The sequence below is a fragment of the Bilifractor sp. LCP21S3_A7 genome (genome assembly GCF_052118825.1).
Lineage (GTDB): Bacteria > Bacillota > Clostridia > Lachnospirales > Lachnospiraceae > Bilifractor.
In genome coordinates, this window is record NZ_JBQKGL010000004.1 from 115,344 (window position 1) to 173,014 (window position 57,671).

The 57,671-nt window shown below is 51.5% G+C and carries 53 protein-coding genes and 2 tRNA genes (1 of these 55 only partly in view); 46 read left to right on the forward strand and 9 right to left on the reverse strand.

The features are described 5' to 3' along the window. Window positions 1-133 precede the first annotated feature (133 nt). The 4 genes from ACTQ1O_RS04890 to recN all read left to right on the forward strand — a co-directional run bounded on the left by ACTQ1O_RS04890 (window position 134) and on the right by recN (window position 4,176). A complete protein-coding gene (locus ACTQ1O_RS04890; RefSeq protein ID WP_441486463.1) occupies window positions 134-964 on the forward strand; it encodes a TlyA family RNA methyltransferase in 831 nt (276 codons plus the stop codon). A gap of 5 nt (window positions 965-969) precedes the next feature. Continuing rightward, window positions 970-1,839, forward strand: a complete 870-nt coding sequence (locus tag ACTQ1O_RS04895) for an NAD(+)/NADH kinase (protein ID WP_441486348.1) — start codon at window positions 970-972, stop codon at window positions 1,837-1,839. A gap of 146 nt (window positions 1,840-1,985) precedes the next feature. Further along, window positions 1,986-2,441: an arginine repressor gene (gene argR / locus ACTQ1O_RS04900; RefSeq protein WP_441474089.1), complete on the forward strand. Its 456-nt coding sequence runs from the start codon at window positions 1,986-1,988 to the stop codon at window positions 2,439-2,441. A gap of 55 nt (window positions 2,442-2,496) precedes the next feature. Next, on the forward strand, window positions 2,497-4,176 hold the full coding sequence (gene recN / locus ACTQ1O_RS04905) for a DNA repair protein RecN (RefSeq protein WP_441486349.1): 1,680 nt from the start codon (window positions 2,497-2,499) through the stop codon (window positions 4,174-4,176). Between the two features lie 89 nt (window positions 4,177-4,265). On the opposite strand, the gene ACTQ1O_RS04910 is transcribed toward recN, so the two are convergent. From ACTQ1O_RS04910 to ACTQ1O_RS04920, 3 genes are all read right to left on the reverse strand, one after another. Continuing rightward, entirely contained in the window at window positions 4,266-5,903 is a 1,638-nt protein-coding gene (locus ACTQ1O_RS04910; protein WP_441486350.1) for an ABC1 kinase family protein, read from the reverse strand. Window positions 5,904-6,421: 518 nt separating this feature from the next. Continuing rightward, a complete protein-coding gene (locus ACTQ1O_RS04915) occupies window positions 6,422-6,823 on the reverse strand; it encodes a hypothetical protein (protein WP_441486351.1) in 402 nt (133 codons plus the stop codon). Between the two features lie 120 nt (window positions 6,824-6,943). After that, window positions 6,944-7,309: a diacylglycerol kinase family protein gene (locus tag ACTQ1O_RS04920; protein WP_441474085.1), complete on the reverse strand. Its 366-nt coding sequence runs from the start codon at window positions 7,307-7,309 to the stop codon at window positions 6,944-6,946. A 310-nt stretch (window positions 7,310-7,619) separates the two neighbouring features. On the opposite strand from ACTQ1O_RS04920, the gene hcp reads away from it, so the two are divergent. Next, a complete protein-coding gene (gene hcp / locus ACTQ1O_RS04925; RefSeq protein ID WP_441486352.1) occupies window positions 7,620-9,482 on the forward strand; it encodes a hydroxylamine reductase in 1,863 nt (620 codons plus the stop codon). A 175-nt stretch (window positions 9,483-9,657) separates the two neighbouring features. Here the strand turns inward: hcp and ACTQ1O_RS04930 are convergent, their stop codons facing one another. Next, window positions 9,658-10,710, reverse strand: a complete 1,053-nt coding sequence (locus ACTQ1O_RS04930; protein ID WP_441486353.1) for an SPFH domain-containing protein — start codon at window positions 10,708-10,710, stop codon at window positions 9,658-9,660. A gap of 368 nt (window positions 10,711-11,078) precedes the next feature. Here ACTQ1O_RS04930 and ACTQ1O_RS04935 point away from each other — a divergent pair, with 368 nt between their 5' ends. The 8 genes from ACTQ1O_RS04935 to ACTQ1O_RS04970 all read left to right on the forward strand — a co-directional run bounded on the left by ACTQ1O_RS04935 (window position 11,079) and on the right by ACTQ1O_RS04970 (window position 19,312). Continuing rightward, entirely contained in the window at window positions 11,079-11,816 is a 738-nt protein-coding gene (locus ACTQ1O_RS04935; protein ID WP_441486354.1) for a hypothetical protein, read from the forward strand. A 32-nt stretch (window positions 11,817-11,848) separates the two neighbouring features. Further along, window positions 11,849-13,411, forward strand: a complete 1,563-nt coding sequence (gene cls, locus ACTQ1O_RS04940; RefSeq protein ID WP_441486355.1) for a cardiolipin synthase — start codon at window positions 11,849-11,851, stop codon at window positions 13,409-13,411. A gap of 447 nt (window positions 13,412-13,858) precedes the next feature. Then, on the forward strand, window positions 13,859-14,620 hold the full coding sequence (sufC, locus tag ACTQ1O_RS04945) for a Fe-S cluster assembly ATPase SufC (RefSeq protein ID WP_441486356.1): 762 nt from the start codon (window positions 13,859-13,861) through the stop codon (window positions 14,618-14,620). Window positions 14,621-14,629: 9 nt separating this feature from the next. Then, a complete protein-coding gene (gene sufB, locus ACTQ1O_RS04950) occupies window positions 14,630-16,042 on the forward strand; it encodes a Fe-S cluster assembly protein SufB (RefSeq protein WP_441486357.1) in 1,413 nt (470 codons plus the stop codon). A gap of 10 nt (window positions 16,043-16,052) precedes the next feature. Next, window positions 16,053-17,129 carry a SufB/SufD family protein gene (locus ACTQ1O_RS04955; protein WP_441486358.1) on the forward strand — a complete coding sequence of 359 codons (1,077 nt, stop codon included), beginning with the start codon at window positions 16,053-16,055 and terminating at the stop codon, window positions 17,127-17,129. Further along, window positions 17,116-18,351: an aminotransferase class V-fold PLP-dependent enzyme gene (locus tag ACTQ1O_RS04960; RefSeq protein WP_441486359.1), complete on the forward strand. Its 1,236-nt coding sequence runs from the start codon at window positions 17,116-17,118 to the stop codon at window positions 18,349-18,351. Before ACTQ1O_RS04955 ends, ACTQ1O_RS04960 begins: the two co-directional genes overlap by 14 nt. Beyond that, complete coding sequence (sufU, locus tag ACTQ1O_RS04965; protein ID WP_441474076.1) at window positions 18,341-18,832, forward strand: Fe-S cluster assembly sulfur transfer protein SufU; 492 nt, start codon at window positions 18,341-18,343, stop codon at window positions 18,830-18,832. Before ACTQ1O_RS04960 ends, sufU begins: the two co-directional genes overlap by 11 nt. Window positions 18,833-18,844: 12 nt before the next feature. After that, window positions 18,845-19,312: a DUF1934 domain-containing protein gene (locus ACTQ1O_RS04970; RefSeq protein WP_441474075.1), complete on the forward strand. Its 468-nt coding sequence runs from the start codon at window positions 18,845-18,847 to the stop codon at window positions 19,310-19,312. Between the two features lie 143 nt (window positions 19,313-19,455). Here ACTQ1O_RS04970 and ACTQ1O_RS04975 read toward each other — a convergent pair whose 3' ends face one another. After that, a complete protein-coding gene (locus ACTQ1O_RS04975; protein ID WP_441098868.1) occupies window positions 19,456-19,926 on the reverse strand; it encodes a hypothetical protein in 471 nt (156 codons plus the stop codon). Between the two features lie 497 nt (window positions 19,927-20,423). Here ACTQ1O_RS04975 and ACTQ1O_RS04980 point away from each other — a divergent pair, with 497 nt between their 5' ends. The 7 genes from ACTQ1O_RS04980 (at window position 20,424) to ACTQ1O_RS05010 (ending at window position 28,324) form a co-directional block, all read left to right on the forward strand. Beyond that, on the forward strand, window positions 20,424-22,178 hold the full coding sequence (locus ACTQ1O_RS04980) for a hypothetical protein (RefSeq protein ID WP_441486360.1): 1,755 nt from the start codon (window positions 20,424-20,426) through the stop codon (window positions 22,176-22,178). A 251-nt stretch (window positions 22,179-22,429) separates the two neighbouring features. Continuing rightward, window positions 22,430-23,668, forward strand: coding sequence for a trigger factor (gene tig / locus ACTQ1O_RS04985; RefSeq protein ID WP_441486361.1), 1,239 nt, complete (start codon window positions 22,430-22,432; stop codon window positions 23,666-23,668). Further along, entirely contained in the window at window positions 23,661-24,659 is a 999-nt protein-coding gene (locus ACTQ1O_RS04990; protein WP_441486362.1) for a sigma-70 domain-containing protein, read from the forward strand. Before tig ends, ACTQ1O_RS04990 begins: the two co-directional genes overlap by 8 nt. Before the next feature lie 446 nt (window positions 24,660-25,105). After that, window positions 25,106-26,038 (forward strand): cysteine synthase A, encoded by a 933-nt coding sequence (cysK, locus tag ACTQ1O_RS04995; protein ID WP_441486363.1) that lies wholly within the window; start codon window positions 25,106-25,108, stop codon window positions 26,036-26,038. 208 nt (window positions 26,039-26,246) lie between these two features. After that, a complete protein-coding gene (locus ACTQ1O_RS05000; protein WP_441098863.1) occupies window positions 26,247-27,548 on the forward strand; it encodes an O-acetylhomoserine aminocarboxypropyltransferase/cysteine synthase family protein in 1,302 nt (433 codons plus the stop codon). Window positions 27,549-27,767: 219 nt separating this feature from the next. Then, window positions 27,768-27,893, forward strand: a complete 126-nt coding sequence (locus tag ACTQ1O_RS05005) for a hypothetical protein (protein WP_441486364.1) — start codon at window positions 27,768-27,770, stop codon at window positions 27,891-27,893. Further along, entirely contained in the window at window positions 27,890-28,324 is a 435-nt protein-coding gene (locus tag ACTQ1O_RS05010) for an RrF2 family transcriptional regulator (protein ID WP_441486365.1), read from the forward strand. Before ACTQ1O_RS05005 ends, ACTQ1O_RS05010 begins: the two co-directional genes overlap by 4 nt. A gap of 78 nt (window positions 28,325-28,402) precedes the next feature. Here ACTQ1O_RS05010 and ACTQ1O_RS05015 read toward each other — a convergent pair whose 3' ends face one another. Then, window positions 28,403-29,227 carry an HAD-IIA family hydrolase gene (locus ACTQ1O_RS05015; protein WP_441486366.1) on the reverse strand — a complete coding sequence of 275 codons (825 nt, stop codon included), beginning with the start codon at window positions 29,225-29,227 and terminating at the stop codon, window positions 28,403-28,405. 375 nt (window positions 29,228-29,602) lie between these two features. On the opposite strand from ACTQ1O_RS05015, the gene ACTQ1O_RS05020 reads away from it, so the two are divergent. From ACTQ1O_RS05020 to argC, 18 genes are all read left to right on the forward strand, one after another. Next, window positions 29,603-29,673 (forward strand) — tRNA-Gly (locus tag ACTQ1O_RS05020). 42 nt (window positions 29,674-29,715) lie between these two features. Further along, window positions 29,716-29,787, forward strand: a tRNA-Gly gene (locus tag ACTQ1O_RS05025). Between the two features lie 155 nt (window positions 29,788-29,942). Then, a complete protein-coding gene (locus ACTQ1O_RS05030) occupies window positions 29,943-30,113 on the forward strand; it encodes a hypothetical protein (RefSeq protein WP_441486367.1) in 171 nt (56 codons plus the stop codon). Beyond that, a complete protein-coding gene (locus tag ACTQ1O_RS05035) occupies window positions 30,113-30,691 on the forward strand; it encodes a hypothetical protein (protein WP_441486368.1) in 579 nt (192 codons plus the stop codon). The genes ACTQ1O_RS05030 and ACTQ1O_RS05035 overlap by 1 nt, the downstream gene beginning before the upstream one ends. A gap of 161 nt (window positions 30,692-30,852) precedes the next feature. Then, window positions 30,853-31,320 (forward strand): Lrp/AsnC family transcriptional regulator, encoded by a 468-nt coding sequence (locus ACTQ1O_RS05040; RefSeq protein WP_441486369.1) that lies wholly within the window; start codon window positions 30,853-30,855, stop codon window positions 31,318-31,320. A gap of 156 nt (window positions 31,321-31,476) precedes the next feature. Continuing rightward, window positions 31,477-32,625 (forward strand): alanine racemase, encoded by a 1,149-nt coding sequence (alr, locus tag ACTQ1O_RS05045; RefSeq protein WP_441486370.1) that lies wholly within the window; start codon window positions 31,477-31,479, stop codon window positions 32,623-32,625. Window positions 32,626-32,804: 179 nt separating this feature from the next. Then, window positions 32,805-33,575 (forward strand): formate/nitrite transporter family protein, encoded by a 771-nt coding sequence (locus tag ACTQ1O_RS05050; RefSeq protein WP_441486371.1) that lies wholly within the window; start codon window positions 32,805-32,807, stop codon window positions 33,573-33,575. 205 nt (window positions 33,576-33,780) lie between these two features. Then, entirely contained in the window at window positions 33,781-34,647 is an 867-nt protein-coding gene (locus ACTQ1O_RS05055; RefSeq protein ID WP_441486372.1) for a transporter substrate-binding domain-containing protein, read from the forward strand. A 286-nt stretch (window positions 34,648-34,933) separates the two neighbouring features. Then, window positions 34,934-35,590, forward strand: coding sequence for an amino acid ABC transporter permease (locus ACTQ1O_RS05060; RefSeq protein ID WP_441486373.1), 657 nt, complete (start codon window positions 34,934-34,936; stop codon window positions 35,588-35,590). 177 nt (window positions 35,591-35,767) lie between these two features. Beyond that, window positions 35,768-36,538: an amino acid ABC transporter ATP-binding protein gene (locus ACTQ1O_RS05065; protein ID WP_441486374.1), complete on the forward strand. Its 771-nt coding sequence runs from the start codon at window positions 35,768-35,770 to the stop codon at window positions 36,536-36,538. A 296-nt stretch (window positions 36,539-36,834) separates the two neighbouring features. Then, a complete protein-coding gene (gene purB / locus ACTQ1O_RS05070; RefSeq protein ID WP_441098851.1) occupies window positions 36,835-38,271 on the forward strand; it encodes an adenylosuccinate lyase in 1,437 nt (478 codons plus the stop codon). A gap of 236 nt (window positions 38,272-38,507) precedes the next feature. Beyond that, window positions 38,508-39,803, forward strand: coding sequence for an adenylosuccinate synthase (locus ACTQ1O_RS05075; RefSeq protein ID WP_441486375.1), 1,296 nt, complete (start codon window positions 38,508-38,510; stop codon window positions 39,801-39,803). A gap of 191 nt (window positions 39,804-39,994) precedes the next feature. After that, a complete protein-coding gene (locus ACTQ1O_RS05080) occupies window positions 39,995-40,675 on the forward strand; it encodes a hypothetical protein (protein WP_441486376.1) in 681 nt (226 codons plus the stop codon). 236 nt (window positions 40,676-40,911) lie between these two features. Next, window positions 40,912-42,309, forward strand: a complete 1,398-nt coding sequence (locus ACTQ1O_RS05085) for a glycine--tRNA ligase (RefSeq protein ID WP_441474062.1) — start codon at window positions 40,912-40,914, stop codon at window positions 42,307-42,309. 35 nt (window positions 42,310-42,344) lie between these two features. Continuing rightward, complete coding sequence (gene arcC, locus ACTQ1O_RS05090) at window positions 42,345-43,295, forward strand: carbamate kinase (protein ID WP_441474061.1); 951 nt, start codon at window positions 42,345-42,347, stop codon at window positions 43,293-43,295. Between the two features lie 128 nt (window positions 43,296-43,423). Beyond that, a complete protein-coding gene (locus ACTQ1O_RS05095) occupies window positions 43,424-45,304 on the forward strand; it encodes an ABC-F family ATP-binding cassette domain-containing protein (RefSeq protein ID WP_441486377.1) in 1,881 nt (626 codons plus the stop codon). Window positions 45,305-45,460: 156 nt separating this feature from the next. Then, a complete protein-coding gene (dapA, locus tag ACTQ1O_RS05100) occupies window positions 45,461-46,345 on the forward strand; it encodes a 4-hydroxy-tetrahydrodipicolinate synthase (protein WP_441486378.1) in 885 nt (294 codons plus the stop codon). Window positions 46,346-46,439: 94 nt separating this feature from the next. Further along, entirely contained in the window at window positions 46,440-47,378 is a 939-nt protein-coding gene (argC, locus tag ACTQ1O_RS05105) for an N-acetyl-gamma-glutamyl-phosphate reductase (RefSeq protein ID WP_441486379.1), read from the forward strand. A gap of 115 nt (window positions 47,379-47,493) precedes the next feature. Here the strand turns inward: argC and ACTQ1O_RS05110 are convergent, their stop codons facing one another. Next, window positions 47,494-48,369 carry a LysR family transcriptional regulator gene (locus ACTQ1O_RS05110; protein WP_441474057.1) on the reverse strand — a complete coding sequence of 292 codons (876 nt, stop codon included), beginning with the start codon at window positions 48,367-48,369 and terminating at the stop codon, window positions 47,494-47,496. A gap of 123 nt (window positions 48,370-48,492) precedes the next feature. On the opposite strand from ACTQ1O_RS05110, the gene thiE reads away from it, so the two are divergent. From thiE to ACTQ1O_RS05125, 3 genes are read left to right on the forward strand one after another with little or no spacing between them, the layout of a single operon-like run. Next, complete coding sequence (gene thiE / locus ACTQ1O_RS05115; protein WP_441486380.1) at window positions 48,493-49,167, forward strand: thiamine phosphate synthase; 675 nt, start codon at window positions 48,493-48,495, stop codon at window positions 49,165-49,167. 1 nt (window position 49,168) lies between these two features. Continuing rightward, window positions 49,169-50,170 carry a class I SAM-dependent methyltransferase gene (locus ACTQ1O_RS05120; RefSeq protein WP_441474055.1) on the forward strand — a complete coding sequence of 334 codons (1,002 nt, stop codon included), beginning with the start codon at window positions 49,169-49,171 and terminating at the stop codon, window positions 50,168-50,170. Between the two features lie 11 nt (window positions 50,171-50,181). Further along, the gene (locus tag ACTQ1O_RS05125; RefSeq protein ID WP_441486381.1) at window positions 50,182-50,604 is read left to right on the forward strand and encodes a C39 family peptidase; all 423 of its coding nucleotides are present in this window, start codon (window positions 50,182-50,184) and stop codon (window positions 50,602-50,604) included. On the opposite strand, the gene ACTQ1O_RS05130 is transcribed toward ACTQ1O_RS05125, so the two are convergent. Together ACTQ1O_RS05130 and ACTQ1O_RS05135 are read right to left on the reverse strand one after the other, a co-directional pair. After that, window positions 50,582-51,208 (reverse strand): YczE/YyaS/YitT family protein, encoded by a 627-nt coding sequence (locus ACTQ1O_RS05130; RefSeq protein WP_441098935.1) that lies wholly within the window; start codon window positions 51,206-51,208, stop codon window positions 50,582-50,584. The genes ACTQ1O_RS05125 and ACTQ1O_RS05130 overlap by 23 nt on opposite strands. A 151-nt stretch (window positions 51,209-51,359) precedes the next feature. Beyond that, entirely contained in the window at window positions 51,360-52,367 is a 1,008-nt protein-coding gene (locus ACTQ1O_RS05135; protein ID WP_441486382.1) for a LacI family DNA-binding transcriptional regulator, read from the reverse strand. Window positions 52,368-52,693: 326 nt separating this feature from the next. Here ACTQ1O_RS05135 and ACTQ1O_RS05140 point away from each other — a divergent pair, with 326 nt between their 5' ends. The 5 genes from ACTQ1O_RS05140 to ACTQ1O_RS05160 all read left to right on the forward strand — a co-directional run. Continuing rightward, window positions 52,694-54,097, forward strand: coding sequence for an L-fucose/L-arabinose isomerase family protein (locus tag ACTQ1O_RS05140; RefSeq protein ID WP_441486383.1), 1,404 nt, complete (start codon window positions 52,694-52,696; stop codon window positions 54,095-54,097). A 2-nt stretch (window positions 54,098-54,099) separates the two neighbouring features. Beyond that, window positions 54,100-54,930 (forward strand): transketolase, encoded by an 831-nt coding sequence (locus ACTQ1O_RS05145; protein ID WP_441486384.1) that lies wholly within the window; start codon window positions 54,100-54,102, stop codon window positions 54,928-54,930. Next, window positions 54,923-55,858: a transketolase family protein gene (locus ACTQ1O_RS05150; RefSeq protein WP_441486385.1), complete on the forward strand. Its 936-nt coding sequence runs from the start codon at window positions 54,923-54,925 to the stop codon at window positions 55,856-55,858. Before ACTQ1O_RS05145 ends, ACTQ1O_RS05150 begins: the two co-directional genes overlap by 8 nt. A gap of 4 nt (window positions 55,859-55,862) precedes the next feature. Further along, window positions 55,863-57,344, forward strand: a complete 1,482-nt coding sequence (locus ACTQ1O_RS05155) for an FGGY-family carbohydrate kinase (protein ID WP_441486386.1) — start codon at window positions 55,863-55,865, stop codon at window positions 57,342-57,344. Between the two features lie 208 nt (window positions 57,345-57,552). After that, window positions 57,553-57,671, forward strand: partial view of an ABC transporter substrate-binding protein gene (locus ACTQ1O_RS05160; protein ID WP_441486387.1) — the 5' end (the start) only. It continues 1,327 nt past the right edge of the window; the window shows 119 of its 1,446 coding nt (coding positions 1-119); it begins with the start codon at window positions 57,553-57,555; its stop codon lies beyond the right edge, outside the window.

Consider the following 57,671-nt stretch of genomic DNA (forward strand, 5'->3'; position numbering starts at 1 on the left):
GGCGAGGCTTATGCGGCCAATAGCTGAACAGCGCGCAGGTTGTATGAGTCTGGTTATTGTTCGTAAGGTATGGCTTTTGTGGTCCTGCTGCCATCGGGCAGCGGAGAAACCGGAGACGAGGGGAGGAAGAAGTGTGGCGAAGAAACGCCTGGATATACTGGTGACAGAGAGGGGACTGGCTCCCTCGCGGGAAAAGGCAAAGGTGCTGATCATGGCCGGTGAGATCTTTGTAGACGGGCAGAGGGAGGACAAACCCGGAATGACGTTTGCGGAGACATCGGAGATCACGCTGAAGGGACGGGATCTTTTTCCGTTCGTGAGCCGCGGCGGACTGAAGCTGGACAAGGCAGTGAAGAGCTTTGCACTGGATCTTTCAGGAAGAGTCTGCATGGATGTAGGCGCGTCCACCGGAGGTTTTACGGACTGTATGCTTCAGAACGGAGCGGTCAAGGTGTATTCGGTTGATGTGGGACGGGGACAGCTGGACTGGAAGCTTCGTGAGGACCCGAGGGTTGTTGTCATGGAGAAGACAAACATCCGCTATGTGACGGCGGATGATATCCGGGAGCGGCCTTCGTTCGTTTCCGTGGATGTTTCCTTTATTTCGCTGACAAAGGTTCTTCCGGCTGTAAAGGCGCTGATGGAGCCGGAGGGAGAGCTTGCATGCCTGATCAAGCCGCAGTTTGAGGCGGGACGTGAAAAGGTCGGGAAAAAGGGCGTCGTCCGCGATCCTGCGGTGCACGAGGAGGTGATCCGGATGATTGTTTCCTTTGCCTCCGGCATTGCGCTCTGGCCGGAGAAGATTGATTATTCCCCGATCAAGGGCCCGGAGGGAAATATCGAATATCTGATATACCTGAGAAAATATTCCGATGGAAGCGGCAGCAGCCGGATTACGGAGGAGATGATTCGTGAGACCGTAGAGGCCGCGCACAGCGCCCTTGACAGGAAAGCGGAGAAATGATACGTATGACAGCTATGAAGAATTTTTTTATCATCACGAACTTTGCCAAGGATCCGGATCGGAGTATTACAGATTCGATTGTGAGATATATAGAGAACCGGGGCGGAAGGGCCGCGGTTCACATTGACAGCGCAGCCCCGGAGGACGGACGCCGCAGCACGGAGCCGGATGATATTCCGGAGGATACCGACGGAATCATCGTGCTCGGGGGTGACGGAACTCTGATCCGGGCTGCGGACGACGTGGTGGACAGACAGATTCCGCTCCTCGGAGTGAATCTGGGTACATTGGGATATTTGACGGAGATAGATCGGAATTCTATTTTTCCGGCCCTGGATGCTCTGCTGGAGGGCAGATATCAGGTCGAGTCCCGCATGATGCTGCGAGGGAGAGTCTATCATGAGGGAAAACTGATCAGTGAAGAAAGTGCATTGAATGACATCGTGATCGGGCGGGAGAATTCCATGCATGTGATTTCAATAACAAATTATGTGAACGACGCATTTCTGAATTCCTATCGCGCAGATGGCATGATCATTTCCACACCGACCGGATCAACCGGGTACAGCCTGTCTGTGGGCGGCCCGCTGATTTCGCCGGAGGCTCATCTGTTTCTGATGACTCCGATTGCCGCACATACCCTGAACACCAGAAGCATTATTCTTCCGGAAGAAAACAGAATCACGGTAAGGCTCGGACCTGGCCGGGACAATACCATCGAGCATGCGATGGCTTACTTCGACGGCGACCGGAAGGCACCGATGGTTACCGGAGACAGCGTCGTGATCGTCCGTGCCGACAGGGATGTGAAGATTACGAAGATACATAATGACAGCTTTCTCGGAACACTGAGACGGAAAATGAGTAACATCTGAGGATGAAAAACTGCGGAAACGGTACAAAGCGTGCGGATGCGCACCGGAGCGGACACCTTCGGGCGCGGAGGGGAGAAAGAAGAACAGAAGCTGTATGAACGGGCGGCGCGCTGGCGCCGTAAACGTTTTACGGATGGAGGATTCAGGTGAAGCTTGAGAGACAGACAGAGATATTAAGACTGATCCATGAATATGAGATCGATACACAGGAGGAACTTGCCAGAAGGCTGCAGGAGAACGGCTTCGATGTGACGCAGGCAACCGTCTCGAGAGATATCCGGGATATGAAGCTCACGAAGGTTGCCGGAGAAAATGGCCATCTGCGGTATACGCTTCTCCAGAATCAGGCGAAGGATACCGCCGGGCGATACGTGCGTATGCTTCGGGATGCGGTCACGGCGATCGACGTGGCTGGAAACCTGCTGGTGGTTCACACGGGCTCCGGAATGGCTATGGCAGCAGCGGCGGTCATTGACGAGATGAGCTGGGAGGAAATCGTCGGCTGTATCGCGGGAGACAATACCATTTTCTGTGCCACGAGGAGCGTTGACGAAGCCATGCGTGTGAAAGACAAGTTTCAGAAGTTACTGGAAAAATTCTGAGTCTCGACGGAAAAATTTTTCCGTGACCTCAGCAGTAAACAGGAGGAAGAAGAGAATGCTTGCAGAGCTTCATGTCAGGAATCTGGCTCTGATCGATGAGGCGGAGGTTGCCTTCGGCCCGGGCCTGAATATTCTTACCGGCGAGACGGGAGCCGGAAAATCCATTCTGATCGGTTCCATTAATCTGGCACTCGGCCACAAGATGCAGAAGGAAATGCTGCGCAAGGGGACGGGAGCCTGTCTTGTGGAGCTCGTTTTTCAGATTGAGAATCCGACGATTCTGCAGCGCCTTCAGGATATGGATGTTGATACCGAAGAAGGGCAGCTGATCATTACACGGAAAATCACGGACGGCAGAAGCATCTGCCGCCTGAACGGAGAAGTAACAACCGCCGCGAGGATCCGGAAGATTTCCAGCCTTCTTCTGGACATTCACGGGCAGCATGAGCATCAGAAGCTTCTGTACCCGGACAACCAGCTGGAAATTCTGGACGAGTACGGGCAGGATATTCTTGCCCTGCCTCTCGAACGGGTGGAGGACTCGTATCAGGCGTGGCGCGCGGTATGCGAGGAGCTGAAGGAGTATGAGATTGATGAGAAAGAGAGAGAACGTGAGCTTTCTTTTCTGAAGTATGAGATCAGCGAGATTGAGGATGCCGCTCTGGTTCCCGGCGAGGAAGAGGAGCTTGAGAAAAAATACCGGCTGATGTCGAACAGCAAGAAGATCGCGGAGTCATTGGGCGAGGTACACCGTCTGACCGGGTACGAGGATGGCGCCGGAGACATGACCGGCCGCGCGGTACGGGAGCTGTCGCAGGTGGCCGGATATGACGAGGCGCTCTCGGGATTTGCTGCGAGCATCGGAGACATTGATAATCTGCTGAATGATTTTAACCGGGAGATCTCGGATTATCTGTCGGAGTTTACCTTTTCCGAGGAGAAGTTCTTCGAAACCGAGAAAAGGCTGGATCTGATTAACGGTCTGAAGGCGAAGTACGGAAAAACGACGGCGGACGTCCTGGAATATCAGAAACAGCAGAAGAATAAGCTGGAGAAAATGGAAAATTTCGACCGGCAGAAGCAGGAACTTTTAAAAAAGAAGGAAGAGCTGCAAAAGAATCTGGAACAGGACTGCCGGGCACTATCCGATGAGAGGCGGAAGGCAGCTGCGGATCTCTCCGCCGGAATCCGGGATGGACTGAAGGAGCTGAATTTCCTCTCGGTAGAATTTGAGATCCGTTTTTCCAGAACCGCCAGCTACAGCAGAAAAGGATATGACGCAGTAGAATTCTTGATCTCGACCAATCCGGGTGAACCGGTTAAGCCGCTGGCATCTGTCGTTTCCGGAGGTGAGCTTTCGAGAATTATGCTCGCCATCAAGACGCTTCTGGCGGACAAGGACGACACAGAGACTTTGATCTTCGATGAGATTGACACCGGAATCAGCGGAAGGACGGCACAAAAGGTGTCGGAGAAGATGGCGAGGATCGGAAGAAATCACCAGGTGATCTGCATCACACACCTGGCGCAGATTGCGGCAATGGCGGACCATCATTTCGAGATCGCCAAAAGTGTGGAGAATGCGTCCACGATCTCCAGGATCCGTGAACTCAACAGCGAGGAGTCTGTGGAGGAGCTGGCACGTATCCTGGGAGGAGCAGAGATCACCCGCGCAGTGCGGGATAACGCAAGAGAGATGAAGCTTCTCGCAGAGGAGAAAAAGAAGGCACTCTGATCATGGTGCGCTGAATTATCCGGTGTTCCTTTGGCTTTGCCGCGAAGTCTGTAAGATCTTATGTCCTGGCATCTTTACATTGTTCAATGTTATTTTGGCTTTGTCGCGAAGTGCCGGATCACGAGGAAGAGTACGATGACGCCTGCAGCGGAATATCCGAGAAAACCGAGAAGCGGCATTCCAAGTATCTTCGGATGCATATCCGTGAGACAGAGAATGCTGGATGAGATCAGTAGTGCGACCACCCACATGCCGATGACGATGTTCTGGACGAGTTTCCGCATCAGCCACGCAAGATTTTTCGAGGTTTTCAGCTCCAGATTGACACGGCTCTGTCCGTTCAGGTATTCCTTCATGATGCGGCTCATCAGGGAGGGAAGCTTCGCGGCGTCTCTGGCGGCGTAGAAAAGGTCCTGCCCGCTGTGACTGAGAGCTTCTTTCCAGTCAAAGCTTTTCAAATAGGAGGCCTGGATTCGCTGAGAGGCGATTTCCGCCATATTGATGTCCGGACTGATCTCTGCAAGGTCACCTTCCATATGTGTCAGCCCTCTTGCCAGCATAGTGAGACCGTGCGGCATCGTAATTCTGTTTTTCTTCATGGCGTCCATGACATCCATGAAGAAATCTGCAATGTCTATTCCGGCGATGTCCGTGTCGCCGTAGCGCTGAAGGATATCACGCAGATCCTGGTACAGCTGTTCTCTGTCGGGCTTTCCCTTTCGGAAATCCGCCAGCGACAGTACCGCGTTCTCCACGCGTGACACGTCATGATCGGCAATTCCTTTCACTGCCTCTGTGAGCAGACCGCGTTCTCGCTCATTGAGGCGTCCCATCATTCCCATGTCGATCCAGATGATCTTTCCATCCCTGATTCGCAGATTCCCCGGGTGCGGGTCCGCATGGAAGAACCCGTCGTTAATGACCTGCTTGATGTAGTTGTCGACCAGCTTCGCTCCGATTTCGTGAAGATCATAGCCGTTTTTCTGAAGGGCTTCTGTATCCGTGATGGAAAATCCGTCAATGTATTCCATGACGAGAACCTGTGAGGTTGTGTACCTGCGGTATAGCGTCGGTACGCCGACGAATGCGACGTCACTGTTGCATCGGGCAAACTCTTCCATGTTGTCTGCCTCTTTCAGGAAGTTCATTTCCTCCTGTGCAACCGACCACAGTTCATCGAGAACCTGACTGAGATCCACGACATTTTTAAGCCCGCCGATGGAAGGCAGTAATCTTACTGCCCGGTGGAGAAGCCGGATATCCCGGGACATGGTGTCGTATATGCCCTTCCGCTGCACCTTGATGATAACGTTCTCACCGGTTTTCAGACGCGCGCGGTGTACCTGAGCGATGGACGCGGAGCCAAGAGAGACAGGGTCGATGCTCTCGAAGATCTCGGACCATCTGTCGCCGTAGGAGGTCTCGATGACGGAGATGACGTCGGAGAAGGGCATGGGCGTCACTTCAGAATTGAGCTTCATCAGCTCTGTGCAGTATTCCTTGGGCAGAATATCGGAGTGAAGGGACATAATCTGTCCGAGCTTGATATAGGTAGGGCCAAGTTCCTCGATGACAATTCGAAGCTTCTCCGGGGTGACGCCGCGGAAGACCTTATTTTCGAGGAGAATCTGCGTGATCTCCTTCAGACGGGAGGAACTGTCCGGCTTTTTTTCTGGATTTTCGGGAACAGCAGGATTGTTGTTCGCTTTCTCTTCTGCATGATTCATGACAAATTCTCACATTCTCTGTAAAGATCTGTGGTCCGCAGGGACACCACAGGTGTATCAGCATGCCGTGACGGAGGAGGAAAGCCGGCAGTATTGGCCGCTTACGCGTCACTTCGTGCTCATACCTGTTGTCGTCGCTAATGTTCTTGCCCACTGGTGAGCAAGCTCCCCGTGGGCCAAGAACATTGCGACTGGACTTTTCAGTAAACCTCATACGATAAGGCGTGCCACATACTATATAAGTCCCCGCGTCACTTCGCTGCTTCGCAGCTTCCGTGCCGCTAACAGGTATTCGCATTCCCGCGTTGCTTCGCACCGCTCCATGCTCATACATGTTAGCGTCGTTCAAGCATGCAGTTTTCTGTGCATGCTTCGCATGCCCAAAAACTGCCCGCTTGACGACGGCTTTATACAGTAAATGAGCCCCGCAGGCGGAACGCTGAGGCCGGTGAGACCGCAGAATGCTCCGTGCTGTGGGGCGGGTCGGACAAGGAATTCAGGCTGTCCGGATGGCAGGCTCAGTCGTCCGGGGTTTCGGCTGCAGCGCTTTTGTCTGCAGAGGTCTTGTCTGCAGAGGTATCCTTCGCGGCAAGCTGCTCCTTCAGAGCAGCAAGCTGTTCAGGAGTCAGGCTGTTGAGCATTTCGGAGAAGTCGTCTCCCTTGAGAGCGGCTGACGGTTTCTCGGAATCGGCCTTCGCCGCGGTCTTCTCCTTCGCCTTTGCCTTTGCATCAGCTACGGCGTCATCTACCTTGTGCTTGAGCTCCTGATTCAGAACTTTCCCCTGCTCAACGGTAAGCTCTCCCTTTTCGACGAGGCTGTCGATGGCCGCCTTTGATTTCTCCGCGCCGAGAGCTACAGCTCCCACACCCGCGAGAAAAATTTTACGGAAGGTATCCGTCAGTTTTAAATCGTCACTCATAATGATTCCTCCTTTTCTGCACTCATAGGGTTGAAGATTGGTGTATATATTATTCCCGAATTTCATGAGGAGTAAATACGATATTGGTTTGGGATGCTTCCGACTTTCAGACCCGCAGGATCAAAATACCTTCGGGACAAAAATGAGGAGCCCGATGATTGCGGCAAAAATCGCCGATATCAGAACCGCCCCGGCTGCAGCATCCTTTGCAAGCTTCGCCAGCGGCTGTCTCTCCGGGGATACCAGATCGATACAGGCTTCGATGGCGGTATTGACAATTTCCAGGCTCAGCACCTGCGCGAAGAGAATCATGCAGATCATCCATTCAGTCATGCTGATGTGCAGGACGCAGCCGGCAATGATGACAAGCGTCATAAAACCCAGATGAATCTTGATGTTGCGCTCTCTGCGGATGCAGGCCCAGATGCCCTGGAAGGCATATCCGAAGCTTTTATATAAGGGATTCTTTTTCAATTTGACGCTCATCCTCTGCTTTACAGGCTTTTCTTTTCCAGTTTCTGCTGCATAATTATATAACTGAATTGTACCACTGTCCGCACCGCAATACAACTTCCAACCGTCCGTGTCAGCTGCGGGTGGACGGTATATGTGTGAATGATGACCGGTATTTTGCGAGACAGGGTATATGGGATCGGGCTTTGTGTGGACGGTATCAGCGTGAAGTGCAGCCGGAAACAGGAAAGAAATTAAATTTTGTAAGATTTGTTACGGCAAAATTGTATTTTTCTGTTATACTGAACTCATTCTGATGTTGAAGTTAATCCCAGGAGGTATAATGATGGATAAAAATAACGCGATGTTCTGTTATCAGTGCCAGGAGACGATGGGCGGCACGGGCTGTACAAGAGTAGGAATGTGCGGCAAGAAGCCGGATCTTGCTGCGATGCAGGATCTGCTGATCTATGTGACGAAGGGACTGTCTGCGATTGCCACACAGCTTCGCAGAGAGAAGATAGAGATTACGGCGGATGTGAACCACATGGTGACGGCCAATCTTTTCGCAACGATCACGAATGCGGATTTTGACAAGGAGGATATCATCTCCAGAATTGAAGCGACGCTGAGGAAGGAAGATGAACTTCTGGCAAAGGTGAGCAAGAAGGATGCTCTGCCGGAGGCTTCTCTGTGGAGAGGGTCTCGCGAGGAATTTGCGGCAAAGGCCGCGGGTGTCGGAGTTCTTGCCACAAAGGATGAGGATATCCGCAGCTTCCGCGAACTGATTACCTACGGAGTGAAGGGACTTGCCGCTTATGTGAGTCACGCGAACGCACTTGGAAAGGAAGATACCGAGATCGATATGTTCATACAGAGGGCGCTGGCACAGACCATGGATGATACGCTCACCGGTGGAACCCTTCTCGCACTTGTGATGGAGACCGGACGCTATGGCGTTCGCGGCATGGATCTGCTGGACCGCGCCAACACGGAGACATACGGCAATCCGGAGATTACAAAGGTGAATATCGGCGTTCGCAGCAACCCGGCGATTCTGATTTCCGGTCATGATCTGAAAGATCTGGAGATGCTTCTGGAGCAGACGCAGGGAACCGGCGTGGACGTATACACACACGGCGAAATGCTTCCGGCGCATTACTACCCGGCGTTCAAGAAATATGAGAATTTTGCCGGCAACTACGGAAACGCGTGGTGGAAGCAGAAGGAAGAGTTCGAGAGCTTCAACGGTCCGGTTCTTCTGACCACGAACTGCCTGGTTCCGCCGAAGGATTCTTACAAGGATCGTCTGTTCACAACCGGCAATGCCGGCTATCCGGGCTGTGTTCACATCGATGCGGATGAGAATGGACACAAGGATTTTTCCGCGATCATCGAGATGGCTAAGAAACTGCCTTCACCGACGGAGATCGAAACCGGAGAGATTGTCGGAGGCTTCGCGCATAATCAGGTATTTGCGCTTGCGGACAAGGTGGTGGACGCGGTAAAGAGCGGAGCGATCCAGAAGTTTATCGTGATGGCCGGCTGCGACGGCCGCGCGAAGACCAGAAGCTACTATACGGATTTCGCGAAGGCGCTGCCGAAGGATACGGTGATTTTGACAGCGGGCTGCGCGAAGTACAGATACAACAAGCTTGATCTCGGAGAGATCAACGGGATCCCGAGGGTACTGGATGCTGGACAGTGCAACGATTCGTACTCCCTGGTTCAGATTGCGCTCAAGCTGAAAGAGGTGTTCGGATACGACAATCTGAATCAGCTTCCGATTGTCTACAACATCGCATGGTATGAGCAGAAGGCGGTAATCGTACTGCTTGCTCTCCTTTACCTGGATGTCAAGCACATTCATCTGGGACCGACGCTCCCCGCGTTCCTTTCTCCGAATGTCGCAAACGTGCTGGTGAAGTATTTCGGCATTTCCGGAATCGGCACCGTTCAGCAGGATATTGATTCTATGCTTGGAGGCTCCGACCAGCTGATCCGTGCGGATATGATTGTCGGCGATATTGTGCAGGCATATCCTTCTCTGGTGCCGGTAATGCTCAGCTGCGGTCTTCACTGCATCGGCTGCGGTGTCTCTGAAATGGAGACGCTTGAAGAGGCATGCATGACCCACGGACTGGATGTGTATGATATGCTGGATATTCTGAATGACGAGCTTGCGCACGAAAAGAATAACAAGTGATTTTCTGACGCAGATATGAGAGACCGCCACACCGGCTGTATTGCAGTTGGTGTGGCGGTCTTTTATTTACGCGAACAGTGAGCCGCAGCCGAATGCGAAGTATTCGTGTGCGGCGAGCGTCGCGATAGCGAGATAAAACTCGCGCAGCGTGTTTTATCTCGATGGGGACGGTGCTTTATATTTCAGTGGTGTCAGAGCGCTGATCTTCAGAGACAACAGAAGAATTGATCGCGGCGGAAGCGGCTGCCGCTTCCCGTCCGCCCCGTCCGGTCTCGTTCGTGATGCAGGGATCCTTCGGAACTGGCGGCTTCGGTTTCGCGTTGCGGTTGATGGGTGTCGCATCACCGATTCCCAGTGCCTCCCCGGCTACGCCGAGAGAGGAGATGACATTCGCAATGTCAGAAGGCATGTAGATCTTGGTGGCTCTGCCGTCGGAGACGTCCTTGAGGGCTTCGATTCCCTTCAGCTTCAGGACACTCTCACTGATGCCTGCCCTGTTCAGATCGCTGATACCTGCAGCCTCCGCCTCATAGACGAGCTTGATGGATTTTGCGCGTCCCTCGGCCAGAGCGATCTGAGCATCACGTTCCGCTTCAGCGGCCAGAATCTTCGCCTTCTTGTCGCCCTCTGCCCGGCTTACAACGGCTTCCTGATGCGCCTGTGCCTCCAGAACCGTCTGACGGCGCTCGCGTTCTGCCCTCATCTGCTTCGTCATGACCTCTTCGATCTCCTTCGGGGGCTGGATATTCTTGATTTCCACGCGGGTGACCTTGATGCCCCAGGGATCGGTCGCCTCGTCGAGAATCGCCTGCATTCTTCCGTTGATCGTCTCGCGGGAGGTGAGCGTCTGATCCAGTTCCATGTCGCCAATGATGTTCCGCAGCGTCGTTGCGGAGAGGTTCTGCAGACCGGAGATCGGATTTTCAATTCCGTAGGTATAGAGCTTCGGATCAAATACATAACAGAAGACAACCGAGTCGATCATCATGGTGACGTTGTCCTTGGTAATGACTGGCTGCGGCGGAAAGTCCAGTACCTGTTCCTTCAGGGATACTTTTTTGGCGATTTTTTCAACGATAGGCATTTTCAGATGAAGACCCGCATTCCAGATTGTCTTGAACTTTCCGAGGTGTTCAATGACGTATGCCTCTGCCTGCGGAACAATCCGAATGTTCGCCGCGATGAGCCAGATGATGAGGATCGCCAGAATAATCCAGATAACTGCCATATGAAATACTCCTTTCATGGATGACTGCAGGGCTGCTTATTTGCAGCGCATGAAGCAGCGCGGCAGCCGGGTTTATACAGTATTGTAGTGTGGGTAAAGCCCGCGCAGGCGGCTGTCGAAGTCTCTGCCCGCGTTCTTACGAGATGGCGGCTTCAGCTGTATCATTAGTATATCATGACATATCCGCCATCGCATTAATTATTTTTGGAAAGTAAGTGTACTATCTAAAAATAGTGAGAATTGTATTCTGCGAACGTAAGGTTTGCAACAGCAAACCCTCATCCCCCGCAACCGGATTGTTTTTACGTGTCTGAAGTTATAATATAGATAGTAACTCGTTACAAAAACTGAAGAAATGTGAGGACAATATGCGATTTGAGAAGAAAAATACGGAGGTGATTGATGACCCGGTCCGTCACGCGGAATCTGTGCATCACAAGAAGTTTCGCGTTGTACAGCGGGTGATACCGTGGGAACCGTTTCCCAATATGTGCGTGACCTCGCAGTTTGCTTCCCTGGGAAAGGGGTATCAGAGACACTGCGGCCCTGTGGCGATTACAAATCTGATTCTGACACTGGATAAATGGTCTCTATGTGGAAAAAATCGGGAAAATACTGAAAGAATGAAAGGGAGATATACGGATTCCGGGCAGAACTGGCAGGATTGCGGGCAGTCTCTTCTGCCGGAGGACGTTTTCCTTCGGGTGAGCAGAATCGGTGAAAAAACGCTGATCTATCATAACATGGATCTTTTTCATCATTTTGGAGGAACCAGTGATGCTCTGACGGGACTTTATATCCGGGTCTGCCTGAGAAGGTATCACCTGGCATGCCCCGTCCTGCCGTGTGTTCCGTATCGGAAGGGCCTTTTCATGGAATGGGCGAAGGAGGGACGGATTCTGTATCTGCAGCTGCGGAATCATCCCTGCTACGGGGATCATCATGTGATCTGCTACGGAGCAGTAGAGGTGGAAAGCGGGGACCGGGAGGAGCACGAGCTCTACCTTGCGATCGCGGACGGATGGGCGCCGCATCTGCGGTATCTTGCCGTGTCCGGACTCGGGATCTGCTTCGTGCATCAGATCATTCCGGAGAAGAACAGATAAAAAGTATCCGCAGGGAGAACAGGAGGATCGCTTTGAGTGAGAAGATGAGAGTCGAGCAGAAGAGCTGGACAAAGACAAGTATTGTGCGGGTGTTTTTCTTCGTGATCCTGATCGTGATACAGTTCGCGTGGATTTTTACAATGATCACCAGTCTGGAGGCCAGGCTGCCGTGGCTTTCCACGACGATTACCTTCGGCGCCATGATTCTGACGCTTACGATTTTTGCGCGGCACATGAACGCGTCGTATCGGATGTTCTGGATGATGGTTGTAATGGCCTTCCCGATGGCGGGAATTGTCTTTTATGCGGTCATGGGAAGAAAAAATTCCACCCGGCGCATGCGGCGTGAGTTTGAGGCAATCGATCATGAGCTGTTCCGGAAGCTGAAGCAGAGCCGAAAAACGCTGGAAACACTGGAAAAAGAGGATCAGAGAGCTGCCGGAGCCTCCAATTATCTGTGGAAGACCTGTGGTTTTCCGGTTTACCAGAACACGCGGGTAAAGTTTTTTCCGGATGCGGCGGAAGCCTTTGAGTCACAGCTTCAGGATCTTGAGAATGCGCAGCATCATATCTTCATGGAATATTTCGCGATTGAAGAGCAGGGCGCCTTTGAAAGAGTGTTTCGGATTCTGAAGAAGAAAGCCGCGGAGGGCGTGGAGATCCGCATGATCTACGATGATATCGGAAGCATTGCTTTTCTGAACCGGAAATTTAACCGGAAAATGGAACAGGCGGGCATTCACTGCATCCGTTTTAACCCTGTGCTCCCGCTGCTCAATATCTTCATCAACAACAGGGATCACAGGAAAATCATGGTGATTGACGGAAAAATTGCCTATACCGGCGGGTACAATATGGCGAATGAATATTTTCATATAACAAAACCGTACGGGTTCTGGAAGGATACCGGAATTCGTCTGGAAGGCGCTGCCGTGCGCAGTTTTTCTCTGATCTTTCTGGAAATGTGGGATCTGCTCAGTCACACCGACCCGAATTGCGATGTGAAGAAATATCTGCCGGAGATTTCCGGCGGGATCGAGAGTGACGGCTATGTGCAGCCCTATGCGGACAGCCCTCTCGACGATGAGCCGACCGGTGAAGAGGTGTACATGAATATGCTCAGGTCGGCCAAGAACTACGCGTATTTTGTGACACCGTACCTGATTATTACGGACGAAATGCGGCGGGAGATGGTGGGCGCCGCGAAGAGAGGGGTTGATGTGAGAATCATCACCCCGGGGATCCCGGACAAGAAACTGGTCTACCAGGAGACAAGGTCCTACTATTCGGGACTGGTCCGCGGAGGTGTGCGGATTTATGAGTATACGCCGGGCTTCTGTCACGCAAAGATGAGTATCGTCGATGACCGGTCGGCTACAGTCGGGACGATCAATCTGGATTACCGGAGTCTGTATCTTCATTTCGAGGATGGAGTTCTGTTCCACCGCAGCAGTATTGTCGGGGAGATCAAGGCGGATTTTGAGAAGATGCTGCTGGAATCCGAAGAGGTGACGGATCGATACCGGAAGGGTGCGCAGACGATCCTGCAGCGGTCTGTGCGCGCGCTTCTCCGGTTCGTTGCGCCGCTTCTCTGAGATGGTAAACATCGGTCACATACTTTATAGGTTGGGGATTGCTTCGCGTTCTGCACCAGAGTCTCTTACGCGCGCTTCGCGTGTGGCGATCCGTAGCGTCGGATCCCTGCCCGCTGGAATTTGCGTCTCTTACGCGCGTTTTGCGTGCGGCGCTCCTGCCTGCGTTTTCGAAGATGTGATACAGCAACAGGAATCCTTCCCGGTTTTGCAGAATGCCGCTTGCAATTGAAAATACAGTGTTATATAATGAAGCGACTGAAAAGTGTAGCATTTTACTAGGGTTTATTTTACAGGAACCGTGAAAAAGCGAGGAGATAGAGGACTCACACGGTATGCGATGGTATTTACCGCGCGAGTGCGTATCACGAAGAAATTCGCGGCCTGTACAGTTTGCGATCCAAGCAGATCGCAGGAATGTTTTACGGACAGTGATATCAGGAGGATGTTATGGCAGATATTTTATTACAGGTGAAGAACCTGTCAGTCAGTGTAGAGGACAAGGATATCCTGAAGGGATTAAACCTTGAGGTGAGAAAGGGAGAGACCCACGTTCTGATGGGACCGAACGGAGCGGGCAAATCCACACTCGGAAATGCGCTGATGGGCAATCCGAACTACATCGTCAAAAGCGGCGATATTATTTTTAACGGCAAGAGCATTCTGGATGAGCCGGTGAATCAGAGAGCAAAGGACGGCCTGTTTATGTCCTTCCAGAATCCGCTTGAGGTTCCCGGAATTTCTCTGTCGAACTTTATCCGCAACGCGTTGGAAAACCGGACAGGCGAGAGAATCCGTCTCTGGGATTTCCGCAAGAAGATTGCGGCGGCAATGGATGTTCTGCAGATGGACCACTCCTACGCGGAGCGTGATCTGAACGTTGGCTTCTCCGGCGGCGAGAAGAAAAAGGCAGAGATTCTTCAGCTGCTCATGCTGAATCCTTCTCTTGCGATCCTTGATGAAACCGATTCCGGTCTGGATGTCGACGCGGTGCGCACCGTATCCAAGGGAGTTGAGGAGTATCAGAAGAACAGAGACGGAGCGCTGATCATCATCACACACAGCACGCGTATCCTGGAGTCGCTTCATGTGGATGCCACACATGTCCTCGTAGACGGCACGATCGTTGAGAACGGCGACGCGTCACTCGTAGATGAGATCAATGAGAACGGATTTGAGCGGTTCATTAAGGAAGAAAACGGAGAGGCATAAGGAGATCATATGGCAAAGGAAAAGACATACGTCGAGGATATAGACCGGAGTATGTACGACTTCCGAAATGAGGAAAAAGATGAGTTCCGAATTGAGGAAGGCCTGACTCCGGATATTATCCTTGAGATTTCAAAAGAAAAAAATGATCCGGAATGGATGAGGGATTTCCGTCTGAAATCTCTGGATATCTACAACAAAAAGCAGGTTCCGGACTGGGGGCCGTCGATTGAAGGCCTGGATATGGACAACATTGTTACTTATGTGCGTCCGAACTCCAAGCGGATGGCAAAAGACTGGAACGACGTTCCGGATGAGATCAAGGACACATTTGAACGTCTCGGAATTCCGCAGGCGGAGAGAAAATCTCTTGCGGGCGTAGGCGCACAGTATGATTCCGAGCTTGTATATCACAACGTAAAGGACGAGGTTGCGGCACAGGGCGTCATCTACACGGATATTGAAAGTGCGCTCCGCGGAGAATACGCGGATATGATCCGGAGCCATTTCATGAAGCTGGTACCTCCGACCGATCATAAATTCGCGGCTCTTCACGGCGCCGTGTGGTCGGGCGGATCTTTCGTGTACGTACCGAAAGGGGTTCATGTGGACATTCCGCTGCAGTCCTACTTCCGTCTGAACGCCAAGGGCGCGGGACAGTTTGAGCACACGCTGATCATCGTAGATGACGATGCATACCTTCATTTCATCGAGGGCTGCTCGGCTCCGAAGTATAATGTGGCGAACCTCCACGCGGGCTGCGTCGAGCTTTACGTAGGAAGAAATTCGACACTTCGCTACTCCACGATCGAGAACTGGTCAAAGAACATGTACAACCTGAACACAAAGCGTGCGCGGGTTGAAGAGGGCGGAAAGGTAGAATGGATTTCCGGTTCCTTCGGCTCACACGTATCCTATCTGTATCCGATGAGCATTCTGGCCGGAAGAGGCGCACGGGCGGAATTCACAGGCGTGACCTTTGCGGGAAAGGGACAGAATCTTGACACCGGATGCAAGATGGTGCACAGCGCACCGGATACTTCCTCCTATGTCAGCACCAGATCCATCTCGAAGGACGGAGGTATCAGCACCTTCCGCAGCTCCGTTGTGGTCAACAGTCAGGCGAAGAACAGTAAGTCATCGGTGTCCTGCCAGTCTCTGATGCTTGATGCCGAGTCCAGATCAGATACGATTCCGGCAATGGATATCCGGACACAGCAGGCAGATATCGGACATGAGGCAAAGATCGGCCGTATCAGCGATGACGCGGTGTTCTATCTGATGAGCAGAGGACTTTCCGAGGAGGATGCCCGCGCGCTGATCGTCAGCGGATTCGCGGACAATGTAGGCAAAGAGCTTCCTCTTGAGTACGCGGTTGAGATGAATAATCTGATCCGTCTCGAGATGAAGGGTAGTATAGGTTAAGGAGGCAGATATGGGAGAAAACGGAAATATTAAAATCAACCGGCTGCCGGCTATTACCTGGTACTGGCTGAATATGAATGAGGCAAGTGTCGGAACAAAATTTTCCGGCGCGGCTGTGGCTGACGCGGAGGTTCCGGAGGGTATACAGACTCGTGAGTCAGAGAAAAATCTGTTTCCGGAGCAGCCGACCGGAGCGGGAAAGGCTTTTACAGAGGCAGTAGAAGCATCCGCGCAGGGCGTACAGGTGTATACCGCGCCGGCGGGCACGAAGACGGTGGAGCCTCTTCGCCTGAAGTATACCTATCAGGACGGTGACAGAAGGGTGAACGCGGTGAACCTTGTGGCCGAGAAGAACAGCGAACTCACCGTTGTGATGGACTATACCGCTGTTCCGGATGCTTCCGGTGCCGCGGCGGTTCAGACAAAATTTTCTGCCGGCGAGAATGCAGTTCTCCGCCTGGTGCAGATCGTCCGGGTCGGTCAGAATTTCAGGTTTATCAATGATCTCGGAGGAAAAACAGGAGACAACGCAAGGGTTGAGGTTATTCACCTCGTGCTTTCCGGAAAAGAAGTCTATCAGGGCTACCAGATCGATCTGACCGGTTACCATAGCAGCCTGAAGACAGATATCGCCTATCAGGTCGCTGGGAACGGGCATCTCGACATGAACTACTTCGCAAATCACATCGCCAGAAAGACTGAGTGCGAGATTAATGTCAACGGTGTTCTGCGCGACAAGGCCTCGAAGATTCTGCGTGCTACGATCGATCTCAAGCGGGGCGCTGTGGGCGCGGTCGGAAATGAGAAAGAGGATGTTCTTCTGATGGATGAGGGCGTCAGAAACCAGACGATACCGCTGATCCTGTGTACAGAGGAGGACGTGGTTGGAAATCACGGAGCCACGATCGGAAGACTGGATGAGAGCCTCATGTTCTATCTCGAGTCGAGAGGGCTGGACAGAGAAGAGATTTATGAAATGATGGCCAAGGCCAGAATTGACGCCACGGTGCGGATGATCCCGGATGAGAAGACAAAAGAGGACATCAATGAGTTTCTGGGAGGAGGCCTGGAGAATGACGAAGACTGAACGCAGGGAGGAGGATGAGCGGATCCGCAGGGATTTTCCGCTTCTGAATCCCGGTGAGGCATATCTGGATAATGCGGCGACAACCCAGAAACCACAGGCTGTTCTGGATGCGGTTACAGAGTACTATCGGAAATCAAACGCAAATCCGCTCAGAGGACTGTATGCACTGAGCGTAGAGGCAACCAGGGAATACGAGGATGCGCGGGAGGCGGTCCGCTCGTTCATCAACGCGAAGAGTACGGAAGAAATTATTTTTACCAGAAATGCGACGGAGAGTCTGAATCTGATCGGCTATGCGTGGACGGAGGATCATCTGAGTGCTGGAGACGAGATACTGATCACCGTTATGGAACATCACAGTGATATGCTTCCGTGGCAGCAGGCCGCCAGAAGAACCGGCGCGGTTCTGAGATATCTGGAACCTTTAGAAGACGGCACCATCACGGAGGAGATGTTCCGCAAGGCTCTGACGCCAAGGACCAGACTCGTGTGCATGACGCAGATTTCCAATGTGCTCGGATGCAGAAACGATGTGAAGACATTTGCGTCGATTGCTCACGAGCAGGGAGCGGTGTTTGTATGTGACGGCGCACAGAGCGTGCCCCACATTCCGGTGGACGTGCAGGACCTGGATGTCGATTTTCTGGCATTCTCCGGTCACAAGATGCTTGCGCCGATGGGAATCGGCGTGCTGTACGGCAGGAAGGAGATTCTGGAGAAGATGCAGCCCTTCCTGTTTGGTGGAGAGATGATTGAGTACGTCACCCGCGAGGGCGCGACCTACGCGGAGCTGCCGCACAAGTTCGAGGCAGGAACCGTCAACGCCGGAGGCGCTGTCGGTCTTCACGCGGCGATCGATTACTACAACAGGATCGGGTTTGAGCGCATTATGGAGCGGGAGGAACACCTGACCAGATACACCATGGAACGGATGAGAGAAAATCCGTATATTACAATTCTCGGGTCGGAGGATCCGAAGAACCATCACGGCATCATCACCTTCAAGGTCGAGGGAGTTCATCCTCATGACATTGCGGCAATTCTGGACAGTCTTCATGTGGATGTCCGGGCAGGTCACCACTGCGCGCAGCCGCTTCTGAAGTTCCTTGGCATCCCGTCCACCACGAGAGCCAGCTTCTGCTTTTACAATACGGAGGAAGAGGCAGACAGACTGATCGATGCTTTGAATTCGGTGAGGAAGGAAATGGGATATGCAGAATAATACATTTTATAATGAAATTCTGACCGATCATAATCTTCACCCGGCGCACAAGCACGAGCTTGAGGATGCGGATTATGAACTGGAGGGTGTGAACCCGAGCTGTGGGGATGATATCGTCCTGAAGCTGAAGATTAAAGACGGAAAAATTACAGACGGGGCGTATGTCGGAGATGGCTGTGCCATCTCACAGGCTTCCGCGGATATGATGCTGGATCTGATCATCGGAAAAACTATTGAGGAGGCAAGACATCTCTCTGACATTTTCCTTCGAATGATCAAAGGAAAAATTACGGATGAGGAAAGAGACGAGCTCGAGGAGGCCGGCGTTCTTCAGGATATTTCACACATGCCTGCCCGTGTAAAGTGTGCCGTCCTCGGATGGCATACGATGGATGAGATTTTCGATGATCCGGAGAAGGCGAAGAAGAACTTTACGTCGATTAAGGGACCGTCCGATTCCTCGAACATCTGTCATATGTAACCGGTACAGAAAATGGATAAAAATGTCATTGTCTCATTAAAGGGTTTTCAATATGTCCGGTCAGACGATGAGAACAAACCGGTGGAGATTATGATGCCCGGAGTGTACTACCACAAGAACGGTCAGCATTATGTCGTGTTTGATGAGGTTGAGGAAGGGTTATCCGGAAAGACGCACAGTGTCCTGAAATTTACAGAGGACAGGCTTCTCGTCCGCAGAAGCGGGACGATCGAGGTAGAAATGCTCTTTGAGAAGGAGAAGAGAACATGTGCGTCCTATCATACACCTTTCGGGATGATGAATCTGCAGATCGCCGCAACATCGTTCCGGCTGGAGGAAGAGGAAAACCGCATCGATTACCGAGTGGGCTACGCGCTTACCGTGGAAGACGATGTAACCGCGGACTGTGAGGTTGAGATTCGCATTGAGTCAAGACACGGCGGGGAGTTCCATCTGACTGACAGCCAGAGTGAACGGTGAAAACGCGAAAAACGTTTTATAATAGGATCAGGCTTAAGGCCTGCATAATGCATAACAAAGAGAAAGAGGTCAGAATCTCAGAATTCTGACCTCTTTTCATAATGACCGCTGAATGCGGATCAGATTGGGAAGATGCGAAAACGTTACTCCTCGCCGCGTCCCTTGCGGAGCAGCTGTTCCATTTTGCTTTCTTTCTTTTTCTTGCCGGCATTATCAAGCTTGCCGCGAATTGCGCGGACATCTGTTATGTACAGGCCGGAAATCGTAGCCTTGACTTCCTTCTTCAGGGGAATGACGTCAAATACGTTCTTGTCGCAGATGAAAGAAGAAACCATGGCACCTCTTCCGGTATTGACTCTGGCCTTTACGACAGGAAATTTACGGCCGCGGAGCATTTTCGGGGTTTGCTGGAGGACAATATCCGGAAAACCGGCATCCTTCAGTTTTACTTTCTTTTTGTCAATAACCAGCATTGTGACATTCTGCTTCTGCGCATCGATCTGCTCCTGCTGTTCCGCCTGTTTCTTCTCGGCGCGTTTGCCCAGAAAATACAGAATGGCAATGACAGCGGCGGCGATCGCAATCACGATGATCAGAACTACCCACCAGCTCATGTCCTCATACCTCCTACCCTTATGTTGAAAAATATCTATCCTATTCTAGCATTCCTGCGGGCAAAAGGCAATCGGAACCATTCATGGTGCGTCCGAAATCTTTGTCGGATCTGTATGACATATCCGTCGGATTGTTATCCGGAAAGCAGGGAGGAGACGGCGGATCTTGCGCGCTTTCAGCTGTGCGTGTAAACAGCCAGTTGTTTTCCGGCAGACAAGGAGAAGACAGCGGATAAAGAGCGCTGTCATCAGCGCGTGAGGAGGTGTTCCGGGCGCGGATATTGCGAAGAGAGCGTATTTGCGTTATGATTTACGCGAACAGTGAGCCGCAGCCGAATGCGAAGTATTCGTGTGCGGCGAGCGTCGCGATAGCGAGATAAAACTCGCGCAGCGTGTTTTATCTCGCTATTCACACGGTCGGCCAGTCCGGCATGGTATGATCAGGTAAATTTACGAGATGTATTCGCAGGAAGTGAGATGCCTGCAGGGGGTATCCGTTGACTGATAACAAGAACAGGCGGAGAAATTCAAGCGGAGATGGCAGAAAAGCTGACGGAAAGAATTCTGGTATGCGCGATCTGAGAACAGGTGATGAGCAGAAACCGGAGCAGGATGAGGAGCGGCTTGCAAGAGAGAGAGCACGAAGGAGACGAAGGCGGCAGGAAATGGCGCGCAGGCGGCGCAAACGTCGCAGAATCATCCGAATGGTTCGGATTTTTCTGTGTATCGTGGCAGCTGTACTGGGCTTTGCCGGCGTGATGGCTGTTGTTGGAAAATACAGGCGGGACAAGGCTAAGACAGAATCGGATGCTGCCGCAGCGAAAGTGACGGCCCAGACAATGGATACCTACCCGGGATCCGAGGTACTGAATCTTACGTTTCCGGTTCTGACGCTGGATGAGGCTGCAGCTTCCGGGACATCGCAGTCCGGATCGGCGGATCAGGACGAAACATCAGATCAGAGCGGTACAACGGATCAGGATAACAGCTCGGATCCGGGCGGGACGGCAGAAGACAATGACACATCGGATCCGAACGGCACAGCAGATCAGGAGGACGGAACAGAGGATGAGGGTTCTGCGGATAATAGCACTGCAGAGAGTTCGTTGTCCGGAACCGACGGAGGTTCTGCTCTGACGGTGACGGAGTTTCAGAAGATTCTTCAGGATTTATATCGCCGAAACTATGTCCTAGTAGATCCTGAAAGCATTGCCGACAGCGGAGACGGCACGATGAAGGAGGGAAAGGTATCGGTTCCCATCGGGAAAAAACCGCTGACCATCACGGAAACAGGTGCCGGTTATACGCCAGGTTATGACGGACATGCAGACAGCCTGACGCAGAAGGAGGATGGAAGTCTGACAAATACCTATACCGATTCGGAAGGGAAGGTTAAGACGGGAGATGTCGATGTCATCACCTGCCTTGACGCTTTTATCAGGGAACACCCTGATTTTTCCAGTCAGGATGCCCGCGGTGTCATCGCTGTGACCGGGCAGAACGGGATGTTCGGATATGCTCTTGAGGTGAGCGGAAATCAGGCAGGAAAGCTGAGCGCGGACGCGGTCCGCGAGGTGCAGGAAAACGAAGCGCGTTATTCTGGATCCGATACGGGAGATACCGGAACAGGCAGCACGGGAAGTGCAGGCGCTGGAACAGAAGGTACAGGAACAGAAAGTATGGAATCAGGCGCTTTCTCAGGAACGGACGGCTCCGGGACAAATCTGATTCAGCCGGGAAACGTCGGAGATGATTCGGAGGAATCATCGGGGACAGAAAGCGTCTCTGCGAACAGTACTGAGAATGCGGACAACCCGGGAAGTGCAGGAGGCGTGACTTCTGAAATCACAGAAACACAGGTAGAACAGAATAAAGAAACGCTTACCTCTCTGATCAAAGTACTCCGGAATGAAGGATGGCGGCTGGCAAGCGGTACTTATGCGGATATCAGCTATGCCGGTGATTATGAACTGATAAAGGCGGATGCGGACAACTGGGAGGAGAAGATCGGAAGTCTTCTCGGGAATACTGACATTCTGGTTCTTCCTCATGGGGGAGATATCGGAAGCTGGAGCGGTTATTCAGACGGTGATTCGCGGTACGAATATCTGAAGAGCCTGGGTTTCCGGTACTTTATGACAGAAAATGATCAGGAGCTGACATGGATTCAGACGGGGGAAGATTATGTACGAATCGGGATGCATACGATTTATTCTGCCGACGTCTACCAGACTGTTATGAATCTGCAGTAGGGGCAGTGCCCGGTGCATGAGCGGTTTTCCGGCAGCAGGACAAGAGGCTGTAGTGAGTATGGAGCAGAGTGCAGTGCCCGGTGCATGAGCGGTTTTCCGGCAGCAGGACAAGAGTCTGCCGTGAATATGAAACAGATAAACGTGCCCTGGATGCAGGGCATCACAGGTCGGATACTTCGCCAGCGGAAGACAGCATCGGCTACAGACAAGGGATAATACTCTGCGGGCGCAGTTTTACAGGATGTATCATTATGAAAAGAAAAATATTAATAACGGCGATGTGTCTCATGGTAACGTTGTCTGCCGCGGGATGCGGAGCATCTGGCGGAAAAAACACTGTACAGGAAACGTCACAGGAAACATCATCGGACACGTCGGTGATCTCGTCCGGGTCTGACGGAGCAGAGGCGGCTTTATCCGCGTCTTCCTCCTCGGAAAGCCTTACGGATCAGATTCTCGCCGCTCCGGTCAGGGACGGGGATTTCAAGATCGCAGACGCGATTACGCTGGGCAATTATAAGAAACTGAACCTCACGAAGGAGATTCAGACCGTGACAGATCATGATATCACTTCCTATATTGAATCACAGATGACACCGGAGGAGGTGACAGACAAGAACGCAGCAGCGGCATTGGGAGATACTGTAGATATTGCATATGAGGGGAAAATTGACGGGAAGGCTTTCGATGGCGGATCCAGTGACAGCTATGACCTTACCCTCGGATCCGGAAGCTTTATTGAGGGCTTTGAAGACGGCGTGGTAGGAATGAAGAAAGGAGAGACGAAGGATCTGAAGCTTCGTTTTCCAGACAATTATTATTCCTCCGATCTTGCCGGAAAGGATGTCGTTTTTACTGTTACGGTAAATGCCATCAAAAGGATACCGGAGCTGACGGATGACTGGGTAAAGGATTATACAAATAATTCGATCTCTGATGTTGCGGATTACAGGGAGTCTGTCAGGAAATCTCTGACACAGCAGGAAGAGGAAAAAGCAGAGTCCGAGCTTCAGGGAGAGGCGTGGAATCAGGTGCAGCAGGCCAGCGTCTATCATTTCCTGCCAAAGGAATATGTAAAGAACGGGGAAGAATCATTCGAAGCTAATATCAAGTCAGAGGCGGAGAAATACGGCCTCTCCCTGGATGAATATATAGAGCAGTCGGGGATCGATCAGGATACCTACAGCAAACAGAAAGAACAGAGTGGAAGATACGCGGCCGCGAGTAAACTGCTGCTGGGTGCTCTGGTGAAGGCGGAGAAGCTTTCGGAGAACAGTCCGGCCTACCAGAAGGAACTGCAGAAGGCGGCAGATCTCTACGGCGTTTCTACCGATGATCTGATCAGCAAAAACGGGAAGGATAACGTTTATAACTATGTCATGACAAATGTTGTGCTGGACCGGATTATCGGCCATGCTCGTGTAAAGGAAAAGAAGGTATCATCAGCTGAAAAGACAGATCAGGATTTGACAGGTGATTATAATGGATAAGGATAGAAACATGAAGCCGGAGGAATTCCGGAAGAAGCTGCAGAGGATTCTTCAGAATGCCAACGATCTCGGGGGACATATAGCAAAAAATGATGTAAGTAAGTTTTTTGAGGAGGACGGTCTTTCTGAGGAACAGATGAACCTGGTGTATGATTTCCTGTTGTCAAAGAAAATCATTGTGGAAGGTATTGACAGGAAATTGCCATTGGAAGCGACAGGGGGATCAAATGAAGCGGCGGAGCCGGAGGCTTCCGATGATGAAAATGACGGCTATCTCTGGACGGACGAGGATCAGGCATGGCTGGAGGATTATGCCGAAGAGCTGAGCGGGATTCGCGCGGAAGAGGACGGGGAATGGGAGCGCCTGGCGGAGGAATGCAAGAAGGGAAGCACGGCGGCAAAGCGAAGGATCTCGGAGCTCCTGCTTCCGGATGTTGTCGAGACGGCAAAGCAGATGTATGAGCCCGGTGTGCACCTCTCAGATATGATACAGGAAGGCAGCCTGAATCTGGTTTTATATCTGGACGGGCTGGATCCCTCTGAGCTGACGGATCGTGAGAACGTGAGGCGAAAGCTTATGACAGAGGTCCGCGAGGGAATTCTGGCGATGTTGGAGGAGCAGCGGGACATCCATACACGGGATGAACGGATGGTGGAAAGAGTCGAGGATTTGAAGAGGAGTATCACAGCTCTGAAGGAACAGCTCGGCAGAAAGGTCTATGTCGATGAGCTGGCGGAGTATATGAATATTTCAGAAGATGAAGTGGAGGACATCCTCCGCCTGGCGGGAGAAAATATTCCGGAAGACGGGGGCGAACAGGGAGGTCCGGTCTCCGGTGCGGTTTCCGGAGAAGACGCGGGCGGAGCACCGTTTTCTGCGGAAACAGACAAAACCATGAAAAACGGCGCTTCTTACCGGACTTCCGGCGTTCCTGACCGGAAGGGAAGAAAGACTTTTTATAATCCGGCCGGGCGCATCCGCCGGAGATGAGAATATAAAATCCAGGGTGAGATTTTTACAAGAGTATGGTTTGAGAAAATGAGAGAAGTTACTGCCGGAGCAGACGTATGTCAGGGAGACACGCCTGTTCCGGCATATTTTTTCAAAACTTCTAATTTCCTATTGACAAACAGAACATTAATCCCTATAATCCTATATATCAGCTAGGAAATACAGGATATAGGAGGTAACAAAGAAATGAATCATCAGTTGAACAACCTTCCGGCTGTGAACGGAGACATGCGATGTTGTTGCCTCCGGTCGACAGAATAATACATCAGAAGAGAACAGAGAAGTGAACGGCAGACAAAGCCGGTGGGACAACGGTTAAGCGATGCAGGGTTTCCAGTAATGACGGATGAGCAGAACTTATCACAGAAGGAACACAAACGGAACAATCATGAGATCCTCGGCAGAGGAAGAAAAGGAGATTTGAAATGGCTAATATTTACAAGAACGCAACAGAACTGATCGGCAAGACACCGCTGGTAGAACTTACAAGCTTTGAGAAGGAGTACAACCTCGACGCGAAACTGCTGGTAAAGCTTGAGTACTTCAATCCGGCGGGAAGCGTCAAGGACAGAATCGCAAAATATATGATCGAGGATGCTGAGAAATCCGGAAAGCTTCAGCCGGGCGGGACAATCGTAGAGCCGACCTCCGGAAACACCGGAATCGGTCTTGCGTCTGTAGCTGCTTCAAAGGGTTATAAGGTTATCCTGACAATGCCGGAAACCATGAGCGTTGAGCGCCGCAATATCCTGAAGGCGTACGGCGCACAGCTCGTTCTGACAGACGGAAGCAAGGGCATGACCGGAGCAATCGCAAAGGCAAAAGAAATTGTGGAAGCAACTCCCGGGGCAGTTCTTACCGGACAGTTTGACAATCCGGCAAACCCGAAGGCTCATTATGAGACAACCGGTCCGGAGATCTGGAACGATACCGACGGAGAGGTGGATTACTTCCTGGCAGGCATCGGAACAGGCGGAACCCTTACCGGAACCGGCAGATATCTGAAGGAGCAGAAGCCTGACGTTAAAGTGATCGCCATCGAGCCGACAACATCTCCGGTTCTTACAGAGGGCCATGGCGGACCGCATAAGATTCAGGGTATCGGCGCAGGATTTGTTCCGAGCATTCTGGATCAGAAGGTTTATGACGAGGTTATCACTGTCGATAATGAGGTTCCTTTCCAGACCGCAAAGGAACTGGCACACAAGGAGGGAATCCTGGTTGGAATTTCTTCCGGAGCGGCACTCTGGGCAGCTCTTCAGGTAGCAAAACGTCCGGAAGCCAAGGGCAAGACAATCGTTGCACTTCTCCCGGACAGTGGTGACAGATATTATTCAACCGCACTGTTTGAGAATTAATTAAGAAATATAACGCAGACGAGAAAAGCACGGCAGCCGGCGGCACGAGTGCAGAGATAGAATGTGTGACAGCCGGCGGCACGAGTGCAGAGATGATATGTGCGACAGCCGGCGGCACGGGTGCAGAGATGGAATGTGCGACAGCCGGCGGTGCAGAATTTGAGACACGGAAATTTTACCGATCAATCTGAATGACAGGAGAAAAAATATGAGCGAATTAGCAGATAGAAAGCTTCACTTCGAGACACTTGCCCTTCATGTAGGACAGGAGCAGGCAGATCCTTACACTGATTCCAGAGCAGTTCCGATTTATCAGACATCGTCCTTTGTATTCCGCAACAGTGATCATGCAGAGGCAAGATTTGCGCTGAAGGACGCCGGTAATATCTATGGAAGACTGACAAACCCGACAGAGGATATTTTTGAGAGACGTATTGCAGCTCTTGAGGGCGGAGTTGCGGCACTTGCCGTTGCATCCGGCGCAGCTGCTGTGACATACGCATTCCAGGCAGTCGCAAAGGCGGGCGATCACATTGTCTCCGCGAAGAATATTTACGGCGGCACCTATAACTTCCTTGCACACACCTTTGTTGATTACGGCGTTACCACCACATTTGTAGATCCCTTTGATCTGAAGGCTGCGGAAGCGGCAATCAAAGAGAATACAAAGGCACTCTACATCGAGACGCTCGGAAATCCGAACGGCGAGGTCGTAGACATTGAAGCGTGGGCAAATATTGCTCATAAGCACGGCCTTCCGCTGATCATCGATAATACCTTTGCAACACCTTATCTGATTCGTCCGATCGAGTATGGCGCTGATATCGTTGTTCATTCCGCGACAAAGTTCATCGGAGGACATGGAACCACCATCGGCGGCGTTATCATCGACGCAGGAAAATTTGACTATAATTCTCCAAAGTGGCCGTGGCTGTCCACTCCGAACCAGTCCTATCATGGTCTCACCTTTGCCAAGGATACGGCTCCGGCGACAATTGCAACTTATATCCGCGCAATTATCCTTCGTGATGAGGGAGCTACGCTTTCACCGTTCCACGCATGGATTTTCCTGCAGGGCCTTGAGACACTGAGCCTTCGTGTGGAGCGTCAGGTTGAGAACACAAAGAAGGTTATTGAGTATCTGCAGACAAAACCGGAAGTGGAATCCATCAGCCATCCGGCTGCATCCAAGGATCCCGCGCAGCAGGCACTTTACAAGAAGTATCTTCCGAACGGCGGCGGCTCGATTTTCACCTTTGATCTGAAGGGCGACGAGAGACATGCCAAGGATTTCATCGATCATCTGAAGCTGTTCAGTCTCCTGGCGAATGTAGCAGATGTAAAATCTCTGGTTATTCATCCGGCATCCACCACTCATTCTGAAGATAACGATGAAGAGCTTGCGGATCAGGGCATCAAGAAGAATACGATCCGTCTGTCCATCGGTACAGAGCATATCGATGATATCATAGCAGATCTTGAAGAGGCATTTCAGGCTGTAAAGCAGTAAAGAAAGAGCAAACGCAGAAGAACGAATGTCAGCCGGAGTTGTTGCGGCTGACATTTTTACTTACGCGAACAGTGAGCTGCAGCCGAATGCGAAGTATTCGTGTGCGGCGAGCGTCGCGATAGCGAGATAAAACTCGCACAGCGTGTTTTATCTCGTTACTCGAATAGGAAGTGAGGCGCGGCTGCTTACACGAAGAGAAGACGGGCGGCGCAGGCGGCGATGCCAGAAGATGTGAACGGCTGCTGCTGCGTGGACAAAGAGCAGACAGTTGAGTCGGGGCTGTGCACCGCTGAATCAGACGATGGTCTGTCAGGTGTGCCTGGTATGATGGAGGGAATGAAATGAAAATATCTACAAAGGGAAGATACGCTCTGCGCATGATGCTGGATATTGCACAGCATGATACGGGAGAACCGGTGAGAATCAAGGATATTTCCGCCAGACAGGATATCTCGCTGAAATATCTGGAACAGATCGTATCTGTATTGGTGCGCGCGAACTATCTGCGCAGCATCCGCGGCCCGCAGGGCGGCTACCGGCTGACAAAGAGACCGGAGGAATATGTGGTCGGTGATATTCTCCGCCTGACGGAGGGAAGTCTCTCACCGGTGGAGTGCCTGTCGACAGATCGTAATGAGTGTCCGCGCGCAGACAGCTGTGTGACACTGCGGATCTGGAAAGAACTGGATGAAGCGATCAGGAGTGTCGTGGACAAGTATACCCTTGAGGATCTCCTGAACTGGAGCGAACAGACGGTGAATAATTTCGTGATCTGAGGAAGATCCGCGGAAGATTCGCTGTGCCGTCTGCGTCTGTTACAGGAAAAGACGCGTTCATGAAATTGACATGACCTGTCAGGTGGATGAAGGAGCATCGTGGCTGCCGTGATCTGCGGAAGCTTCCGCATGGGCGGGAATGTCTCCGACTCCGCTGAGAACCGTGGACGGACGATAACCGTACATCCGGAGCGTTTCCGGAGTGGAGATGCCGGAAAGCACCAGAACAGTGGACATGCCGCTTTCCAGGCCGGAGATGATATCGGTATCCATGCGGTCGCCGATCATGACGGCATCGGCGGAATGGCAGTTCAGCATCCGCAGACCGGTGCGCATCATCAGGGGATTTGGCTTGCCGCAGAAATATGCCTTTACACCTGTGGCAATTTCAATCGGTGAAATAAGTGCGCCGCAGGCAGGAGCAATTCCATTCTCAATGGGGCCGCTGACGTCAGCGCATGCGCCGATCAGTTTTGCCCCGCTGAGAACCAGATTACAGGCCTTGGTCAGCGAATCAAGGGAATAATTGCGTCCCTCACCGACAACCACATAATCCGGGTCCACATCATTCATCACGATTCCGGCATCGTACAGAGCGTTCAGAAGCCCGGCCTCGCCGATCACATAGGCAGAGCAGCCGGGAGCCTGATCCTGAAGAAAAGCTGCAGTCGCCTGCGCACTGGTATAGAAGTGCTCCTCGCCGACTTCAAGTCCCATGCGGGCCATTTTCTGCTGCAGACCCTTTGGCGTCAGATTGGAGTTGTTGGTCAGAAAGAGAAATTTCTTGCCGTTGTCCTTCAGCCAGCTGAGAAATTCCGGTACGCCCGGCAGGATCTCGTTTCCGTGATAGATCACGCCGTCCATATCGGAGATAAAACCATGTATATTGTTGAAATCAATCATTTTTCATATTCCTCCCGTTCGAAATATTACGTAGATGGACTTTGCTGCAGTGCAGAACAGGTGAACTGTAAATGCAACCCGGGATCATCGCCGTTCCGCCGTCCATTGAAACAGTGCAGAACAGGTAAAGCCGCAGCTGGAGTTCTCCGTATCTCTCTATCTTAATCCCGCGGCAGGAATCTGTCCATGAGGTTCCTGCCGGTTTTTACATACAGTTCAGCTACAGTTCATGAGGGTAATGAGGCGGAAAATTTCAAAAAGTACATGAGGCGGAAAATTTCAAAAAGTGATTGACAGCCTGGAAACTGTGTTATATAATCTAACATGTTGACACGGAAAGACAGATCGGATCTGATCCTTTAAAACCATAGCGATGCAGGTGTAGTTCAATGGTAGAACACCAGCCTTCCAAGCTGGATACGTGGGTTCGATTCCCATCACCTGCTTGAGCAGAGAGATACCATTTATTTCTGCTCTTAATTGAATATGCGCGAGTGGCTCAGGGGTGGAGTACAACCTTGCCAAGGTTGGGGTCGCGGGTTCGAATCCCGTCTCGCGCTGGCTGATCAATACCGGAAACCGGATCAAATGGGTTTCCGGTATTTTTTCGTTGAGATTTATGTGCCGGCGGCTTTCACTTTTTTCACATTTGTATTAAGATAAAGACGTAATCGTTGTCGTTCGGATTTGTGTTACATGGAGAAAGGAGATCTATATGGCAGTATTGGACGGATGTGAAGGAGCTAAGAAGACACCTGTATTACAGGAGGTTAAGTGCCCGGTATGCGGCGAGACCGTTGAGGTATTCACGAAGGAGAGTATTCTTGCGGAAGACTCCAAGTGTGAGAAATGCGGTTATGTATTTAAGGCCGGAGAGCATATCTGATGACCGGTCCGATCTCTGAAATTATGTCAGGGCTCACGGAAGCCCTGGCCGTCGGCAGCCTGATCCTGGGGATTCTTCAATGTTTCTTCGGCTTCAGGCTGCTTCGGTTCTGGATCTCTGTGACGGGATTTCTACTCGGCCTGTATCTGGGCAGGACGATCTCCTCGAAATTCATTTCCGAACCGCGGTATGCACCGTGGCTGATTGGTATTGTCTGCGGATTTCTGTTGTGCTTTTTGGCGTACAGAATTTATCTGTCCGGAGTATTCATTTTCTGTGGCCTTCTGGCGGCATCTGTGATCGGTATGATTCCGTTTCCTGAGGGACGCGCGTGGAAAGTAGTGCTGTATATTCTGATGGCCGGAGGATTTGTGCTGGCGGGTGTGCTGGCAGTGAAGTTCTCCCGGCCGGCCGTGATCTTTATTACCGCCGGGGCAGGAGCCGCCGCATCCGTACATGCGCTTGCACTGATGAAAACGAACCTTTCGGGGAACGCAGATCTTCAGAAGCTCGTCATTGCAGTCTTGTTTGCAGCTGGTGCGGCGGTGCAGTTTCTGACGACCAGAAGGGACGCATGAAGCCCGGACGCGCCGGTATGTTGTTTGCTTTGTCTGGAAGCAATCGCGGGGATGGGAATGAAGTGATATTTTCTGCTTGCACATGAAAATTTATCGTGTATACTTTATTTTTGCAGAATAATTTTGGATTTCTGCAAAAATATGATGTGAGGCAATGTTATATGGATCAGATTGACTATAAGATCTTAAAGGCGCTGCAGGAAAATGCAAGGGAGACTGCGTCCAATATCTCCAAGCAGATTCATCTGTCTGTTTCTGCCGTGATTGAACGTATCCACAAGCTGGAGGAGAACCATGTGATCGATAAATACACGATCATTGTCGATGAGAAGCAGGTCGGAAATCTGCTGACAGCTCTCATGGAGGTCGCTCTTGAAAAACCAATGTATTATGACGGTTTCGCGGATGCAATCCAGGAGATGGACAGCGTTGTTTCCTGCTACTATGTGACAGGAAGTATGGATCTGCTTCTCAAGATCGCGTGCAACTCACCGGAGGAGCTTGACCAGATCCACAGGAAGATCATGGAGCTTCCGGGAATCAAGGACACAAGGACGCACGTGGTTCTGAAGAATGTGAAAAATGTATACTCGGCGATCCGCAAGCCGAAAAGCCCTGAGAAAAAGTAGAGAAGAAAGCGGCAAAAAAAGAAGCAGCAAAAAGAAGAAGCAGCAGCAAGAAGCAATAATGCAAGAAAAAGAAGTAAAAAAGAAGCCAGAGAAATAACAAGAGAAATGCAGGGTAATTGCGGAAAGATATCAAAGGAACCGAAAGAAGGAACAGTCATGGATAAGTATCTGAGAACGTATGCGGAGGTTTCTCTCCCGGCTATTCATCATAATGTTGAGGAGGCCAGGAAACGAATTCTGCCGGGGACGAAGATCCTGGCGGTGGTTAAGGCCGATGCCTACGGACATGGAGCCGTGCGGGTCGCAGAGTCGCTTGAGGATATTGCGGACTTTTTTGCTGTCGCGACACTTGAGGAAGGAGTGGAGCTGCGGGAGCATAATATTGTGCGTCCTGTGCTGATTCTGGGATACACCTCACCGAGACAGTACAGTGAGATGATTGCATGGGATATACGCCCAAGCATATATAATTATGAAGATGCCCGAAAGCTGAATGAGGCTGCGGTTCGGGAAGGGAAAAAGGCACGGATTCATATCGCGCTTGACACCGGAATGACTCGGATCGGATTTCAGGTAACGGAAGAGGACGCGGATCAGATTCTGAAAATATCCGAGCTTCCGAACGTGGAAATTGAAGGACTCTTTACTCATCTGTCCTGCGCGGATATGACAGATAAAACATACTGTGAGAAGCAGTTCGCGAGGTATGACGCAATGCTCTCACTGCTCTCGGAGAGAGGGGTCAGCATTCCAATCCGGCACGTCTGCAACAGCGCTGCGATTATGGAGTACGAACCGGACGATCCGCATCGTTTTGAGATGGTGCGTTCAGGAATTATCACTTACGGAATCTATCCGTCAGAGGAGGTAAGAAAGGAGAGGCTTGATCTGATTCCGGCGCTTGCGTGGAGGACGCATGTCATTCATGTGAAGGATGTCGGACCTGGCATGGGAGTCAGTTATGGAGCAACTTATGTTACCAGCCGTCCGGTCACCAGAATAGCGACCGTTTCAGTGGGATACGCGGACGGATATCCGAGAGCACTTTCCTCTAAAGGAAGAGTACTGATTCACGGAAAGTCCGCACCGATTCTGGGGCGCGTATGCATGGATCAGATGATGGTCGATGTGACCGACATCCCGAATGTAAAGGTGGAGGATGTTGTCACGCTGGTTGGGCATGACGGAGCAGAATATATCCCGATCGAGGAGATCGCAGATCCTGCGGCCAGCTTCAATTATGAGATGCTCTGCCATATATCACCAAGAGTTTATCGGGTTTACACCGATAAATTGTGCATATAAGCACAAAAACCTACGAATCGGGTCAGAACAAGGAAGTAAATTTTGTGCAGGAAACTCACAAGAAAAAGATGCAAAATTCTGTGAATTCAGATAAAGTATAGATGGAACATGAAAACGGATGTTCTGAGCGAAACGGCTTCAAAATTTCATCAACTATTAGAAGAGGAGGAGATTGCTGGATGTTTGGTCAGGAATATGATGCTTTATCGAATGGCGCAGTCGCGAAAAGAAATCTGCTTCAGAAGAACCCGCTGGGTTATCTGCTGCTGAGCGCACTTGCGGGAATGTTTATCGGATTTGGAAACCTGCTCACAAATGTGGAGGGAGGGCTTCTGAACGGAGCTCCTTATACGAAGATCGTCATGGGCGTATCCTTCGGAGTAGCTCTGAGTCTTGTAGTTATGGCTGGCGCCGAGCTTTTTACCGGAAACAATCTGGTAATGATGAGCGGTGTGCTGAAGAAGAAAATAGGAATCGGCGATGCCTGCAAGGTGTGGGTTGTCTGCTGGATCGGCAATCTTCTTGGCGCGATTGTACTCGCTCTTCTGTTCCATTTTTCCGGAATGAATACGGAGGCGGTTTCTACATTTCTTGCCACAGGTGCGGCGGCGAAGATGAGCGCTCCGTTTGTGCAGCTGCTGATGCGTGGTATCCTCTGCAATATTCTTGTCTGCCTCGCAACCTGGTGCGGCGTGAAATTAAAGAATGAAGCAGCGAAGCTGATTATGGTCTGGTGGTGCCTGTTCGCGTTTGTTACCTGCGGATTCGAGCACAGCATCGCGAATATGACACAGCTCACGGTAGCGCTTTTGGATCCGGCGGGACAGGCGGTCACCATCGGTGGATATTTCTATAATCTGATCACGGTCACAATCGGCAATATGATCGGCGGAATCCTTTTCGTCGCGATTCCGTACTTCATTGCACAGATCAGGGACCAGGCTGCGTAATAGAACTCGGAGCATGTCGGTTCACTGCATATGGTTAATCCCCGGCGGGGCATAAGCCTGCCGGGGATTTTTCAGGTTTTTCTTGACACCGATTTCCTGCCTATGATACCATAGCCGTGCGCAAGTGATTTTATCGTGGTAAAGTTAGAACGTGTTGATACGACACGGTTATGATAGCCGCGGATCAGGAAAGGGAGAATTACATATGAAAAAGAAAATCATCAGCGGTGTACTGGCTGCTTCTATGGTACTGGCTATGGCAGGATGCGGAAGCACGGCTTCGGATACAGGGGCATCCGCGGCGGCTTCTTCGCAGGCAGTGACAGCTGCTTCATCCAGCGCATCCGGATCATCGTCCGGGAGTGATGTGGATTATATCAAGAACAAGGGAAGCCTTATTGTAGGAATTACCGATTTTGCGCCGATGGATTATAAGGAAGACGGATCGGATGAGTGGATCGGATTTGACGCGGACCTTGCCCGTGAAGTCGGAAAGGATCTTGGCGTGGAGGTGAAGTTTGTTGAGATCGACTGGGACAACAAGATCCTGGAGCTTGACAACAAGAGCATCGATGTGGTCTGGAATGGCATGACGCTTACCGACGAGGTTACAAAGTCAATGGCCTGCACGAATGCATACCTGAACAATGCACAGGTTGTAGTTGTCCCGGAGGATAAGGCAGATAAGTACCAGACGGTTGATTCTCTGAAGGATCTCTCTTTTGCGGTTGAGGCCGGTTCTGCGGGTGAGGAAGCGGCAAAGGAGAACAAACTGAATTATACTTCCATGTCATCGCAGGCAGATACTCTGATGGAGGTATCCGCAGGAACCTCTGATGCCAGCATTATTGATCTGCTGATGGCGGGTGCGATGATCGGAAAGGGAACCAGCTATGAGAAGCTGACCCATACGGTTGAACTTACAACCGAGGAGTATGGTGTCGGGTGTCGCAAGGGCTCTGATCTTGCTGACTATATCAACAAAGAATTTGTGAAGCTCTATCAGGATGGAACGATGAAGACGATCGCCGAGAAATACGGTGTACAGGATGCTCTTGTAGAGCAGAAATAATCAGAAACCGGATGCTCCGCACAATGGATTCGTCCGCGGTATATGAATGAAGTCGCCAGATCAGCTGCGATCGATTTCAGGAAAATTTCGGAGCAGCTCTGAGCCGATGAGTGATGATCCGGAATGGATCCGATTTAATATTAGTGATGACTGCCCCTGACAGCAGGGGATGAAGGTTTATCAGACTGTCACATGAACAGATGCGTCTGTTGCCCGCATTGCCGGGCGGAACAGCACCGGTTTGTGTGACAGTTTTGAGTGTTTAAAAGAATTCGAGGACATATTTATGTTTGCTGAAGTTACATTATCCCTGCTGGGGGGCTTCCTCATGACACTGAAGCTGTTCGTGCTGACACTGGTTTTTTCACTTCCGCTCGGACTGTTCATCAGTTTTGGATCCATGAGCAAGGTAAAGGTGATCAATGTACCAATTAATTTTCTGATCTGGATCGTCCGCGGAACTCCGCTTCTGCTGCAGCTCCTTATCATATATTATGGTCCCGGAATCATTATGCGGAAAAATATCTGGGGAGCCGGAGACGGGGGAAGATTTATCGCGGCGCTCGTCGCCTTTGTCATCAATTACGCCTGCTATTTTTCGGTGATCTACCGGGGCGGAATCCAGGCGATCCCGGTCGGTCAGTATGAGGCTGGTGAAGTGCTCGGAATGACCAGGGGACAAATTTTCCGGAAAATTGTACTTCTGCAGGTTGTGAAGAGGATCGTACCGCCGATTTCCAATGAGATCATCACACTGGTCAAGGATACTTCTCTGGCCAGGGTTATTGCGGTCTATGAGGTAATCTGGGCTGGACAGGCATACATTAAAAGCGCGGGAATCATTTGGCCGCTGTTTTATACCGGAGCGTTCTATCTGATCTTCAGTGCGCTGCTGACATGGCTCTTCCACTATATCGAGAAGAGACTCAGCTATTTCCGCTGACAGACCGGGAATAAAGTAGTATCGGCTGTCAGAGCGGGAAGGTGGAAATTTCCGCTGACAGAAATATAGTTGCTGCTGTCCGCTGATCTGAAATGCAGCTGTAACCGGTGATTTGTGCAGAAGTCTGATGAGCCTGCTGGCGGATAAGGACAAATATCAGTAAAGGAGTAGGAGAAGATGGCTCTACTGGAGGTTAGCAATATACAGAAAAGCTTTGGGGACACCGAGGTTCTCAGGGACATCAGTTTTTCGATGGAACAGGGACAGGCACTGTCAATCATCGGGTCTTCCGGAAGCGGTAAAACTACATTGCTGCGCTGCCTGAATTTCCTTGAAAAACCGGACAGGGGCAGGATACAGATCCGTGATGAGATTCTGTTTGACGGAGAGAACAGAAAGAAGGCATCGGAGGAGGAAATCCGGAAGAAAAGGCTTCATTTCGGCCTGGTGTTTCAGTCCTTTAATCTGTTTCCACAGTATACAGCACTGGAAAATATTATGCTCGCGCCGAAGCTGGATGCACAGGCGCATCACAGGGCTGACAACGGAGAGATCGAGGCGAGGGCGAGGAAGCTTCTGGAACAGATGGGACTGTCCAACCGAAGCGACAATTATCCGCATCAGCTTTCCGGCGGACAGCAGCAGCGGGTGGCGATTGCGAGAGCGCTTGCTCTTCAGCCGGATATTCTCTGCTTCGATGAGCCGACATCGGCGCTTGATCCGGAGCTCACCGGAGAGGTGCTCCGGGTAATCCGCGAGCTGGCGGACAGCCATACGACGATGATCATTGTGACACATGAGATGAAATTCGCCCATGATGTGGCGGATCAGGTGATTTTCATGGACAACGGCATTATCCTGGAAAAGGGAACACCGGAAGATGTGTTTGAGCATCCCGCGCATGAGAGAACAAAGCAGTTCCTTGCCGGATACAGCAATCCGCAGTAACAGCACCAGAACGGACCCGGCGGATGCCGCACGGTACGGGATCTGTGCACGTTCTGTGCGTTCTGTGCGTTCTGTGCGGGCACGCATATTTCAGGGCCCGGCAGGTTGCTTTTAAATTATGAATGCTTTATAATTATAGCGCAATTGTGCCCGGAATTTCCGGCGCCGGTTGCGCTGTTGCTTTTCAAAGGAAAAAGCCGTAAGGGGAACTGTCCCTGACGGCAGTGATGAAAGCACCAGAAATAAAAGGAATCACTTACAGTCACGCGGAAGTGACAGGAAGGAAGCAGAATCTTATGAGCACAACAGATCGTTACAGCAGCCCGCTTTCCGAGCGTTATGCAAGCAAAGAGATGCAGTACATTTTTTCCCAGGATTTCAAGTTCTCGACCTGGAGAAGACTGTGGATTGCTCTGGCAGAGACAGAGAAAGAGCTCGGACTTCCGATTACCCAGGAACAGATCGATGAGATGAAGGAGCATGTCACGGACATCAATTATGATGTGGCAAGAGCGCGCGAGAAGGAAGTGCGTCACGATGTAATGTCTCATGTATATGCCTACGGTGTTCAGTGCCCGAAAGCGAAGGGAATCATTCACCTCGGCGCAACCTCCTGTTACGTCGGTGACAATACAGATATCATCATTATGAGTGAGGCGCTGAAGCTGATCCGCAGAAAGCTTGTCAACGTAATCAATGAGCTTGCGAAGTTTGCAGACAAGGAGAAAAATCAGCCGTGCCTCGCATTTACACATTTTCAGCCGGCACAGCCGACCACGCTCGGCAAGCGTGCCACCCTGTGGCTCAATGAGTTTGTGATGGATCTGGAGGATCTGGAATACGTACAGGGTACCCTGAAGCTTCTGGGCTCCAAGGGAACTACAGGTACGCAGGCAAGCTTCCTGGAGCTGTTCAACGGTGATCAGGAGAAGTGTGACAGGCTGGACCCGATGATTGCGGAGAAGATGGGCTTCACTTCCTGCTATCCGGTATCCGGACAGACCTACTCGAGAAAGGTCGATACCAGGGTGTGCAATGTTCTGGCGGGCATCGCGGCAAGCGCGCACAAGTTCTCCAATGACATTCGCCTTCTGCAGCACCTGAAAGAGGTTGAGGAGCCATTCGAGAAGAGCCAGATCGGATCATCCGCCATGGCCTATAAGAGAAATCCGATGAGAGATGAGAGAATCGCGTCTCTGTCGAGATATGTGATGATTGATGCGCTGAACCCGGCAATGACGTCTGCGGAACAGTGGTTTGAGAGAACGCTCGATGATTCTGCCAATAAGAGAATCTCCATTGCCGAGGGATTTCTGGCGACGGACGGTATCCTGGATCTGATGATGAATGTGGTAGACGGACTCGTCGTTTACCCGAAGGTTATCGAGAAGCATCTGATGGCCGAGCTTCCGTTTATGGCGACGGAAAACATCATGATGGATGCGACGAAGGCCGGCGGAGATCGTCAGGAGCTTCATGAGAGGATCCGTGAGCTTTCCATGGAGGCCGGAAAGACGGTCAAGGTGGAGGGAAAGGATAACGATCTGCTGGAGAGAATCGCGAAGGATCCGACCTTCCATCTGTCCCTTGAAGATCTGCAGAAGTCCATGGATCCGAAGAAGTATGTGGGACGCGCGCCATATCAGGTGGATAAGTATCTGAACGAGGTGGTTTATCCGATACTGAAGGAGAGAAAAGATCTGCTCGGCATGAAGGCGGAGATCAACGTCTGACATACGGCACAAGTACCGAAGATACAAAGACAGAACCGCCGCGCATGAGGAACGCATGCAGGGGCGATCGGTACTCCGTACAACACGAAACAGAACGGCGTGTGCACGACGTGAGAAACGCGCGCGGACGATCCGTACTTCAACATATTGTGATGCCCCGGCTTTGGGGCATGGAAATGTATCTGCTGGATTGTCTGCATATTGCCAATGCAGACGAAGAATAAGGAGGACCTAGAATGGTAAAAGCAGTTGTAGGAGCAAACTGGGGAGACGAAGGAAAAGGCAAGATCACCGATACTCTGGCCAATGAGGCGGATGTGGTCATCCGTTTTCAGGGTGGAGCCAATGCCGGTCACACAATCGTAAATGAGTATGGAAAGTTTGCGCTCCACACGATGCCGTCAGGGGTGTTTCATCAGAATATCATGAATATCATCGGAAACGGCATGGCCTTTGATATTGATAAATTTCTCGATGAACTTTCGGACATCACATCAAAGGGAGTTCCGACGCCGCAGCTCATGGTCTCTGATCGTGTTCAGGTCATGATGCCGTATCATGTGAAGTTTGATTCTCTGGAAGAGGCGCGGCTTGCGGGCAAATCCTTCGGATCCACAAAATCCGGTATTGCGCCGTTCTATTCGGATAAGTTTGCCAAGATCGGATGGCAGATCAATGAATTTTACCAGGACGACGACGTTCTGATGGAGAAGATCGACAGGATCGCGGATCAGAAGGACGTTCTTCTGGAGAACCTCTATCACACCGATCCGATTGACCGTAAGGGACTGCTTCAGTGGATTAAGGAGAGACGGGATAAGGTGAAACCTTATCTCGGAAATGTCTCCCTCTATCTGGACGGCGCGATCCGGGAAGGGAAGACCATTCTTCTCGAGGGACAGCTCGGAACGATGAAGGATCCGGATCACGGCATTTATCCGATGGTCACCTCCTCTTCCCCGCTTGCCGGATACGGAGCGATCGGAGCGGGAATTCCTCCGTATGAGATCAGGCAGATTGTCGTTGTGTCAAAGGCATATTCTTCTGCAGTCGGCGCCGGAGAATTTGTATCGGAGATTTTCGGAGATGAGGCGACAGCTCTGCGGAATCACGGCGGAGACGGCGGCGAATATGGAGCGACCACGGGACGTCCGAGACGTGTGGGATGGTATGACTGCGTCGCGTCTAAATACGGATGCAGGCTGCAGGGCTGCACAGATGTTGCGTTTACCGTGCTGGATGATCTCGGATATCTCGATGAGATTCCGGTATGTGTTGCTTATGAACTCGACGGAAAGGAAATCACGGAATTCCCTGTGACAAAGGACCTGAAGAGATGCAAGCCGGTATACAAGGTATTCAAGGGCTGGAAATCCGATATCCGCGGAATCCGCCGCTTTGAGGACCTTCCGCAGGAAGCACAGGATTATGTGAATTTCATCGAGAGCCAGATCGGTTATCCGATCACAATGGTTTCGAACGGACCGGGAAGAGACGATATTATTTACCGCAAGAGCAGCCTGAAGAAATAAATCCGGTTTTTGCCCCGGACAGACACGGAAGGAGCTGACGGAAATGAGAAGGACCGGCAGAGGGTTACGCCTGGCAGTCGGTATCCTTGCGGCGTCCGCGGTATTTTCCCTGGCGGGCTGTTCTCTGCCGAACAGCAACGAAAACACAACCGTTTTCAATGAATGAAACGGGGACTGTCACGGAGAATATCGTGGAGGCAAAGGGAGACGAGGATTATACGGAGGATGATTTAAAGCAGTATATTGAAAATGCTGTCGCTGATTATCATTCGTCGGATGAGAAGGCTGTCCGGATGGAATCCTGCAGTGTGGACGACAGCTCGGTTACGATCAAAATGACATACGCCTCCATGGAGGATTACAGCAGCTTCAATCACGTCGGGGCATTCCTTGGAACGCTTGCGGAGGCGGAAAAGGCCGGCTATTCTATGGATCAGAACTTCCTTGACCGGAATGGAAATCCTGCGGACCCGGACGTTCTGGCATCGAGAGCAAAGGAATGGAAGGTTGTGATCCTTTCCGAACCGGTCATGGTGAGACTTCCGGACAAGATTCTGTATGCGACGGATAATGTGTCGATCACGGGACGGCTGTCCGCAACGGTCAACACAGTATTGTCACAGGATGAAGGTGACGAAGACGTGTCGTCGGAAAGTTCGGGCAGCGGAACGGTTTCTTCATCCGGCTCACAGAGGCGCGCGGGAGAGAAGACCTCTTCTGCGTCGAAAAGTCAGGGAGCGGTGTCTTCGTCAGAACAGGACGCAGGGACGAATCTGATCACAGATACAGGAAAATCCGGAGAGAATGAGGACAGGGAAATATCCCGGTTTGTGACAGTTTCCGACCGATATGCATATATCATATATAAGTGAATATCATTCACCGGATTAGTCCAGGCAGATATCATTCATCAGATTACTACAGGCAAATATCATTCGCCGGATTACTACAGGCAGATGTTATTTGCCGGGTTAGTATAAGCAGATATTATTCACCAGTTTAAGAACAGTCGTGCATGGCATGCTGTGTTTTAAGCCGCACGGACAGGACACAATGTTTTGTGTCCGGAAAGAGCCGGCGGACAAGAGGAAAAAGGAGATGGATCACGATGGAAAAAACAATGGACAAGATCATCGCAGTGGCAAAGAACCGCGGTTTTATATACCCGGGCTCCGAAATTTACGGAGGTCTCGCCAATACGTGGGATTACGGCCCGCTGGGTGTTGAGTTCAAAAATAATGTCAAGAGAGCATGGTGGAAGAAATTTGTTCAGGACAATAAGCTGAACGTAGGCGTAGACTGCGCAATTCTGATGAACCCGCAGACATGGGTGGCATCCGGACATCTGGGAAGTTTCTCTGATCCGCTTATGGACTGCAAGGAGTGCCATGAGCGTTTCCGCGCGGATAAGCTGATCGAGGATTTCTGTCAGGAGAAGGGTATTGAACTGGAGAACAACAGCTGTGACGGATGGTCCAATGAGAAAATGATGGACTTCATCAAGGAGCATGAAATTCCCTGTCCGAGCTGCGGCAAGCATAATTTCACCGATATCCGTCAGTTCAATCTGATGTTCAAAACGTTCCAGGGTGTAACCGAGGACGCAAAGAACACCGTGTATCTGAGGCCGGAAACCGCACAGGGCATTTTTGTGAACTTCAAGAATGTACAGAGAACCTCCCGTAAGAAAATTCCGTTTGGCATCGGGCAGATCGGAAAATCGTTCCGTAACGAGATTACACCTGGTAATTTCACCTTCCGTACCCGTGAGTTCGAACAGATGGAGCTTGAGTTCTTCTGCGAGCCGGACACTGATCTGGAGTGGTTCGATTACTGGAGAAGCTTCTGCCATAAATGGCTCAATGATCTCGGACTCAAGGACGATGAGCTGAGACTTCGCGATCATGCCAAGGAAGAACTCAGCTTCTACAGCAAGGCAACGACCGATATTGAGTTCCTGTTCCCGTTCGGATGGGGCGAGCTTTGGGGAATCGCTGACCGGACAGACTATGACCTCAGCCGCCACCAGGAGGTTTCCGGTCAGGATCTTACCTATTTTGATGATGTGAAGAAGACCAAATACATTCCGTATGTTATTGAGCCGTCTCTGGGAGCGGACCGTGTCGTTCTGGCGTTCCTGTGCTCAGCATACGATGAAGAGGTTCTGGATGCGGAGAAGAATGATGTCCGCACAGTTATGCATTTCCATCCGGCACTTGCTCCGGTGAAGATTGCGGTTCTCCCGCTGTCCAAGAAGCTGAATGACGCGGCAGAGAAGGTATTTGATAAGCTGGCGGACAAGTACAACTGCGATTACGATGACCGCGGAGCGATCGGAAAGAGATATCGCCGTCAGGATGAGATCGGAACTCCGTACTGCATCACCTACGATTTCGATTCCGAAAATGACCAGGCAGTTACCATCCGTGACCGCGACACCATGGAGCAGGTTCGTGTAAAGATCGACGAGCTGGATCAGTGGTTTGCCGGAAAGTTTGACTTCTGAGAAGAGAAGCAAAAGCACAAAGGAGGAACCGGTTCATGCAGAGAAAAAAGGTTGTAGTGGCGCTTGGCCACAGGGCCCTTGGGAAAACCTTCGCGGATCAAAAGAAGGGTGTTGAGAATGCAGTAAAGTCCATTGCGGATCTGGTGCAGGCCGGAGCGGGCGTGGTAATCACCCACAGTAACGGGTCTCAGGTTGGTATGATTCATACGGCGATGAATGAGTTCACAAAGGCTCACAGCGACTATGTCGGAGCTCCGATGTCCGTCTGCTCTGCCATGAGCCAGGGATATATCGGATATGATATTCAAAATTCTCTGCGTGCAGAGCTGCTGAGAAGAGGAATCTACAAGCCGGTTGCGACGATCATCACCCAGGTCACTGTGGATCCCTATGATGAGAACCTCTATGAGCCGAGTAAGGTAATCGGGAGGATTCTCACGGAGGAGGAAGCAAAGGCAGAGGAAGAAAAGGGAAATTATGTCACCAAGACGGAGGAGGGATATCGGAGGATCATCGCTTCTCCGAAGCCGCAGGATATCATTGAGCTCGAGACCATTCAGCTTCTGCTGGACGCCGGGCAGGTCGTAATTGCGGGAGGGGGCGGCGGTATCCCGGTTCTGGAACAGGGACCGGAGCTCAAAGGAGCCAGTGCTGTTATCGAGAAGGATCTTGTCAGCGAAAAGCTTGCCGAGAAGCTCCGGGCTGATGAGCTGCTGATTCTGACCAGCGTCGAGAACGCAAAGATCGGTCACGGAACCGACCATGAACAGCCGATTGGAAGGATTTCCGTTTCCCAGGCGGAGGAGTATATCCGTGCGGGGGAATTTGAATACGGAACGATGCTGCCGAAGATTCAGGCAGCAGTTGATTTCCTGAAGAGCGGTGGAGAACGCGCGGTGATCACATCGATCGCGAAAGCCCGAGACGGTTACGAGGGCCACGCGGGAACGATCATCGTCAAAGATGATGCTGTGACGGAAGAATAACGTCCGCACGATATCTTGTACCACAAGGTGTACAAGCTGAGAATTGCAATTCAAGGGAAGAAACAGAGCTGCTGCATAAAAACGGATGCCGCAGCTCTTCTTTCTTTCCCGGACGCAGGAGAGAGACAATGAACATTTTGAATCTGGAGCACATCAGCATTTCTTTTGTATCACGGGTCCTTCTGGATGATGTGACCGAGGGAATCAGCGACACCGACAAGATCGGAGTGATCGGGGTGAACGGAACGGGAAAATCGACGCTGCTGGCGATCGCGGCAGGCCGTCTGGAGCCGGATTCCGGTCAGGTGGTCAAGGGAAATACCGTCCGGATTTCTTATCTTCCGCAGAATCCGGTTTTCGATAACAGCAGGACACTTCTGGAGAATGTGGCGGAGGCGGTCAGCGGCAAGGCGGATCACTGGGACACAGAGGGAGAGGTGCGCGCGAGACTTATGGATTTCGGAATTCCTGATCCCGACTGCAGTCCGGAGATCCTGTCCGGAGGACAGAAGAAAAGAGCGGCGCTTGTCGCCGCAATCCTGACGCCGTGCGATCTTCTGATTCTGGATGAACCCACGAACCATCTCGACCATGAAATGATCGAGTGGCTGCAGAATTATCTGCAGAATTTTCGCGGGGCAATTCTGATGGTTACCCATGACCGCTATTTTCTGGATCAGGTCACAAATCAGATCCTTGAGGTGGATCGGGGAAAGACTTACCGATATCAGGCGGGATATTCCGGTTATCTGGAGCTGAAACAGGAAAGAATGAACTTTGCCGTTGCGGCGGAGCGAAAGGCGGCCGCCCTGTATCGCAAGGATCTTGCGTGGATCATGCGCGGCGCAAGAGCGAGATCGACAAAACAGAAGGCGCATATTCAGAGGTTCGAGGCGCTCAGAGACCGGGAGAAAATCGTGGAGGAGAGGCAGGTAAAGCTGAATTCCCTTCCGTCCAGGCTCGGAGGCAAGACGATTGAGCTTCGGCACGTCAGCAAAGGCTACGGACAGAAAGAGCTGATCCATGATTTTTCCTACAACTTCGGCAAGACTGACCGGATCGGCATCATCGGTCCGAACGGTTGCGGAAAATCCACGCTTCTGAAGATCATAGACGGAAAGCTCCCACCGGACTCCGGGGTGGTGGAGATCGGGCAGACCGTTAAGATCGGCTGCTTCAGCCAGGAAAATGAACAGCTTGATCCGAACGAGCGGGTGATCGATTATATTAAGGACACCGCTGAATTTATCCGGACCACGGACGGGCTGGTATCCGCGAGCGGCATGTGCGAGCAGTTTCTGTTCGACAGCGAAATGCAGTACTCTCTGATCGGCAAATTATCCGGAGGAGAGAAGCGGCGTCTCTATCTGCTGAAGGTGCTGATGGAAGCTCCGAATGTACTGATCCTTGACGAGCCGACCAATGATCTGGATATACAGACGCTGCGGATTCTCGAGGATTATCTGGATCGTTTTGCGGGCATTCTGATTGTCGTGTCGCATGACCGCTATTTTCTGGACCGCGTGGTGACCAGGATATTTGCTTTTTCGGGGAACGGAAATCTGATCCGAAGTGAGGGCGCATATACCGAATATCTGGAGCATATGGAGACACAGGGGATTCCTTCAGGAGCTGCAAAAAACACTGCGGGTGCAGCGGAAGAGAGAAGTGGAGCGTGTGAAGGAAAGGCGGACGGGAGCGCCGCTGAGGAACGATCCGGCGCAGAGCTTTATGCGGCACAGAAGGAAGAGCAGAAGAAGGCAAGAAAGCGGACCAGGCTTTCCTACCGTGATCAGCAGGAATATGATCATATTGAGGAAGAAATCGATCAGCTGGAGCAGAAGAGCCGGGAACTCGAGGAGCAGATGGCGGAGTCAGCGACGATGTATACGAAGCTCTCCGACCTGTCGAAGGAGAAGGAAGCGGTCGATGCAAAGCTGGAGGAACGGATGGAAAGATATTTCGAGCTTCAGGAGCTTGTGGACAGCTTTGGAAAATCCGACTCGTAATTCTGTCATTATGTGATTCTGCCATTATGTGAGACTGTCCTCATTTGAGTTTGTCTGTATTTACCGGTAATATTTATTGATGTATACTGAGAATACAGCCAACGGATTATTTTTCAGATAAAACATACAGATTGTGGGAAACAGGAGGGAATGAGCATGGCTATATTCAAGGGCGCGGGTGTTGCGATGGCGACACCGATGAAGGAGGATGGATCGATTAATTTTGACGCGATGGAGAAGATGATTGAGTATCAGATCCGGAATCATACGGATGCGATCATCGCGGTAGGAACATCCGGAGAGGCATCAACGCTGGACGATGACGAACATCTGGAGGCGATCCGGTTTTGCGTCGAAGTAACGAAGGGACGGGTTCCGGTGATCGCCGGGACAGGTTCAAACAACACCGCTCACGCGATCATGATGTCGAGGGAGGCGGAGAAGCGTGGAGCGGACGGCCTTCTGCTTGTAACTCCGTATTACAATAAGGCGACGCAGGATGGCCTGATTGCGAGTTATACGGCAATTGCGGAAGCTGTCAATATTCCGTGCATCATGTACAACGTGCCATCAAGAACCGGTACGAATATTCAGCCGGAGACCGCGGCGTATATCGGGAGGCATGTGAAGAACATTGTGGCCCTGAAGGATGCCTGCGGGAACATCAGTCAGACGGCGAGAACACTCGAACTTTGTGACGGTGTGCTGGATCTGTACTCAGGCAATGACGATCAGATCGTCCCGATCATGTCACTGGGCGGTTCCGGCGTAATCTCGGTTCTGTCGAACGTAGCGCCGCAGTTCACCCATGATATGTGCCAGAAGTGTCTGGACGGAGATTTTTCGGGAGCGGCAAAGATGCAGCTTGGTTCTCTTGCGCTGATCCGTGCGCTGTTTTGTGAGGTGAATCCGATTCCGGTAAAGGCAGCCCTGAACATGATGGGCTTCGATGCCGGAAAACCGAGACTTCCGCTCACAGAGATGACAGAGGAGCATCAGGCTTCACTGAGGGCCGCGATGAAGGATTTCGGAATCCTCTGAGCGCTGTGATTGGACGCAGTCAGAAGAGGCAGAGCCGGATAAGGTAAACTCAGGCAGAAAAGATTCGGAAAGAAGAAGGACAGGAACAATACAGATGAAGACAAAGGTATATATTGACGGACAGAGCGGAACAACGGGACTTCAGATCTACGACAGAATCGGAGCGCGGGATGATCTTGAGCTTCTGAGAATAGATGAAGACAAGAGACATGATATAGATGAGAGAAAGAAATTCCTGAATGCGGCGGACATTGTGTTCCTGTGTCTGCCGGATGCGGGCGCTGTGGAAGCAGTTTCTCTGATTGAAAACCCGGAGGTTCGTGTGATTGATGCTTCTACAGCACATCGGGTTGCGGAAGGCTGGACATATGGTTTTCCAGAGCTCTCAAAGGAACAAAGAGAGGCGATCCGGACCAGCAGGAGAGTGGCGAATCCGGGGTGTCATGCCACAGGGCTGATCGCGACAACGGCTCCGCTTGTAAGGATGGGGATACTGCCTGCGGACTATCCGGTCACCTGCTATTCCCTGACCGGATATTCCGGCGGGGGCAAAAAAATGATTGCGGAATATGAGGCGGAGAACCGCAGCAGGCTTTTGGATTCACCCGGGATCTATGGCCTGAATCTGCGGCATAAGCACGTGCCGGAGATGCAGAAGATGACCGGCCTTCTCTACCCGCCGGTGTTCATGCCGGTGGTTGACGATTATTACAAGGGAATGGCAGGGACAATTATGCTTCAAAACCGCCTTCTTCCCGGAAAACCGTCTGCGGAGGAGATCTGCGAACGACTGCAGGAGTACTACCGGGATGAGCACTTTGTATCCGTAGTTCCGTTTGGCCAGAATGACAGCAAGCTCTACGCCAACAAGCTGGCGGGAACCAATCGCCTGGAAATTGTCGTATGCGGACACGAGGAACAGACTTCAGTGACTGCGCTTTTCGATAATCTCGGAAAGGGTGCTTCCGGAGCTGCCGTTCAGAATATGAACATCATGCTGGGGCTTGACGAAGCCACGGGACTTGAGGACTGAGAAGAAAACGTTCCGAATTGACGCAGCAGCAGGATGAACACAGTCCGGCAGAGCAGAAATGCGCAGCACCTGAGAAGAAAACGTCACGGATCGACAAAGCGGCGGAAGCGCGCATTTATTCGCTGCGGTATTTCAGATACTGGAGGAATTTCTTCATCGCGGCGGACGCGGTGCGGCTGTCCTTGAGAGCGATGCCGATTGTCCGGAAAGCGGGCGGATCCAGCGGTTTTATGACGACGTCGTATGGGATCCGTTTCAGGATCAGCCCCGGAAGGATTGCGATCCCGAGGCCTTGTTCAATCATAGCCATGATTGCGTAATCGTCCCAGGTGGTGAAGCGGATCTCCGGGTGGAGATCATAGCGCTTCAGAATATCCGTGATCTCGGACTTCCCGCCCTTCTCCAGAAGCATGAAGGGCTCTTTTTCCAGCTCTTTTACCGGAAAGGCATCCAGTCCGGCGAGCGGATGTCCTTTTGGCAGTACAGCCATCAGGGGGTCTTTCGCCAGCTCCAGGGTGTCGAATTCCGGCCGGGTGGGGAGGATGAGGAATCCACAGTCGACCCGGCGCTCATCGATCCATTTTTCCGTTTCCGAATAATCACCGAGGAGCATTTCATATTCAATATTTGGATAATCTACCTGAAACTGTCGGATGATCCGCGGAAGCCACTGGGTTGCGACGCTGGAAAAGGTACCGATCCTTATCAAGCCAGTCTGTATTCCGTTCAGATCATCCACCTCCTCCTGAAGGCGGTAATATTCCCGGCAGAGACTCTGCGCAAAGGGAAGAAGACGTGTGCCGTCGGAGGTCAGGCTTACGCCGCTGCGGTCGCGCTCGAGAAGCGTGATTTTCCAGTCTTTTTCAAGATCCGAAATCATCCGGCTGATGCCGGACTGTGAATAACCGAGAGATTCCGCGGCCTTGGAAAAGCTGCCGAGTTCTACGGTTTTTACAAAAGAGAGATATTTCTGAAGATTTGCGTCGATCATATATCTGAAAACCTCATGCAGTTGTCAATAAGTATTATTTTTGATTATAGTTTGAAACGATTAAGCGCGCAATCAATAATTTCATATGTTGCGTTTTACGCGCGGCGGACAGGAGTTTGAAAAATGGGTAATTGGAATCGGGAGGAACTAAAGAAGGCACTTCAGCTGTATGCGGTGACAGACCGACACTGGCTGAACGGACGCCGTCTGGCGGATGATGTTGAGCGGGCGCTGAGAGGCGGCGCAACCTTTATACAGCTTCGGGAGAAGGATGACATGAAACTGGAGCACGATGCTTTCCTGAAGGAGGCGGCAGAGATCAAGGCACTCTGCAGGAGGTATAAGGTGCCTTTTGTCATTGATGATGATGTGCAGCTGGCGTTGGAAATCGGAGCGGACGGGGTGCATGTCGGACAGAGTGACATGGAAACCGGTCTGGTGCGCAGCAGACTTGGGAAGGACCGTATCATCGGTGTTTCCACGCAGACCGTGGAGGAAGCGCTCCTTGCGGAGAGCCGCGGAGCGGATTACCTCGGGGTCGGCGCGGTGTTCCCGACAGGCTCCAAGGCGGATGCTTCAGAAGTGAGTATGGATGCCTTGTGTGCCATTTGCAGGGCGGTTTCGATCCCGGTTGTCGCAATCGGGGGGATTAAGGAAGAAAATGTCATGGAATTGGCCGGCTCCGGAATTGTCGGAATATCGGTCATCTCCGCTATTTTTTCAAAAGAGGATGTGGAAGGTGCAGCGAGAGCGCTGAAGAACCGTACAATACGGATGCTTGGACTATCAGAGGATTAAGATGGCGGCGAAAATTTATATTCTGGATACAGGGCCTGCCTTCGAAGAGAAAAGCCAAGAGCTACTGGAGCATCTGAAGACCCTGGGGCTGAAGGCGGATATCCGGGGAGAAATAAACGGAGAGGCGCGAAAAGCGGAAAACAGAGACGGACATAAAGACAGGTACGAAGACAAGCAAAAAGGAAGGCTGGAAGACAAGCAAAAAGGCAGGCTGAACGACAAGCATAAGAAAGGCGGGCTGGAAGCCAGGCATAAGGACGAATACAGAGCTGAACGCCAGGAGGATAAAAAGGAAAAGCTCAAAGAGGAACACAAGAGGGAGAAGAATGAGCTTTATCTCAGATATGATGAGAAGGGTCTAACATTGACTGACGGGAAAATTCAGATGCGGGGAGATTTTTCGGATATGCTGCCCCGCCTTCGGTATGACAATCTTACGCATGAACTTCTGGTGAAGGCTGCGAGAATGAAGGACATGAACAGGGGGCCGGGCAGACACCCGGTGATTCTGGATGCAACCGCAGGCATGGGAGAGGATTCCCTTCTTCTTGCTGCCGCGGGATTTGAAGTGGAGATGTATGAGCAGAATCCGGTGATTGCAGCACTTCTGGCAGATTGTCTGGAGCGTGCGGGGAAAAATCCGGCGCTGACAGAGATCATATGCAGGATGCACCTGCATGAGGGAGACAGCATAGAGGCTCTGAAGAACCTGAAGGATTTTCCGGATGTCATCTATCTGGATCCGATGTTCCCGGAGAGACAGAAGAGCGCCCTGGTCAAGAAAAAGTTTCAGCTGCTCCATCAACTGGAGATGCCCTGTCAGGATGAAGAGGTACTCCTGAAGGCGGCAGTCGGTGCCCGTCCCTTTAAGGTGGTAGTGAAGAGACCCCTGAAGGGACCAAATCTGGCCGGTATGAAGCCGGGGTATTCACTGACCGGAAAGGCCATTCGATACGATTGTTTCGTTTTTCCGGAAAATGAAGTCCGTAATGCAGAGGGGTAAAATCTGAGCAGATGACAGATCAGGGAAATGAGGAGATATATCGGTGCAGAAGAGCGGACAAATACTCTATTTATTACCGCGTTCATGTTCAGAAGCTTGGATGGCTCGGCTGGACAAAAAATGGAGTTGATGCCGGTTCAACCGGGTGCGCTTACCGGATTGAGGTTTTGCAGATCCGAATGCGGATAAAGGGAAGCTCAGCTCCTGGCAGTATGGCAAATGCATATATTAAAGATCAGGTACATCTGAATGTTCCCTGTGTTATGCAGAACCCGGAACTGCCGACCGGATGTGAATCCGTGGCGCTCACGAATCTTCTGAAATACCATGGATTTTCCCTGAGCAAAACAACAATCGCAGATCATTATATGCCGTACGGAACAAATATTGCTATTAAGAAAGTCTTCATTATTATCTGGAACCGTAGCGCATAGGTTCTGCCACCTTCTTGTTAAAGAAAGCAATCAGGGGCCCCATGAAGAAAGCGGTGACCAGCGTTCCGATTCCGATCACGCCGCCCAGAAGGCCGCCGATCACAACGCAGATCAGGTCCGTCAGAATCCGGATGTATTTGAACTTCCACCCGGTGTGGCGCTCAGAAAGAGTAATGGCAACTGCGTCGTAGGTGGAAACTCCGAGATCGGCGGTAAAGTACATGGCCGAGGCAAAACACATGATAACGACGCCCAGGATCAGTGAGATGATTCTGAGGGCCAGGTTCGGGTCGGGATTCATCTTGTTCAGAAGGAATTCCATAAATTCCGCAAAATAACCGACAAGAAAAAGGTTGATTACGGTTCCTATGCCGATTTTTCTCCGGTTCCAGAAGAAAATGACAACCAGAAGAATGGCATTCAGAATAGCATAATAGGTGCCGAAGTCAAGCGGCACTGCCCGTCGCACGGCATTCCACGTGCCGTGCGCAAAAACCTGAAAAGGATCCACTCCCATATCTGAATAAACAAACATCCCGACGGACAGACCGGCGACACACACGCCGATTACTGCCATCAGAACCCTTCTTGGAAATTCTTTCATAACTACGGCTCCTGCTTCTGTAAATGATTCTCTTTTTAAAAATACCTTTGTTGCTGGTTCTAAGTATAGGATAGGCGAAATGAATCTGCAACAGAATAAAAAAGAGATCCCAACAATAATTGATGATCCGGCTGCTGTTCAAGGAAACCCCTCAGGCGGAATCGCGGGAGACGATGCTGGTCGAAATCTCCGTTTTCACGGTGTGCGGAACCGGATAGCTGATCTGCCGGATCAGCTGCCGGACGGCGGTCTGCCCCATGAACAGCCGGGGAATATCGATCGTGGTCAGCGCGGGCTCCACAATCTGTCCCTCGCGTATATTATCAAAACCGATGACCGGAATGTCCTCGGGAACCCTGATATGACGAGCCTGCAGCGCCTTTATCACGCCGATGGCGATCAGATCGTTATCGGCAAAATAACAGCCGGCAAGAGCCGCGTGGGTGTCAATCAGATCCAGCATATCACGCATCGCCCCTTCAATCGTGGGGGACAATTCATGAATAACGGAATTGCCGACAGACATTCCGTGCTCTCGAACAGCTCTTTTAAATCCTACATCTCTCTCAAAAAAATTTTGAATAGAATAGGAAGACTTCAGGTGGCCTGGCTGGCAGTGGTAGTTGTCAATCAGATAATTCGTCGCAAGGTAAGCTCCCTGCGCATTGTTGATCAGAATACTGCTGCAGTCGATGGTTTCAAAGTAAGAGTCCAGGAGAACCATCGGGATATTCAGATGAAGAAACTTCCGGCAGACTTCTGACGAGATTTCCGTGCCGAGCAGAATAATCCCCGAACAGCCGGAGCCGCGGAGCTCCTCCGCAATCCGCGCAAAGTCATCGGTCTGTTCATACAGCTGAAGGGTACGAAGATGGTAGCCATTATCGCGGCATCCCTGTTCGATTCCATCAGTCAATTCCGTAAAGATCGGCGAATAATTCAGAATCGCATTATTCGCCCGGTAAATGACGCAGCAGATATCGCCATGACCGGCGGTCTTTGCAGATTGTCTGGAAAAATCATAGCCGGCAGCCTCTGCGGCACGGACAATCCGCGCTCTTGTCGCGGTGCTGACTCCCGGTTTATTGTTCAAAGCCATTGATACAGCTGCGGGGCTTACACCAAGCTGTCTGGCAAGTTCCTTTGCGGTGACGGACATCCCTCATTCTCCTGTAAATACTGTAAATGATCTGTGAAGCAAAAATTCAGAAAGGCTGGCTGTACACAAACACAAGGTGATTGCAGAAGCTGAAATTTTCATCGCATAGAAATGCAATCCAAAAACCAGTGGTTTGCAGGTACATGCAGAACCATCCTCCTGATATTGTAATGCATTTCTCTGGATACTGAAAGATCTCCGGAAAATTAAGCCGATAATTTAGTAAAATTCACTTAATAATATGTGTTGATTCAGCTGATGCACGTCTATAATTTTGATTAAGAAATTGCAGTATATAGTGGAAATATTGTGAAAGGGAGGATTCCATGGAGACAATTAAAATCGGCTTTGCGCCGACCAGAAGATCGATTTTCAGTGCACCGGACGCGATTAAGTTCGCGAACTTAACCAGACAGAAGCTGAAGGAGCTGAATGTTTCATTTACAGACATCACGGACATTAACGAGGAGGGGCTGCTGTATCAGGAGAGCGACCGGATCCGGATTGCGGAAAAGTTCAAAAAGGAAAAGGTAGACGGCCTGTTTCTGCCGCACGCAAATTTCGGAACCGAATATGAGTGCGCCAGACTGGCAAAGGAATTAAATGTTCCGGTTTTGCTCTGGGGACCGAGAGATGAACGGCCTGAGCCGGATGGAATGCGGCTTCGTGATTCTCAGTGCGGCCTTTTCGCGACGGGGAAGGTACTGCGAAGATTCCGGGTGCCGTTTACCTACATGACAAACTGCAGGCTTGACGACCCGGAGTTCGCACGGGGGATCACTGATTTTCTGAAGGTCTGCAATGTGGTGAAGAAATTCCGGAATCTCCGGATTCTGCAGCTGGGGCCGCGCCCGTTCGATTTCTGGTCCACCATGTGCAATGAGGGAGAATTGCTTGAGAAGTTTAATATTCAGCTGGCACCGGTTCCGCTTCCGGAGCTCACCGCGGAGCTGAATCGGGTTAAGGCGGAAGAGGCAGAGAAGGTTCAGGAGGTCATCCGTTACTGTCAGGAGAATATGAACTGCCAGATCAAGCCGGAATTACTGGAGAATGTCGCTGCGCTGAAGACCGCTATGAAGAACCTTGCAGATCTGTACGGATGCAGCGCCATCGCGATTCAGTGCTGGAATGCGCTTCAAGGGGAGATCGGCATCATGCCCTGCGCGGCCAATTCCCTTCTGAATGAGGAAGGACTTCCGGTCGTCTGTGAGACCGATATTCACGGAGCGATCACACAGGTGATGGCAGAGGCTGCCACCTTAAATGAGAAGAGGGGACTCTTCGCGGACTGGACCGTGAGACATCCGGACAATGAGAACGGAGAGCTTCTTCAGCACTGCGGTCCATGGCCGATTTCTGTGGCAAAGGAAAAACCGTCGATCTGCGTTCCTGTGGCCTTTCCATATAACGGAGCCGTTTCGGCGGAGGCGAAGCACGGCAATCTGACGCTTACCAGGTTTGACGGGGACAACGGAGAATACTCTCTGTTGCTCGGTCATGCCAGGGGAATCGACGGCCCGTATACAAAGGGAACCTATCTCTGGGTTGAGGTAGAGAATCTGAAGAGACTCGAGGCAAAGCTGGTCGAAGGACCATACATTCATCACTGCGTCGCCATTCACGAGGATGTAGTGCCGGTCCTTTATGAGGCATGCAAATATCTGGGGATTCAGCCGGATTTTTATGATCCCATTGAAGAAGATGTGAAAGCATATCTGAGAGGAGAATAATCGTGAAAAATCTGAAGTATCTATCCTACAAGCTGAGAGAGGACTGCGTAAACATCATCATGGCAGGCGGAGGCGGGCACATCGGGGGCGACATGTCTGTCATGGAGATTCTGACGGACCTGTATTTCCGTCAGATGAATATTTCCCCGGAAAATCCGGAGGATCCGGACCGGGACCTTTTCATCTTAAGCAAAGGACATTCCATGGAAGCTTATTATGCGGTTCTTTGTGAAAAAGGCTTTCTCAAGCTGGAGGAGGTAACCCGCGAGTTCTCCAAATTCGGATCGAAATATATCGGTCATCCGAACAACAAGCTTCCGGGAATTGAAATGAATTCCGGATCTCTCGGCCACGGACTTCCGGTTTCGGTGGGCATGGCGCTGGCGGTAAAAATGAACAAGGGATCGAACCGGGTGTATGTCGTGACCGGTGACGGAGAGCTCGCCGAGGGTTCGAACTGGGAAGGAGCGATGTCCGCAGCCATGTACGGACTGGACAACCTTGTGTGGATCATCGACAGAAACCGCCTTCAGATTTCAGGCAATACAGAGGATGTTATGGCGCTGGAGGATCTGAAGAGGAAGGCAGAAGCCTTTGGCTGGAATGTGATTTCCGTAGACGGAAATGATATCGATGAGGTGGATGCGGCGCTGGAGAAGGCCAAGGAATGTAAGGGAAAACCAACCTGTGTGATTGCGAATACCATAAAGGGAAAGGGCTCCCCAATCATGGAGAATAAGGCCGGGTGGCATCATCACCTGCCGACACAGGAGGAGTACGAACAGATTATGCAGGATCTCGAGCATCAGAAGGAGGCGCTGAAAGATGAATAAAATCGCGAATCGTAAGGTCATCTGTGATGTGTTAATGGAAGAAGCAAAGACAGACAAGGACCTTGTCGTGCTGTGCAGCGATTCCAGAGGATCGGCCTCCCTGACGCCTTTTTTTGAGGCATATCCGGATCAGGCAGTAGAGGCGGGTATTGCGGAACAGGATCTGGTCGGCATGGCAGCGGGACTGGCAAAGATGGGCAAAAAACCTTACGCGGCATCCCCGGCATCATTTCTCACGACCAGGAGCTATGAGCAGTGCAAGGTGGATTGCGCGTATTCGGATACCAATGTAAAGCTGATCGGCATTTCCGGAGGCATCAGCTACGGGGCGCTCGGTATGAGCCATCATTCCGCCCAGGATATTGCGGCGATGAGTGCCATTCCGAACATGCGGGTATATCTGCCCAGCGACAGACACCAGACACGGAAGCTGATGCAGGCGCTCTTGAAGGATGAAAAGTGCGCCTATATCCGTGTGGGACGCAATCCGGTCGAGGATGTCTATACAGAGGACAATTGTCCGTTTGCGATGGATCACGCAACGGAGATCCGGAAGGGAGACGACGTGGCAATTATTGCCTGCGGTGAAATGGTCCGCCCGGCTGTAGACGCGGCAGATCTTCTGGAAGCAGAAGGCATTCATGCAACCGTTCTGGATATGTACTGTGTGAAACCGCTGGACAAAAAAGCCATCATCGAAGCGGCACAAAGGGCAAAGGTTGTGATTTCCGTTGAAGAGCACTCACCCTTCGGAGGGCTGGGATCCATGGTAGCACAGGTGGTCGGGGAAAACTGTCCCCGGAAGACGGTTACGATGGCTCTTCCGGACGCCCCGGTGATCACAGGCACCTCGGCGCAGGTTTTTGCGCATTACGGACTGACCGGAGAGGGAATCGCAAAAAAAGCAAAGGAGCTTCTCGAGGCATAAGCATATGGGAAAATATATTCTGGCAGTCGATCAAAGCACGCAGGGCACAAAGGGCCTGCTGTTTAACGAGAAGGGAGAACTGACGGCACGCGCAGATCTCCCGCACGCGCAGATCGTCAATGAGAAGGGCTGGGTGGAGCACGACCTCGACGAGATATTCAGAAACACAGTCGGTGTCTGCCGAAGGGTCATTGAAAAAGCGGGGATTGCTCCCGCGGAAATTTCGGCACTCGGAATCTCGAACCAGAGAGAGACGTCGGCGGCCTGGAACAAGGTGACCGGGAGACCGGTCTGCCACGCGATTGTCTGGCAATGCGCAAGGGCCGCGGAGATCTGCGCGCGGCATGAGAAGGCGGGAGAAGCGGAAATAGTCCGTCAGAAAACAGGCATTCCGCTCTCTCCTTATTTTCCTGCTGCAAAATTGCAGTGGATCATGGAAAATGTACCGGAGGCGGCGGAGCTCGCCAAAAGGGGCGAACTGGCTGTGGGAACCATCGACAGCTGGCTCGTCTACAAGCTGACGGGAGGAACGGTTCACAGGACGGATTACTCCAATGCATCCCGCACCCAGCTTTTCAACCTGGAGACGCTGGCGTGGGATGAGGAATTGCTGCAGTCCTTCCACATACCGGCAGATGCGATGCCGGAGGTTGTGATGTCGGATTCTGTATTCGGCATGACAGATCTGGAGGGTTTGCTTCCGGGTAAAATTCCGATCACAGGGGTTCTCGGGGACAGTCACGGCGCCTTATTCGGGCAGAACTGCCGCAAAAAAGGGGAACTGAAGGCAACCTACGGGACCGGGAGCTCGGTGATGATGAACACCGGAGAAAACCGTTATGACAGTCAGCACGGACTTGTGACGTCTCTCGCATGGGGGATCGGAGGACGCGTTGCGTATGTGCTGGAAGGAAATTTGAATTATACCGGAGCGTCCATCACCTGGCTGAAGGAGCAGATGGGGATGATTTCCTCGGCGTCTGAGACCGAGGCTCTGGCGATGCAGGCGAACTCGGAGGACCGCGCTTATTTTGTGCCCGCGTTTACAGGACTCGGAGCCCCATACTGGGATGCGGAGGCGACAGGACTTCTGACAGGAATCACACGCACGACCGGGAAAAAGGAGATGGTCAAGGCCTGCGTGGAAAGCATTGCCTATCAGATCACCGATCTGATCGAGATCATGCGGGAGGAGACCGGAGATCCGGTGGAGACGCTTCACGTAGACGGCGGCCCGACCGGAAACCGTTATCTGATGCAGTTTCAGTCGGATATGGCAGATACCTGTGTGCTGGTTCCGGACCTGCAGGAATTGTCCGGTATGGGAGCCGCCTATCTGGCGGGAATTTCCAGCGGCCTCTATCAGGAGAAAACGATCTTTGAGCATATCCGGACAACCGCGTACCGGAGGCGGATGGAAGAAGCTGTAAGGCTTCAGAAGTACGAGGGGTGGAAGAATGCCATCCGGAAAGCGCTGCTGCATTAGAAATTGTGTGTGAGAAAATCCGAACATTTTTGAAAAAAAGTGAACTTTGAATACGAGGTGATGCAATTTACTATAGATATAAAGAAAATGTACCATTCAGCAAGCCAATCTTGAGAATCTGCAATTCTCTCGATGTGTTGAATAGATACAGGAAATTTTGTCTTTTGGAGAAGGACAGTATTTATGTGAGGGTAAGGAGGTTTTTACAATGAAGCGTTACAGTAAGGTTATCTCAGCAATCATGGCATCGGCGATGACCGTCGGATTGCTCGCGGGATGCGGAAGCAGCAATACAACCGGAGGCGGAGCAGCATCTTCTTCGTCAAA

Coding starts and splice junctions, on each gene's coding strand:
- ACTQ1O_RS04960 (WP_441486359.1), top strand. CDS start 17,116: ATGACGAAGACTGAACGCAGGGAGGAGGATGAGCGGATCCGCAGGGAT.
- sufC (WP_441486356.1), top strand. CDS start 13,859: ATGGCAGATATTTTATTACAGGTGAAGAACCTGTCAGTCAGTGTAGAG.
- ACTQ1O_RS05015 (WP_441486366.1), bottom strand. CDS start 29,227: ATGATTGATTTCAACAATATACATGGTTTTATCTCCGATATGGACGGC.
- ACTQ1O_RS05050 (WP_441486371.1), top strand. CDS start 32,805: ATGTTTGGTCAGGAATATGATGCTTTATCGAATGGCGCAGTCGCGAAA.
- ACTQ1O_RS05055 (WP_441486372.1), top strand. CDS start 33,781: ATGAAAAAGAAAATCATCAGCGGTGTACTGGCTGCTTCTATGGTACTG.
- ACTQ1O_RS04895 (WP_441486348.1), top strand. CDS start 970: ATGACAGCTATGAAGAATTTTTTTATCATCACGAACTTTGCCAAGGAT.
- ACTQ1O_RS05120 (WP_441474055.1), top strand. CDS start 49,169: ATGGCGGCGAAAATTTATATTCTGGATACAGGGCCTGCCTTCGAAGAG.
- sufU (WP_441474076.1), top strand. CDS start 18,341: ATGCAGAATAATACATTTTATAATGAAATTCTGACCGATCATAATCTT.
- ACTQ1O_RS04935 (WP_441486354.1), top strand. CDS start 11,079: ATGCGATTTGAGAAGAAAAATACGGAGGTGATTGATGACCCGGTCCGT.
- ACTQ1O_RS05010 (WP_441486365.1), top strand. CDS start 27,890: ATGAAAATATCTACAAAGGGAAGATACGCTCTGCGCATGATGCTGGAT.
- ACTQ1O_RS05005 (WP_441486364.1), top strand. CDS start 27,768: ATGCCAGAAGATGTGAACGGCTGCTGCTGCGTGGACAAAGAGCAGACA.
- ACTQ1O_RS04920 (WP_441474085.1), bottom strand. CDS start 7,309: ATGAGCGTCAAATTGAAAAAGAATCCCTTATATAAAAGCTTCGGATAT.
- ACTQ1O_RS04975 (WP_441098868.1), bottom strand. CDS start 19,926: ATGAGCTGGTGGGTAGTTCTGATCATCGTGATTGCGATCGCCGCCGCT.
- ACTQ1O_RS04970 (WP_441474075.1), top strand. CDS start 18,845: ATGGATAAAAATGTCATTGTCTCATTAAAGGGTTTTCAATATGTCCGG.
- ACTQ1O_RS05035 (WP_441486368.1), top strand. CDS start 30,113: ATGACCGGTCCGATCTCTGAAATTATGTCAGGGCTCACGGAAGCCCTG.
- ACTQ1O_RS05065 (WP_441486374.1), top strand. CDS start 35,768: ATGGCTCTACTGGAGGTTAGCAATATACAGAAAAGCTTTGGGGACACC.
- ACTQ1O_RS05095 (WP_441486377.1), top strand. CDS start 43,424: ATGAACATTTTGAATCTGGAGCACATCAGCATTTCTTTTGTATCACGG.
- ACTQ1O_RS05000 (WP_441098863.1), top strand. CDS start 26,247: ATGAGCGAATTAGCAGATAGAAAGCTTCACTTCGAGACACTTGCCCTT.
- sufB (WP_441486357.1), top strand. CDS start 14,630: ATGGCAAAGGAAAAGACATACGTCGAGGATATAGACCGGAGTATGTAC.
- ACTQ1O_RS05125 (WP_441486381.1), top strand. CDS start 50,182: ATGACAGATCAGGGAAATGAGGAGATATATCGGTGCAGAAGAGCGGAC.
- alr (WP_441486370.1), top strand. CDS start 31,477: ATGGATAAGTATCTGAGAACGTATGCGGAGGTTTCTCTCCCGGCTATT.
- argC (WP_441486379.1), top strand. CDS start 46,440: ATGAAGACAAAGGTATATATTGACGGACAGAGCGGAACAACGGGACTT.
- ACTQ1O_RS05085 (WP_441474062.1), top strand. CDS start 40,912: ATGGAAAAAACAATGGACAAGATCATCGCAGTGGCAAAGAACCGCGGT.
- thiE (WP_441486380.1), top strand. CDS start 48,493: ATGGGTAATTGGAATCGGGAGGAACTAAAGAAGGCACTTCAGCTGTAT.
- purB (WP_441098851.1), top strand. CDS start 36,835: ATGAGCACAACAGATCGTTACAGCAGCCCGCTTTCCGAGCGTTATGCA.
- recN (WP_441486349.1), top strand. CDS start 2,497: ATGCTTGCAGAGCTTCATGTCAGGAATCTGGCTCTGATCGATGAGGCG.
- ACTQ1O_RS04910 (WP_441486350.1), bottom strand. CDS start 5,903: ATGAATCATGCAGAAGAGAAAGCGAACAACAATCCTGCTGTTCCCGAA.
- ACTQ1O_RS05135 (WP_441486382.1), bottom strand. CDS start 52,367: ATGTCCGTCACCGCAAAGGAACTTGCCAGACAGCTTGGTGTAAGCCCC.
- tig (WP_441486361.1), top strand. CDS start 22,430: ATGAAAAGAAAAATATTAATAACGGCGATGTGTCTCATGGTAACGTTG.
- ACTQ1O_RS05040 (WP_441486369.1), top strand. CDS start 30,853: ATGGATCAGATTGACTATAAGATCTTAAAGGCGCTGCAGGAAAATGCA.
- ACTQ1O_RS04955 (WP_441486358.1), top strand. CDS start 16,053: ATGGGAGAAAACGGAAATATTAAAATCAACCGGCTGCCGGCTATTACC.
- ACTQ1O_RS05060 (WP_441486373.1), top strand. CDS start 34,934: ATGTTTGCTGAAGTTACATTATCCCTGCTGGGGGGCTTCCTCATGACA.
- hcp (WP_441486352.1), top strand. CDS start 7,620: ATGATGGATAAAAATAACGCGATGTTCTGTTATCAGTGCCAGGAGACG.
- cysK (WP_441486363.1), top strand. CDS start 25,106: ATGGCTAATATTTACAAGAACGCAACAGAACTGATCGGCAAGACACCG.
- arcC (WP_441474061.1), top strand. CDS start 42,345: ATGCAGAGAAAAAAGGTTGTAGTGGCGCTTGGCCACAGGGCCCTTGGG.
- ACTQ1O_RS05110 (WP_441474057.1), bottom strand. CDS start 48,369: ATGATCGACGCAAATCTTCAGAAATATCTCTCTTTTGTAAAAACCGTA.
- ACTQ1O_RS04915 (WP_441486351.1), bottom strand. CDS start 6,823: ATGAGTGACGATTTAAAACTGACGGATACCTTCCGTAAAATTTTTCTC.
- ACTQ1O_RS05140 (WP_441486383.1), top strand. CDS start 52,694: ATGGAGACAATTAAAATCGGCTTTGCGCCGACCAGAAGATCGATTTTC.
- ACTQ1O_RS05150 (WP_441486385.1), top strand. CDS start 54,923: ATGAATAAAATCGCGAATCGTAAGGTCATCTGTGATGTGTTAATGGAA.
- ACTQ1O_RS04930 (WP_441486353.1), bottom strand. CDS start 10,710: ATGGCAGTTATCTGGATTATTCTGGCGATCCTCATCATCTGGCTCATC.
- ACTQ1O_RS05030 (WP_441486367.1), top strand. CDS start 29,943: ATGGCAGTATTGGACGGATGTGAAGGAGCTAAGAAGACACCTGTATTA.
- dapA (WP_441486378.1), top strand. CDS start 45,461: ATGGCTATATTCAAGGGCGCGGGTGTTGCGATGGCGACACCGATGAAG.
- ACTQ1O_RS05130 (WP_441098935.1), bottom strand. CDS start 51,208: ATGAAAGAATTTCCAAGAAGGGTTCTGATGGCAGTAATCGGCGTGTGT.
- ACTQ1O_RS05075 (WP_441486375.1), top strand. CDS start 38,508: ATGGTAAAAGCAGTTGTAGGAGCAAACTGGGGAGACGAAGGAAAAGGC.
- ACTQ1O_RS05155 (WP_441486386.1), top strand. CDS start 55,863: ATGGGAAAATATATTCTGGCAGTCGATCAAAGCACGCAGGGCACAAAG.
- ACTQ1O_RS04990 (WP_441486362.1), top strand. CDS start 23,661: ATGGATAAGGATAGAAACATGAAGCCGGAGGAATTCCGGAAGAAGCTG.